The sequence below is a fragment of the Methanoregula sp. genome, from assembly GCF_028679125.1.
GTDB lineage: Archaea > Halobacteriota > Methanomicrobia > Methanomicrobiales > Methanospirillaceae > Methanoregula.
This window is the reverse complement of record NZ_JAJRCG010000011.1, coordinates 1-57671: the sequence shown is the minus strand read 5'-3', so window position 1 is coordinate 57671 and position 57671 is coordinate 1. Positions and strand designations below refer to the sequence as shown.

Annotated in this window: 56 protein-coding genes (1 of these 56 running past the window's edge); 35 read left to right on the top strand and 21 right to left on the bottom strand. The window is 52.5% G+C overall.

The genetic code is table 11. The features are described 5' to 3' along the window. Positions 1 to 1082 carry the 5' portion of a hypothetical protein gene (locus LUQ43_RS08870; RefSeq protein WP_299966445.1) on the bottom strand. The gene continues 355 nt to the left of window position 1, outside the view, so only the first 1082 of its 1437 coding nucleotides appear in the window; the start codon lies at positions 1080 to 1082; the stop codon falls past the left edge of the window. A 49-nt stretch (positions 1083 to 1131) separates the two neighbouring features. On the opposite strand from LUQ43_RS08870, the gene LUQ43_RS08865 reads away from it, so the two are divergent. The 15 genes from LUQ43_RS08865 to LUQ43_RS08795 all read left to right on the top strand — a co-directional run bounded on the left by LUQ43_RS08865 (position 1132) and on the right by LUQ43_RS08795 (position 16098). After that, positions 1132 to 1701: a hypothetical protein gene (locus LUQ43_RS08865; protein WP_299966442.1), complete on the top strand. Its 570-nt coding sequence runs from the start codon at positions 1132 to 1134 to the stop codon at positions 1699 to 1701. Between the two features lie 257 nt (positions 1702 to 1958). Further along, positions 1959 to 2870, top strand: a complete 912-nt coding sequence (locus LUQ43_RS08860; RefSeq protein ID WP_299966440.1) for a hypothetical protein — start codon at positions 1959 to 1961, stop codon at positions 2868 to 2870. Positions 2871 to 2873: 3 nt separating this feature from the next. Then, positions 2874 to 3404, top strand: a complete 531-nt coding sequence (locus LUQ43_RS08855) for a flagellin (protein ID WP_299966438.1) — start codon at positions 2874 to 2876, stop codon at positions 3402 to 3404. Between the two features lie 6 nt (positions 3405 to 3410). Beyond that, the gene (locus LUQ43_RS08850) at positions 3411 to 3911 is read left to right on the top strand and encodes a hypothetical protein (RefSeq protein WP_299966436.1); all 501 of its coding nucleotides are present in this window, start codon (positions 3411 to 3413) and stop codon (positions 3909 to 3911) included. 18 nt (positions 3912 to 3929) lie between these two features. Then, positions 3930 to 4664, top strand: coding sequence for an ATPase domain-containing protein (locus LUQ43_RS08845; RefSeq protein ID WP_299966433.1), 735 nt, complete (start codon positions 3930 to 3932; stop codon positions 4662 to 4664). A 1-nt stretch (position 4665) separates the two neighbouring features. Then, entirely contained in the window at positions 4666 to 6534 is a 1869-nt protein-coding gene (locus LUQ43_RS08840) for a type II/IV secretion system ATPase subunit (RefSeq protein WP_299966431.1), read from the top strand. A gap of 1 nt (position 6535) precedes the next feature. Further along, complete coding sequence (gene flaJ / locus LUQ43_RS08835; RefSeq protein ID WP_299966428.1) at positions 6536 to 8161, top strand: archaellar assembly protein FlaJ; 1626 nt, start codon at positions 6536 to 6538, stop codon at positions 8159 to 8161. A gap of 10 nt (positions 8162 to 8171) precedes the next feature. Further along, positions 8172 to 9431, top strand: coding sequence for a hypothetical protein (locus LUQ43_RS08830; protein ID WP_299966426.1), 1260 nt, complete (start codon positions 8172 to 8174; stop codon positions 9429 to 9431). A gap of 60 nt (positions 9432 to 9491) precedes the next feature. After that, positions 9492 to 10301: a CheF family chemotaxis protein gene (locus tag LUQ43_RS08825; protein ID WP_299966424.1), complete on the top strand. Its 810-nt coding sequence runs from the start codon at positions 9492 to 9494 to the stop codon at positions 10299 to 10301. Positions 10302 to 10369: 68 nt separating this feature from the next. After that, positions 10370 to 10732 carry a response regulator gene (locus LUQ43_RS08820; protein WP_299966422.1) on the top strand — a complete coding sequence of 121 codons (363 nt, stop codon included), beginning with the start codon at positions 10370 to 10372 and terminating at the stop codon, positions 10730 to 10732. 4 nt (positions 10733 to 10736) lie between these two features. Further along, complete coding sequence (gene cheB, locus LUQ43_RS08815) at positions 10737 to 11780, top strand: chemotaxis-specific protein-glutamate methyltransferase CheB (protein WP_299966419.1); 1044 nt, start codon at positions 10737 to 10739, stop codon at positions 11778 to 11780. Then, entirely contained in the window at positions 11773 to 13710 is a 1938-nt protein-coding gene (locus tag LUQ43_RS08810) for a chemotaxis protein CheA (RefSeq protein ID WP_299966416.1), read from the top strand. Before cheB ends, LUQ43_RS08810 begins: the two co-directional genes overlap by 8 nt. A 9-nt stretch (positions 13711 to 13719) precedes the next feature. Then, positions 13720 to 14331: a chemotaxis protein CheC gene (locus LUQ43_RS08805; RefSeq protein ID WP_299966413.1), complete on the top strand. Its 612-nt coding sequence runs from the start codon at positions 13720 to 13722 to the stop codon at positions 14329 to 14331. Between the two features lie 17 nt (positions 14332 to 14348). Continuing rightward, the gene (locus tag LUQ43_RS08800) at positions 14349 to 14840 is read left to right on the top strand and encodes a chemotaxis protein CheD (RefSeq protein WP_299966410.1); all 492 of its coding nucleotides are present in this window, start codon (positions 14349 to 14351) and stop codon (positions 14838 to 14840) included. Then, on the top strand, positions 14818 to 16098 hold the full coding sequence (locus LUQ43_RS08795) for a hypothetical protein (protein ID WP_299966407.1): 1281 nt from the start codon (positions 14818 to 14820) through the stop codon (positions 16096 to 16098). Before LUQ43_RS08800 ends, LUQ43_RS08795 begins: the two co-directional genes overlap by 23 nt. A 130-nt stretch (positions 16099 to 16228) precedes the next feature. On the opposite strand, the gene LUQ43_RS08790 is transcribed toward LUQ43_RS08795, so the two are convergent. The 3 genes from LUQ43_RS08790 to LUQ43_RS08780 are packed head-to-tail and all read right to left on the bottom strand — an operon-like array spanning position 16229 to position 19641. Next, positions 16229 to 17422 carry a hypothetical protein gene (locus LUQ43_RS08790; protein ID WP_299966404.1) on the bottom strand — a complete coding sequence of 398 codons (1194 nt, stop codon included), beginning with the start codon at positions 17420 to 17422 and terminating at the stop codon, positions 16229 to 16231. Between the two features lie 45 nt (positions 17423 to 17467). Further along, positions 17468 to 19240, bottom strand: a complete 1773-nt coding sequence (locus tag LUQ43_RS08785; protein ID WP_299966401.1) for a ribosome biogenesis/translation initiation ATPase RLI — start codon at positions 19238 to 19240, stop codon at positions 17468 to 17470. A 20-nt stretch (positions 19241 to 19260) separates the two neighbouring features. Further along, complete coding sequence (locus LUQ43_RS08780) at positions 19261 to 19641, bottom strand: hypothetical protein (protein ID WP_299966399.1); 381 nt, start codon at positions 19639 to 19641, stop codon at positions 19261 to 19263. A 124-nt stretch (positions 19642 to 19765) separates the two neighbouring features. Here LUQ43_RS08780 and rqcH point away from each other — a divergent pair, with 124 nt between their 5' ends. Together rqcH and LUQ43_RS08770 are read left to right on the top strand one after the other, a co-directional pair. Beyond that, positions 19766 to 21664: a ribosome rescue protein RqcH gene (gene rqcH / locus LUQ43_RS08775; protein ID WP_299966397.1), complete on the top strand. Its 1899-nt coding sequence runs from the start codon at positions 19766 to 19768 to the stop codon at positions 21662 to 21664. After that, a complete protein-coding gene (locus tag LUQ43_RS08770) occupies positions 21654 to 22682 on the top strand; it encodes an mRNA surveillance protein pelota (RefSeq protein ID WP_299966395.1) in 1029 nt (342 codons plus the stop codon). The genes rqcH and LUQ43_RS08770 overlap by 11 nt, the downstream gene beginning before the upstream one ends. 963 nt (positions 22683 to 23645) lie before the next feature. Here LUQ43_RS08770 and LUQ43_RS08765 read toward each other — a convergent pair. Together LUQ43_RS08765 and LUQ43_RS08760 are read right to left on the bottom strand one after the other, a co-directional pair. After that, positions 23646 to 24746, bottom strand: a complete 1101-nt coding sequence (locus tag LUQ43_RS08765) for a hypothetical protein (protein WP_299966393.1) — start codon at positions 24744 to 24746, stop codon at positions 23646 to 23648. A 187-nt stretch (positions 24747 to 24933) separates the two neighbouring features. After that, positions 24934 to 25623 (bottom strand): peptidylprolyl isomerase, encoded by a 690-nt coding sequence (locus LUQ43_RS08760; protein WP_299966391.1) that lies wholly within the window; start codon positions 25621 to 25623, stop codon positions 24934 to 24936. A 134-nt stretch (positions 25624 to 25757) separates the two neighbouring features. Here LUQ43_RS08760 and cyaB point away from each other — a divergent pair, with 134 nt between their 5' ends. Further along, positions 25758 to 26294, top strand: coding sequence for a class IV adenylate cyclase (gene cyaB / locus LUQ43_RS08755; RefSeq protein ID WP_299966389.1), 537 nt, complete (start codon positions 25758 to 25760; stop codon positions 26292 to 26294). Between the two features lie 174 nt (positions 26295 to 26468). Here cyaB and LUQ43_RS08750 read toward each other — a convergent pair whose 3' ends face one another. The 4 genes from LUQ43_RS08750 to LUQ43_RS08735 form a co-directional block, all read right to left on the bottom strand. Continuing rightward, positions 26469 to 27110, bottom strand: coding sequence for a metallophosphoesterase (locus tag LUQ43_RS08750; protein WP_299966387.1), 642 nt, complete (start codon positions 27108 to 27110; stop codon positions 26469 to 26471). Then, the gene (locus LUQ43_RS08745; RefSeq protein ID WP_299966386.1) at positions 27107 to 28225 is read right to left on the bottom strand and encodes a TIGR04013 family B12-binding domain/radical SAM domain-containing protein; all 1119 of its coding nucleotides are present in this window, start codon (positions 28223 to 28225) and stop codon (positions 27107 to 27109) included. The genes LUQ43_RS08750 and LUQ43_RS08745 overlap by 4 nt, the downstream gene beginning before the upstream one ends. 53 nt (positions 28226 to 28278) lie before the next feature. Continuing rightward, positions 28279 to 28731 (bottom strand): hypothetical protein, encoded by a 453-nt coding sequence (locus tag LUQ43_RS08740; protein ID WP_299966385.1) that lies wholly within the window; start codon positions 28729 to 28731, stop codon positions 28279 to 28281. 80 nt (positions 28732 to 28811) lie between these two features. Beyond that, on the bottom strand, positions 28812 to 29225 hold the full coding sequence (locus tag LUQ43_RS08735) for a DUF126 domain-containing protein (RefSeq protein WP_299966384.1): 414 nt from the start codon (positions 29223 to 29225) through the stop codon (positions 28812 to 28814). 44 nt (positions 29226 to 29269) lie between these two features. On the opposite strand from LUQ43_RS08735, the gene LUQ43_RS08730 reads away from it, so the two are divergent. After that, on the top strand, positions 29270 to 30436 hold the full coding sequence (locus tag LUQ43_RS08730; RefSeq protein ID WP_299966469.1) for a proteasome-activating nucleotidase: 1167 nt from the start codon (positions 29270 to 29272) through the stop codon (positions 30434 to 30436). A gap of 42 nt (positions 30437 to 30478) precedes the next feature. Further along, positions 30479 to 30970 carry a DUF5804 family protein gene (locus tag LUQ43_RS08725; protein ID WP_299966383.1) on the top strand — a complete coding sequence of 164 codons (492 nt, stop codon included), beginning with the start codon at positions 30479 to 30481 and terminating at the stop codon, positions 30968 to 30970. A gap of 57 nt (positions 30971 to 31027) precedes the next feature. Here LUQ43_RS08725 and LUQ43_RS08720 read toward each other — a convergent pair whose 3' ends face one another. Further along, positions 31028 to 31156 carry a hypothetical protein gene (locus LUQ43_RS08720; RefSeq protein ID WP_299966382.1) on the bottom strand — a complete coding sequence of 43 codons (129 nt, stop codon included), beginning with the start codon at positions 31154 to 31156 and terminating at the stop codon, positions 31028 to 31030. 476 nt (positions 31157 to 31632) lie between these two features. Next, a complete protein-coding gene (locus LUQ43_RS08715) occupies positions 31633 to 31902 on the bottom strand; it encodes a hypothetical protein (RefSeq protein WP_299966473.1) in 270 nt (89 codons plus the stop codon). On the opposite strand from LUQ43_RS08715, the gene LUQ43_RS08710 reads away from it, so the two are divergent. Next, positions 31901 to 33664 (top strand): YfhO family protein, encoded by a 1764-nt coding sequence (locus LUQ43_RS08710; RefSeq protein ID WP_363318509.1) that lies wholly within the window; start codon positions 31901 to 31903, stop codon positions 33662 to 33664. The two genes, LUQ43_RS08715 and LUQ43_RS08710, sit on opposite strands and share 2 nt — an antisense overlap. Positions 33665 to 33734: 70 nt before the next feature. Here LUQ43_RS08710 and LUQ43_RS08705 read toward each other — a convergent pair whose 3' ends face one another. After that, positions 33735 to 34910, bottom strand: coding sequence for a proteasome-activating nucleotidase (locus LUQ43_RS08705; protein ID WP_299966464.1), 1176 nt, complete (start codon positions 34908 to 34910; stop codon positions 33735 to 33737). A gap of 276 nt (positions 34911 to 35186) precedes the next feature. On the opposite strand from LUQ43_RS08705, the gene LUQ43_RS08700 reads away from it, so the two are divergent. Beyond that, positions 35187 to 35696 carry a multiprotein bridging factor aMBF1 gene (locus tag LUQ43_RS08700; protein WP_299966381.1) on the top strand — a complete coding sequence of 170 codons (510 nt, stop codon included), beginning with the start codon at positions 35187 to 35189 and terminating at the stop codon, positions 35694 to 35696. A 136-nt stretch (positions 35697 to 35832) separates the two neighbouring features. Here the strand turns inward: LUQ43_RS08700 and LUQ43_RS08695 are convergent, their stop codons facing one another. After that, positions 35833 to 36282: a hypothetical protein gene (locus tag LUQ43_RS08695; protein WP_299966380.1), complete on the bottom strand. Its 450-nt coding sequence runs from the start codon at positions 36280 to 36282 to the stop codon at positions 35833 to 35835. Positions 36283 to 36731: 449 nt separating this feature from the next. On the opposite strand from LUQ43_RS08695, the gene clpB reads away from it, so the two are divergent. Both clpB and LUQ43_RS08685 read left to right on the top strand, forming a co-directional pair. Further along, entirely contained in the window at positions 36732 to 39326 is a 2595-nt protein-coding gene (gene clpB / locus LUQ43_RS08690; protein WP_299966379.1) for an ATP-dependent chaperone ClpB, read from the top strand. Positions 39327 to 39844: 518 nt separating this feature from the next. Then, positions 39845 to 40135 (top strand): 50S ribosomal protein L30e, encoded by a 291-nt coding sequence (locus LUQ43_RS08685; RefSeq protein WP_299966378.1) that lies wholly within the window; start codon positions 39845 to 39847, stop codon positions 40133 to 40135. Positions 40136 to 40332: 197 nt separating this feature from the next. Here the strand turns inward: LUQ43_RS08685 and LUQ43_RS08680 are convergent, their stop codons facing one another. Together LUQ43_RS08680 and LUQ43_RS08675 are read right to left on the bottom strand one after the other, a co-directional pair. Next, positions 40333 to 41337, bottom strand: a complete 1005-nt coding sequence (locus LUQ43_RS08680) for a transcription initiation factor IIB (protein WP_299966377.1) — start codon at positions 41335 to 41337, stop codon at positions 40333 to 40335. 902 nt (positions 41338 to 42239) lie between these two features. Further along, a complete protein-coding gene (locus LUQ43_RS08675; RefSeq protein ID WP_299966376.1) occupies positions 42240 to 43037 on the bottom strand; it encodes a helix-turn-helix domain-containing protein in 798 nt (265 codons plus the stop codon). Between the two features lie 35 nt (positions 43038 to 43072). On the opposite strand from LUQ43_RS08675, the gene LUQ43_RS08670 reads away from it, so the two are divergent. Next, positions 43073 to 44326, top strand: a complete 1254-nt coding sequence (locus LUQ43_RS08670; RefSeq protein ID WP_299966375.1) for an MFS transporter — start codon at positions 43073 to 43075, stop codon at positions 44324 to 44326. Positions 44327 to 44519: 193 nt separating this feature from the next. Here LUQ43_RS08670 and LUQ43_RS08665 read toward each other — a convergent pair whose 3' ends face one another. The 4 genes from LUQ43_RS08665 to LUQ43_RS08650 all read right to left on the bottom strand — a co-directional run bounded on the left by LUQ43_RS08665 (position 44520) and on the right by LUQ43_RS08650 (position 46802). Beyond that, positions 44520 to 44891, bottom strand: coding sequence for a hypothetical protein (locus LUQ43_RS08665; protein ID WP_299966374.1), 372 nt, complete (start codon positions 44889 to 44891; stop codon positions 44520 to 44522). After that, complete coding sequence (locus tag LUQ43_RS08660; RefSeq protein ID WP_299966373.1) at positions 44888 to 45133, bottom strand: hypothetical protein; 246 nt, start codon at positions 45131 to 45133, stop codon at positions 44888 to 44890. The genes LUQ43_RS08665 and LUQ43_RS08660 overlap by 4 nt, the downstream gene beginning before the upstream one ends. After that, positions 45130 to 46095 carry a heparan-alpha-glucosaminide N-acetyltransferase domain-containing protein gene (locus LUQ43_RS08655; protein WP_299966372.1) on the bottom strand — a complete coding sequence of 322 codons (966 nt, stop codon included), beginning with the start codon at positions 46093 to 46095 and terminating at the stop codon, positions 45130 to 45132. The genes LUQ43_RS08660 and LUQ43_RS08655 overlap by 4 nt, the downstream gene beginning before the upstream one ends. Positions 46096 to 46511: 416 nt before the next feature. After that, a complete protein-coding gene (locus tag LUQ43_RS08650; protein ID WP_299966371.1) occupies positions 46512 to 46802 on the bottom strand; it encodes a helix-turn-helix domain-containing protein in 291 nt (96 codons plus the stop codon). A gap of 157 nt (positions 46803 to 46959) precedes the next feature. On the opposite strand from LUQ43_RS08650, the gene LUQ43_RS08645 reads away from it, so the two are divergent. From LUQ43_RS08645 to LUQ43_RS08635, 3 genes are all read left to right on the top strand, one after another. Beyond that, positions 46960 to 47601: a DUF1847 domain-containing protein gene (locus tag LUQ43_RS08645; protein ID WP_299966360.1), complete on the top strand. Its 642-nt coding sequence runs from the start codon at positions 46960 to 46962 to the stop codon at positions 47599 to 47601. 159 nt (positions 47602 to 47760) lie between these two features. After that, positions 47761 to 48339: a hypothetical protein gene (locus LUQ43_RS08640; RefSeq protein WP_299966357.1), complete on the top strand. Its 579-nt coding sequence runs from the start codon at positions 47761 to 47763 to the stop codon at positions 48337 to 48339. Between the two features lie 267 nt (positions 48340 to 48606). Continuing rightward, positions 48607 to 48876, top strand: coding sequence for a hypothetical protein (locus LUQ43_RS08635; RefSeq protein WP_299966354.1), 270 nt, complete (start codon positions 48607 to 48609; stop codon positions 48874 to 48876). A gap of 203 nt (positions 48877 to 49079) precedes the next feature. Here LUQ43_RS08635 and LUQ43_RS08630 read toward each other — a convergent pair whose 3' ends face one another. After that, a complete protein-coding gene (locus tag LUQ43_RS08630) occupies positions 49080 to 49730 on the bottom strand; it encodes a flavodoxin family protein (protein WP_299966351.1) in 651 nt (216 codons plus the stop codon). 129 nt (positions 49731 to 49859) lie between these two features. Between LUQ43_RS08630 and LUQ43_RS08625 the strand changes: the two genes are divergently transcribed. From LUQ43_RS08625 to LUQ43_RS08595, 7 genes are all read left to right on the top strand, one after another. Further along, positions 49860 to 50174, top strand: a complete 315-nt coding sequence (locus LUQ43_RS08625) for a hypothetical protein (protein ID WP_299966348.1) — start codon at positions 49860 to 49862, stop codon at positions 50172 to 50174. A 154-nt stretch (positions 50175 to 50328) separates the two neighbouring features. Then, complete coding sequence (locus tag LUQ43_RS08620; protein ID WP_299966345.1) at positions 50329 to 51960, top strand: serine hydrolase; 1632 nt, start codon at positions 50329 to 50331, stop codon at positions 51958 to 51960. Between the two features lie 131 nt (positions 51961 to 52091). Further along, entirely contained in the window at positions 52092 to 53717 is a 1626-nt protein-coding gene (locus LUQ43_RS08615; protein ID WP_299966343.1) for a serine hydrolase, read from the top strand. A 417-nt stretch (positions 53718 to 54134) separates the two neighbouring features. Then, positions 54135 to 54425: a hypothetical protein gene (locus LUQ43_RS08610; protein ID WP_299966341.1), complete on the top strand. Its 291-nt coding sequence runs from the start codon at positions 54135 to 54137 to the stop codon at positions 54423 to 54425. Between the two features lie 371 nt (positions 54426 to 54796). Further along, a complete protein-coding gene (locus tag LUQ43_RS08605) occupies positions 54797 to 54967 on the top strand; it encodes a hypothetical protein (protein ID WP_299966339.1) in 171 nt (56 codons plus the stop codon). Between the two features lie 550 nt (positions 54968 to 55517). Beyond that, positions 55518 to 56522: a hypothetical protein gene (locus tag LUQ43_RS08600; RefSeq protein WP_299966336.1), complete on the top strand. Its 1005-nt coding sequence runs from the start codon at positions 55518 to 55520 to the stop codon at positions 56520 to 56522. After that, positions 56491 to 57291, top strand: coding sequence for a carboxypeptidase-like regulatory domain-containing protein (locus LUQ43_RS08595; protein ID WP_299966334.1), 801 nt, complete (start codon positions 56491 to 56493; stop codon positions 57289 to 57291). Before LUQ43_RS08600 ends, LUQ43_RS08595 begins: the two co-directional genes overlap by 32 nt. The last annotated feature ends 380 nt before the right edge of the window (positions 57292 to 57671 follow it).

Genomic DNA, 57671 nt, shown 5'->3' with positions numbered 1-57671 from the left:
GTGCCTGTGCTGGGGGGAAATCCATGGAAGTTCAGCAGGTATACTCCAAGAATGCCCACGGTAAGATACGCCGGCATGAGGTAACGGACATCCGGGGTAATGCCATGACTTGTATTCATCCCCTGGAAACTCTGCAGGTACGTGATCATAACCGCAAGGGTCATAAGAAAAAGGAAAAAAAGGATTGGTTTATCCCGGGAGGGGAACCGTTGTCTCTTTGATAAGGTCAGCAAAAAGAGCATCACTGCGATAAACGCCAGCGGGCAGACCAGGGTAAATCCCATATGTCCTGTTTCCGGATAAAAGAAAACCCCCATAATATCCGAAGGCAGTGAATTCCACGAGGGAACATAATGCCTGCCAATAATCCCTGCAAAATCACCGATCTTACTGAATATACCCGGATCGACAGAAGGGATATTCTGTACCGCAGTGACGGGTGAAATCACCTGGGCATACCGTGAATGCGAAGTAGTGGTCTCTTCCAGGATATAGAGGGGAACTAGGGGGTTTCCGGTTGTAATTACATTATTGACGATGAGTGGAATGGATCCCAAGAAAATAAATATGGCAGTGAATACAGCGCAGATTGCCCCCTTAACATCAGTTATGCCGTGCGTTGTCCGGTATGCCTGGTAACCGATCATGAAAAGCCCGGCACCAATTGCCACAGTAAAACCCATTTCCGGGCGAGGCCATGCCAGCAATCCGATACAAAAGAATGCACCGGCCGCATCCCACCAGGAATCCCTCCGTAGATACCGGATAAAGAAATAGATCACCAGTGCAAACAGCGTTGCAGTGATCATATGCTCTTTTGCCGTAGATCCCCAGAAAACGAACGATGAACAGGCAATACATAGGAATGCCCCGAGCAGGGACTTCCACCTGTCCTCAAAGATCAGAAGACAGATCTGATATGCCAGCACAGCGATCACAGCAAAGAGCAGATGATTGGTAAAAATTATTGCCGCAACTTCCACCGGTGCATCAGCTGCTGAAAAAATGAACGGTGTATAGAGAAGAAGATTCGTAGTAAGGAGGACGAATGAAAGAAGAATTGCACCAAAGGTCAGACGCATTCCTCGGATAGAGGCATACTTCGGGAAAAACGTATCGATCAGGAGCGCAATGAGCAGGGGGATTATTGCCCACAACAAAATTATTGCAAGCCGGAAATTGTCTGCAAAGAGACTAAAACATTTGATGATCGGAAGCGCCAGAACCGGAAGCGCCAGATTATACATGAGAATATTCTGTCGTTCAGTAAAGTACGGGCCGGGCGTACCATTCTTGAATACACCATATTTTCCTTCATTCATGGTGATCTGGTGCCCGATATTGAGCTGGTTAAGCTGGTTGGCAGTAATCCATTCATCGTTTATAAAAAGAGAGGGGGCGGAAAATGCGATGATGAAGAACAGAGCAAAGAGAAAAATAATGATTTGCAGCGAATATCTTCCAGCATATCCTGACAGAGAACGCGATCCATCATTATTCCCCTTTCCGGCAACATATTTTTCGGATCCCGCAACTGTATGTGCCCCGGGGAAACGGGTTGCTGGCCCCGTTTTCCCCACGTCCCCTTTTCTGTTACTCATTACCGATAATACTCACCATAAAACTATTTACTTTTTAGGTATTCGGGTTGCATATTGCCCACATGTCGGAAAGATGACCATTTTAAAATCCCCTGTGTGAAAAAAACCTCCACCATAGGAAAAAGCGAGATTACGAAGAATAAATCCACATCCGATCCACAATAGTGAGAACCAGTTCAGTAAACCATCAAAACAATAGGAAGGGAAAAATTTTACACGCGCAGAAGATGTAATATTTAAAAAATCACATTTTTCCATAATAATTGGCTTAAATTTCCTGCGGGTATCTTAATTTAACTTCAGTTCCTGACACAAATATTTATCAATAACTGAAAAGATATAAGCAAGAGAATTATCATGGCAGTCAACCAGTCACAGGTAGACCACATCATCACTGCCGCTTCCGAGGATGACCCGGAAGTCAAGCTCCAGAACCTGGAGCGTGAGGTTGACCTCATCAAAACCTCCATCAAACGGCTTCTCATGGACATCCGGGAACGGATGAACGAGCTGGAGAACCCGTTTACCATTGTTGCAACTGCTGCAGGGACAGGTGCAACACCATCTCCTGAGACCACTGAAGAGGAAGAGGCAAAAGCGGCAGCCCTCCAGGAGCGGGAGGATGCGCTGGCTGCCCGTGAATCAGAACTTGAAGATTCACAGGCAAAGATGGATGCAGATAAAAAGAAGGGTCTGGACGCTGCCAAAACGGAACCGGAAACACCTGTTGATGATGAGAAGAAACATCTGGATGAACAGATGCTTGCCCTGTTCCGGTCACAAATGGGCGGTGCCCATAAACCAACCCCGGCCATCCAGGCTGCCGCCAATGAGAAACTCCGGCTCCAGAAAGTATACAAACTCTTCAAATGGACCCACAATTCCGTCCGGAAATTCGGGCATGACCGGCTTGAGATTATGCTGGAGTCCTACCGTGTCATGGGTTACATTTCAAAGGAGTCTTGCGATGAGATCCGTGAGATATCCCGACTCATGCCGGCAAATCTTGGGGATGAACATGAAGTGGGACCGGATGAATTTGTATCCGAGCTCTATGGACTCAACCGCATCCTTACCCCGAATGACACGTCCCTCGATCAGGATATGATTGAAGTTATGATGGAGCAGCGCCAGCAGGTTCCGGTTATACCCGGACGAAAGCCCGAAGATCGAATCGATCTATCAGCACTCTCTATCAGCGAGAAAAAGACGCCATCTAAAAATAAAGAAAAAGATGATGAATGGATGAACCTTCCGGATCGGATATAATCCATGTCTGCCGAGACATTCACCACCGCAATGTTCCTGATAACTGCTGTCATAGCATCGGGTGTGTTGATTAATGCGGTGTTTCCGGTGGTCTACAATATGGCCGGAACATTTTCCTCCGCCACTCATGAATCTGACCAACGGCTCAGAACTGATTTTAAAATTGTCACTTACTATTACCTGATATCAGACAACAAGGCAGAAATCTGGATGAAAAATATCGGAAGCTCGAGGATTTACTCAGAAGAGATCATCCGGTCTGATGTTTTTTGCGGTCCTGAAGGGAAGTATGGCAGGCTCCAGTATAAAGCCACCCCTTCAGGAAACGGGCAATGGACCACTGAATTTTCGAATGCTGCCGACAAAATTTCCAAGGAATATGATCTCAATGGCAACGGATACTGGGATTCCGGTGAGACGCTCCATATAACTGCATATCCAACAACACCGGCCACGACCAGTGGAGATCTCATTTATTTCCAGTTCATCCTTCCGGACGCAATCTGGCGCTCGGTAACATTCCCTGCGAGCTGATACCAGATGGCTGTTGCTGAAATTATCGGAGCTGCGATGGGAGTACTTCTCCTTGTTGTTGTAGCATACCTGCTTGTCGGCGGAACGCTTACTACAGCGGAGACAGTTGTAACCGCCCAGAAAGATATCACCCTTATGCAGGAAGCGCGACTGCGAACCAGCATCATCATTACCGATCCAAAAATAGATGACAATACGAATACACTGAACTTTAATATCACCAATAACGGGAATGAGATGGTCTCCGATTTGCCTCATATGGATGTTTTTTCATTTAATACGACAACCGGAGCATCATATGGGTATACACACTATACCTATGACAGATATAATCTGGGGGGGTCTGGGAACTGGTCGATTGCTGGATTTGAGAACGACTACATACATGCAAAGCAACTGGATTCCGGTGTAAACATGACCATAATAACGACATTTTATGCGGACTCAAGACCAGACCACATTCAGGTCACCACTGGTAACGGAGTTTCTGCTGTATCACCTGCATAAATATGGAGAGAGATTTACATGGCATCATCTATTTCCGATCTGATGGGAGGCGAGGACCGGCAAATCATCTCAACCGGTAACACTGAACTGGACAAGAAGATAGCCGATGGACTCCCGCTTGAGTCCCTGACCCTTATTGAAGGAGAGAACGATACCGGCAAGAGTGTCCTCACCCAGCAGATCATCTGGGGTGCCATGAAACAGGGATTGTCCGTTGATCTCTTCACGACCGAGAGCACGAGCAAGAGTTTTATCAAGCAGATGGAATCCATGAGCCTTGACATCTCCGAGTATTTTGCCTGGGGGTATCTCAAGGTGTTTCCCCTCCACGTTGTCGGGTTTGAATGGAAAAAAGAGGAGATGGTCGGTATCCTTGCCCACCTCATCACCCATATCCAGAAAAGTAAATCTCAGGTAATCATTGTCGATTCACTCACCCTGTTCACCGAATATGCCGAGACCGATTCCATCCTCACCTTCTTCACCAACTGCAAGTCCCTCGTCGATCACGGCAAGACAATCCTTGTCACGCTCCATACCTACGCCTTTGAAGAGGACACTCTTGTGCGTATTCGTTCCATCTGCGATGCCCACCTCAACATGAAAAAGGCACTTGTTGGCGACAAGTACGTCATGGTTATGGAGGTTGTCAAAGTCCGGGGTGCCCGCAAGACCACCGGAAACCTTGTCAGTTTCGAGGTCCACCCGGGATATGGCATGAAGATTATCCCGATGAGCTTCGCTAAGGTCTGACATGGGTACCCTATCAGTTGCAATCAATCTCCCGTTCAAACCGGAGACAATTGACACAACCATCGATTTTTACAATGATATAGAGTCCAGTGCGCTCTATAAGATGCTCCCGGCAAATGCCAAGGATTATGTCAAGGCAAGTCCCCATCTCCTTGAATATCTCCACACATTCCCGGTAAATACCTACGGTATTCCCCTTTTTCTCTCTGAACTGAAAAAAGATCTTCGATCAATGAAAAGTCCGAACATCATCTACCCGGTAAACGAGACCACCTTCATCCATATCCTTCCCGACCCGGACGATGTCAGGAACTTTTACATTCCCATAGAGCCGTCCTTCCTCCACAGCGTCAACCTGCTGCAACCGGTTGTCGAGACCAAACTTATCGATCTCATCGATGGGCTTGAAGAGGACCCCATCAGCGACAAGGAGCGGGCGGAAGTCCTCAGGAAGATGCTCGCAACCGTTGCGGTTATCAAACCAAAGAACATGGACCTTTCCCAGCTCACCGGAACCGCCCCGGGCCAGCAGGATCTCAAGTCGAAACTTACCACCTTCCTCAATACCGATTTCTCTGCCAAAGACAAGATGAGCAAGGTAAAGAAGAAACACCAGATCCCCATGACACCGGAGGGAAAGATTATCCTGACCGACCCGGAATACCGGGCCATTGAATACCTGCTGGTCCGCGATAAAATCGACATGGGTGTCCTAAAACCCTTCCTCTCCGACTCATATATCGAAGATATCTCCTGCGATGGTGTCGGGCCGATCTTCATCGAGCACAAGATCTTCAAGGGGTTAAAATCCGTTATCGAGTTCAAGGTCTCCAGCGAACTGGACGAATTTGTCGTCAAGATGGCGGAACGGATCAAACGTCCAATTACCTACCGGAGTCCGATTGTCGATGCCACACTGCTGGACGGCTCCCGTATCAACATTGTGTACGGTACTGCCATCTCACGGCACGGGAGCAACTTCAGTATCCGTAAAGTGAACGAAGTCCCGCTCTCCATTCTCAATATTGTCGAGAGCAATGGTATCGATTATACGGCTGCCGCATACCTTTGGATCTGTGTCGAATACGGCATGTCCCTTTTCGTCAGCGGTGAGACTGCAAGCGGCAAGACAACGCTCCTGAATGCGATCACGACATTCATTCCCCCGGAGAACAAGATTGTTACCATCGAGGATACCCCCGAACTAAATGTTCCCCACCGGAACTGGGTGCGGGAAGTGGCAATTGCCAAAGGGAAAGGTGAAAGCGAAGGAGGGACCGGTGAAGTCTCCATGTTCGACCTGCTGAAGGCAGCTCTCCGTCAACGCCCCAACCAGATCCTTGTGGGAGAAATCCGAGGGGTCGAGGGAGCCGTGGCATTTGGTGCCATGCAGACCGGCCACCCCGTCATGAGCACATTCCACGCGGCTTCCGTCGAGAAACTGATCCAGCGTCTCTGCGGTGACCCGATCAATATCCCCAAGACCTATGTGGACAACCTTAACCTCGTTATCATCCAGAGCGCAGTCAAACGTCCTGACGGCCAGCTGGTCCGGCGCATGATCAGTATCAATGAGCTGGTCGGCTATAATCCGGAGACCCAGGGATTCACGTTCGTGCAGATGTTTGGCTGGGAACCGGTATCAGATACCTTTGTCTGGTCGGGAAAAGGCAGTTCGTACCTGCTGGAAAACAAGATCGCAACCATGCTGGGTATGCCGGATAGCAGGAAAGCAGAGATCTATCTCGAAGTGGAAAAACGGGCAAAGATCCTTGAGCGCCTGCACAAGGCAGGATATACGAAATTCTGGGACCTGTTCCATATGATGACCAAGATCAAGAAACAGGGCCTCCTGACTATCGGTGCCTGACATGCCTGATCCCACCCCTGATACCGGAGAAGCAAAACGCGGGCGGGCCATCCCCTTTGCTTCAACAATTGAGGGACTCAAAGCGAAGCTCAACGATATGTCTGAAGGCAAGAAGATGAGTGGCGACCTCCTCTTCATGACTACCTACATGGCATCCCTCGCCCTTGCCAATGCATCGCGACCGGAGATCTTCTCTTTTTCAGCCAACCGGAAGGAATACATCTCTGCCAGGTATATTGCCAAAGTTGACACGTATACCAAGAAATGGGGGTGGAGTTATTCTGAGTCCCTCAGCATTGTTGCCGAGCGGGTTAAGAACCCCATCCTGCAGAGCATGTTGAACCGGTACGCCAATGCAATAGAATCCGGTGTGCCTGATGATGATTTCCTGAAAAATGAGTTGGCTACGGTCCGCAGCGTGTACCGGAGCCAGGTCGAGCAGGGGCTGGAGATGGTCCAGAAATGGGGAGATGCCTATATCGCCATGCTCCTGTCAGGGACAGTGATCGGTGTCACCCTCATGATCTCGATCGCGATCTACTCACCCACAGGGTTGAATTCGACGCTGAATATGGCATACGGGATTATCCTGGCCATCAGTTTTTTCGGCAACCTGCTCATGTACCAGTCCTCACCGGATGATCCAAAAACCCATGGTCTGTCCAGTCGCCCCTCCAAGGAACAAAAGACCATCTATGCCATGGAACGGATCATCATACCGATTACCATCGCTGGTGTCATCATCCTCGCATTGCTGGGAGCCAGTGCCGGTATGATCTATCTTCTCATCGGGATCCTGCTGGTGCCATTAGGCCTCATCGGGTTCATTGATGACGCCAATATCACCATGAGGGATAACGACTTCTCGGTATTCATCCGGAGTTTCGGGGCCGTGATGGGGGGGCAGGGCACTACCGCGGTCTATGCACTCAACATCATTGACCGCAAATCGCTTATCGCCCTGGAACCCCTCGTAGACTCGGTCTATTCCAAAATGAACCTGGGTCTCGACACCAAGCAGGTCTGGGACAAATTTATCGGGGAGTCCGGGAGCAATTACATCTACAAATACCTTAATATTTACCTGGATACGGTCACCCTGGGAGGGCCACCGGAACCGATCGGGAACCTTGTCGGCGCATCTGTCCTGGAACAGACACTCCTCCGTGAGAAGAAAGACATGCGTTCCCGCAGTTTTATCATACTGCTCTTTGCGATGCATATTGCCATGACCGCTATCTTTGTTGCACTGTACCGTATCATGGTCGTATTAACAGGATCCGTCACGAGCATGATGTCCCAGTTCCAGAATGTTTCTTCCGCATCAGGTGCGTCAAGCATGGGAGGAGTGTCTGCCAATCAGGTACTTGGCGGAGGGCTTGGCATGTTCACTAATTTTCCTGAAAAAGAGATGGGAGCCTTTGTTGTGATCTGTCTGACCATTATTACTATATCCGATATTCTCGCCGCCCGCATTGTAGGTGGTGGCGATCGGTATATGTTTTATTTCTATGGCGCCATATTCTGTTTACTAACCGGTCTTGTACTGGTTCTTACACCTATCGGCGTGGGCATGTTCTTCAGTCCTGAGGGGCTCCAGCAAATGGGAGCAGGTGTTGCTACATGAGGTTGTTAAAATGAAAGATAGTGTTCGCAGGATCGTAATGCTCTGTACCATTCTTACCGTGGGTCTTGTATTCATCTTCTTTGATGTCACCCTCATCCAGCTCCTTCTGATAATGGGGATCCTGGTCATCATCATGGTCTTTGCCCTGGGTATTGTCACGATGGCAGAAATTCGGGCAAAATTCGCACTGATGAAAACGAGCGGCATTCTCAAACGTCTTGACGGGATGAAATTTTTCGAGAAACACGCAGCTCCAAAGGATACAAAGGCACCCCGGAAAACTGATGCTCCTGTAAAAAAACCTGCCAAGGCAGAGTCTGCGAAAACCCCGGGCGGTAAGACAGGATTTGGCGCACGCATAACCTCTCTCTTCGCTCCTGTGGGAACTCTCAAAAACATCATCCGGCTGAAATTTGCAAAGGGCAAAAAAGTTGAAGACATCAACAAGATGCTCGATAAGACGGTGAACGAAAAAGTCACCAGAACCACGTCCACATCGGCAAGCTCCACCGTTGCGGGCGGAGCCGGGGGAATGGCTGCAACCCCCCCGGGAGGGGCGGAGGATCCATTCCTATCCCTTTCCGGCGATGAATTTGATTCCTCGCTTCTGGATGGGCTTGATGATGATTCTCCCCCGGAAATGCCGGAAGAGATTACCCCGGATTCAGGTCTCCCAGCACCGGAATTATCCATGCCATCCATGGAAGAGATGGCTGCATCTGCCGGTGCTCCACCTTCCGACAGCGCATCTTCCCTGGACGAATTCAGCGGGCTTGAGGGAGACAGTAGTCTTGATGCGGAATTCGGTGATCTCGACAACATCAATCTCGATGATGTCGAAATGGATGATGACATGGGGGATGTACCGGATGCTGCTGGTACTGCACCAGACACCGCAGAAGCCACATCCGCTACAGGGAGGGGGGCTCCTGCAACCGCTCCACCAACAGACAACACCGTCAAGACCGCATGGATTCCTTCAGATGCACCGCCCAGTGCTGAAAATCCGAATGACCAGCTCGGCATGCAGTCGGATATGGCATCATTTGCCGGAGGGGCCACCACATCCGATGAAGACATGCTCAGTTCCCTCGCAGCCGAAGTCAAACACGTAAAAAAGGAGAAAGACCTCAGCCTGCTGCGTGAACTGAAGGACTTTAAAGCCTCAGCAACTGAGATTGAGGATGAACTGCAGGGTGTGTACCAGCAGATTAGCAAAACCTCAAAACCAAAAGATACAAAGTTGCCTCCGGCAAAGAATACCAACTGACTCCGGAATCATGAAAAATCATAAAAATCAGACCAGGATTTTACGTACACGGGAGGACACATGAAGGAAGTACCGGCAAAAATCGAACATAATAATGCGTGGATTGTCATCAAACTGGGGATAGGGGAGGATCGCATTGCACTGCCGGCCCCGGTTAACAAAGAGGTCCTTTTCAAGACCGTTGTGGATGTTGAAGAGAAGAAAAACATCCTCATCATCACGGACAAGACCAATGTCGAGGTTGTATACAAGATTCTTTCCGTGGACAAAGTCCTGGCAGTCCTGAAAAAAATGATCCTGAGTTCCTGTAACGCGTACCGACTCATGGCGTATTTTATGTCACCGGCAATCAAAGGAGGTGTCATGATCAAGGATGCCCAGTGGGAGAAAGGCAGCGTTGTTGTCGTCCACTCAGGCATCTGGTTCGTCAGCCCGACAAAACAGGTCTGCGTCCCGGTTAACGATGTTGCGGGTATCGAACTGACAAAACGTGAAGTCCAGGGAAAACCCACCGATGTGGTCCGTATCGATCACCTTGAATCCGGCGAAGTTGTCTCAAGCATGGTCCTCTGCCCGCTCTCGACCCTTCAGGTGCTCTTCAACTTCCTTAAAGAGACCACCAAAAGCATGGATATGAAAGGCACGGAACTTGATGGTGTAGATCAGCAGGTCGCCATGCTCATCTATTCGGGGATGGACTCCCATGCCATCGAGAATATGCTCAACATCCCCCACAAGCAGCTGGATGCAATCTATGACAAAATATTGAAACTCGGTCTTGCCGAAGTCGCCACCATCCGCAGGGAAGTCCAGCTGACGACAAAAGGTGTCAGGTACATTTCTGATGCAACAAAATCTCAAACAAACTGAACACTTTCCTTTTTTTCATTCCCATAGAGTTTTATGTAATCATATACCAATGAGTTATTTGATCGTCAATGGGAAAGATACTGATCGTGGATGATACCCTCTTTATGAGAACCCTTCTCAAAAATATCCTGTTCTCCGGGGGCCATACTATCGCCGGTGAAGCAGGAGACGGTGAAGAGGCCGTTGCAAAATACAAGGAACTGAAACCGGACCTTGTTACCATGGATGTCGTGATGCCCAAGATGAACGGGATCGAAGCCCTCAAAGGGATAAAAGCCATCGATCCAGCCGCACGGGTTGTCATGTGCACCGCCGTGGGCCAGGAACAGATGGTGAAACTGGCCATCAAGACCGGGGCAAAAGGTTACATCGTGAAACCCTTTCAGGCCCCGAAAGTGCTTGAAGAAGTAAAGAACGTCCTTTCAACCTGACGCTATGGTAAAACTCCTCATCGTTGATGATTCCGTGTTCATGCGCACGGTCATCCGGGATATGGTGACAGCGGATCCATCGATCGAAGTAGTGGGAACTGCGTCGAACGGCCTGGATGCGCTGGAGAAAATCCAGTCCCTCAAGCCGGATCTCATTACCCTCGATATCGAGATGCCCAAGATGACGGGTATCCAGGTGTTAGAGGAGCTTAAGAAACAGAAACGTCGTCCCAAAGTCCTGATGCTGAGTTCTCTCACATCCAAGGATGCTGAGATGACACGGCAGGCTATTCACCTGGGTGCCGATGACTTCATGCTGAAGCCAAAGGATATCCCCCATGTCCGGGATATCGGTGCTGAACTGGTCTCGAAGATCAAACATCTGGTGACACTGCCCACCCAGCTTCAGCCCCATAAGACCCCTTCCCTGATACGGACTGCTGCTGAACGCGTTGTCCTGATCGGTTCTTCCGCTGGTGGACCGCCCATGCTTGACACCCTGCTTGCAGAACTTCCTGCGGATCTTCCCGCAGGTGTTGTGGTCACCCAGCATATGCCAACAGGTTTTACTGCTGCTCTCGCGGAAAGGTTCGACCGGATCGCATCCATGCCGGTCAAAGAGACTGAAAATGGCGATACTGTGGAGACCGGCAAGATTCTGCTCTCCAAGGCAGGTGTCCATACGGTCATCAGTGGGGATCTGAATGCAAATAATGTCAGGACAGGTCGGATCATCCACACCACTACCCCCCCACTTCATGGCGTCAGGCCGGCTGTTGACAAGACATTCGAGTCTGCTGCCCACATCTACGGGAAAAATATTGTTTCTGTTATCCTGAGCGGTATGGGAAATGATGCCGGTGAGGGTGCGTATGCGATCAAGCAGGCAGGCGGTACAACTATTCTCTGTGATGAGAAAGACTGCCTGGTATACGGGATGGCCCGATCGGCCATCCAGAAAAATGCCGTTGATAAAGTCCTGCCGCTGAACAAGATCGCAAAAGAGGTTGAACGACTGATACACCAGATGGAGGAATCTCATGTCTGAATTTGAAGCTTACCGGGGCCTGTTTGTTGCAGAGTCACGGGAGAACCATGAGAACCTGGTCAAGAATCTCCTCATTATTGAGAAGGGACCCAACCAGGATGCAATCGATGAAATTTTCCGTTCCGTCCATACACTCAAAGGCGCATCAGCATCCATGGGCTTTGCCGATATGGAACGCCTGTGTCATGCAATGGAGGATATCTTCCAGCTGATACGGAGCGGGTCTGCCGAGATGTCACAGGATCTCGAGGACCTGCTCCTTGGCTGTTCCGATGTCCTGGAACATATGATCGACGATGTCGAAGGCGGCGGCGACACATCCTCCCTCAACCCTGACGAGCAGGTGCAGGCATTAAAAAAGATGCTCTCTGAACTTGGTGGTAATTCTGTCAAGAAAGAGAAAACAGCACCCGCCGCTGCCACACCAGTCGCGGATACCTCTGCCACCTCCGAAGATACCGGAGATCTCCCTCTGTATGATATCAGCATTACCGTGGCAACGGAATGCATGATGAAGGACGTCAGGGCAATGATTGCCATCGGCAACCTGGAAGCCCTCGGCACCATCACGACCATCAACCCGTCAAAGGAAGCCATTGACGAGGGGAAATTTGATGGATCCCTCACGCTCCGGATTGCCAGTGAAGCCGGAGAGGACGCACTGAAGACTGCCGCGCTGGGCACCGAGATTGCCAGCGTTGAGATCAAACCGGCAGAAAAACAGGAAAAGAAAAGCGAGGATGCATCTTCCGGTAAAAAGCCGGCTGCCGCCGGCGCTCCTTCACCTGACAAAAACCGGGAGATCAAGAACCTCAGGGTCGATATCACGCAGCTCGATCATATCATGAACCTGGTCGAGGATCTGGTCATCAACCGCGGCAGGCTCAAACAGATAGCCGAGCAACACCATATCAAGGAAATGGATGAAGCCATCGCCATGGTCGACCGGTCGGTATCCGATCTCCAGAACCTGATGATGATCATCCGGATGATCCCGCTCAACCATATATTCAACCGCCTGCCCCGGGTTGTCCGCGATGTCGCCCAGTATGACAGCAAGGAAGTAGAATTTATCATGGAGGGCGGGGAGACCGAACTGGACCGGAGTGTCATGGACGGTCTCAACGATCCCCTGCTTCACCTGATCAGAAATGCAGTCAACCATGGGATCGAGTCCCCGGAAACACGGGAAGCAGCCGGCAAACCCCGGAAGGGACTCGTCCGACTGGTTGCCCGCCGTGACCGGGATAATGTTATCATCGAACTTGTCGATGACGGTGCCGGGATCAATGTTGAAAAAGTCAAATTAAAAGCCGTTGAAAAAGGTCTCATCACCCAGGAAGCAGCAGAAACCCTCACCACAGATGAGGCGGTTGAACTCCTGTTCCAGCCCGGCTTCTCCACCGCAGACAAGATTACCGATATCAGCGGGCGGGGTGTCGGCCTGGATGTAGTGAGACGGTCTATCGAATCACTGAAAGGTACCATCCGGGTTGAAACCACCCCGGGAAAGGGGAGCCGGTTTGAACTCCTGCTTCCTCCGACAATGGCTATTGTCGATGTCATGATAGTAAAGATCAACGGGAAACGCCTGGCCATTCCGATCAGCAGTATTATTGAAGTTGCCAACTTCAAACGGGATGACTCCCATCACATCGGGAAAGGCGAAGCAATCCTTTTGAGGGATGAAGTAATCCAGATCTTCTGGCTGAATGATATGGTTGGCGCCTCGCTTGTCTGTGAGATCCTCATTGTTGTCCAATACCAGAAGAAGAAATGCTGCATCCCGGTCGATCTTGTTGAAGGGCAGCAGGAAGTTGTCGTCAAACCCTTAAGCCACTTCATCGGGACCACCCGGGGAGTGAGCGGAGTAACCATCCTTGGCGACGGGGATGTAGTACCAGTACTTGACGTGAATACGATGGTGTAGGAGAAGATCATGAAACTATCGAGTGTTCAATCCGACGCAATCCAGGAACTCGGGAACATAGGCGCAGCACACGCAGCTACAACCTTGTCCCAGATGCTGGGAAGTACCGTGGAGATGAGTGTGCCTGCCATCAAGGCAATCGACATCTCGGAACTGGGGAATTACATGGGCGAGGAATCCGCGGCCATGGTGGCATTCGAACTCCAGGGCGAGATCCCGCACGGCGGCTACATCATCTTTTATATCTCCAAGGAATCCGCCATCCGGCTGACCAATACCATGCTCGGACTTACCGATATGAACCGGCCCATGAACGAGATGGACGAGAGTGCGCTGCTCGAAGTGGGCAATATCATGGTTTCCGCATTCCTGGATGCAACTGCCGAACTGCTGGGCTTCATCATGCTCCCGTCGCCGCCGGCACTCAGTCTCGACATGGCACATGCTGCCATGTCTTCCCTTGTCGCCCAGATGGGCGAGGAAGTCGATGAGGTTCTCCTCTTCTCCACGGAGCTTGTCTGCGAGGAACATAAGATCGACAGCGATATTATCATGCTGCCGGAAACCCAGACCCTCGCAAGAATTGTCGAACTGATGGAAAACATGATGAAAGGCATCTGATACATGCGATGAAAATCATGACCGAACTTACTTCACCGAGCGGACAGACAGCAATGATTGGTATTGGCGAATACCGTGTCGGTTCGTTCCCGATGATGACGATAGGTCTTGGTTCGTGCATCGGACTCACCCTGTATGACGATACGCTCAAGGTCGGGGCGATGGTGCACATCATGCTTCCGGATAGCGCGGGAAGGAAAGACCGCCCGGGAAAATACGCCGATACTGCCATTCCCCTTCTCCTCAAGGAACTCAATGCCCTGGGATGCAAGAACCGGTCCCTGGTAGCCAAGATGGCGGGTGGGGCATGCATGTTCGAGTACTTTGGCACGAATCTCAATATCGGCGAGCGTAATGCCGAAAAAGTCCGGGCGGTATTAAAGGAAAATAATATTAAACTCGCTAAAGAAGAAGTCGGGGGAAAGGTGGGCAGATCCGTTACATTCCTTCCGGCAAGCAATGGAAAGATCACGATCCGGAGAGCAGATGGCACTGCCGGCGAATTATAACCTTTATCTCCTTCTTCTGGTTCTTCTTACTCTTGCGGTACCTGTATCTGCCGATTTCACGGTTGAGGTACTCACGCTTTCAACGCCGGAACCCACCCCGACACCGGTGCCCTATACAATTACCCTGTTCATACCCGAATCAGCGCTGATTCATTCTACCCACGTCACGGACATGGTCAATATCCCCAATTCGAGCGGGGATGTCCTGATTGCCACATCATTTGGCCTGTCAGTCTATGATGGAACCTGGTCGACACGGCACATGACGCTTGGCAATATCTCGGAAGGGCTCATGGATGATTTCACCACGGCCGTGGAATACGATCATAACGGTGATCTCTGGATTGGAAGTCCCAAGGGCATACAGATTTACAATGGCAGGTATTATCATGTCCTCCGCGATCCGCAGTTGTTCAAGGATACCTGGATAAAGGATCTCCAGCGCTGGAATGATGATATGTGGGTTGCAACCGGGCATTCCGGCATTCACCGGTATCGCGACGGACAGTGGACATGGTACCAGCCGATGACGACCGGGGGTCCCGGTTTTTATGAAGCAGACAGTATGGCATATGATCATCGCGCAAATGCCACCCTTATTGCAACAACTAATGAAGGATTATGGATACTGCGATCACAAAATGATCCCATCATTTTCGAATCGATCGCCGCTATCGACTCTGAATATGGACTGCTGAATCACGTCCGGCGGGATTACCGGGGAGGTGTCTATTTCTTTAATGGATCGACCATCGTGCATTACGCTCCCGGGATCAACTTTACACCGGTCCTGACCAGCCGGGACCTTTCGATCTCGTTACCTTACATCAATGATCTCACCTCGGCACCTGACGGAAAACTGTACCTGGCAACAGACCAGGGGATCTACATCTGGGACCAGGATCGCGTTTACCGCCACCTTGACCGGTTTGAAGGGATCGGGACCTCGTCCTCTGTCCGCTGGATATCCCTGGACTCAACCGGCCGGGTCTGGTTCTCAACCTCGACCGACGCCGGATATTATATCGATCAGACCGCGCCAGGGACCCCGGTGGCCGTGGAGATCGTTTCGGTCGTCACACCGGCAGTACCGGCTTCCTCTGATACCGGCGGGTTCCCCCGGGCAATTCCCACGCTCAGGGAGGATGCGGTACAGGCAACTGCAACCACGCCAGCGGGAGGATTTTCTGTTGTAACCGATCCCCTGGTACAGGCTATCCAGTCGATCCTGTCAAGCATCGGCTTAATCAAGGTCTGACGATTGTAGCGGGCAATCGCCAGAAATGCGGACAGGCGACTCATCCTTTTTTCACCCGTACCTGCATCGTGAAAAGCGCGAGCAATCCCAAGGATCAGACAAAATTACAGGATTACACTACGCAGCCGGCTTATTTTTTAGCTTTCAGTTCAATGGAACAGAAATGTTCAAGGGAATCGAGAAGAGTTTTCCTGGCCTTTCTCATCCGGGCTTCGTCATTCTGGAGAAAATCGCTGGCAATGTATCGCAGGGTATCCGCATAGTACTGGAACTGCGGAAACTCAGACTCAAATTCGGAAATTTTGTTGATCGCTTCCTTATGATCATGATTCAGGAGTTCAAAGGTGAAGTCGAACACTCCTATGACCTGCGCAGGCATCCGTTTGGATAGTGCCAGTTTGCGGAAGCTGTGGTACGTGATCTTCCGGGTCGTGAGCAGGGAGAGTTTGAGCCCGAGATAGATCGGTTCCAGATCATCAGGATACTGTTTGATCAACTGGTTGACAACACCGGCGGCGCCGGCAGCATCGCGGTTTTCCAGCTTGAAATAATACATCTCGCGGAGGAAATGGATATCCGTGTAAAACCGCTCGGAACCAATCTCAATCAGGCGTTTCCGCATGGCTGCGTCATTCGTGAACGCAGCATTCTTCAGGCCCACTTCAACAAACCATTTCTCATCCGAGAACCACTCAAGACCGGTATAGATCATCTTCCAGAAGATCTTTTCCAGGAATGCAGGATCATCGATCTCCAGCTGTTTCAGGCTGTTAATGGGCGGTTTTTCCCGGGCCATGTTGAGCATCAGTTCCCGGGCCAGCAGTTCCATCTCGCCCGGGCGGAAATTCCTTGATGCCTCCTCATTTTTCTTGAATTCACGGAGCGAGAGCGTATAATAACAGAATGCAACAGTAGTTCCAAGTTTTACATCAAGCATTGCATATTTTTTCAGGAACTCCAACGCATGACCGAAATCGCCGTTTTTTACCAGTTTGAGGCCGATGACGATATTGACGCCCATCTCGGCATTTTTCTTCTTCTTGAAACGGATGGCATTGGCCATCACTTTTTTGATATACTCGAAATCGGTCACATTGACGCTGGTGTCAAGAACCTTGAACGTAATGCTGTCGACAAACTCATCATAGGTATCGTCTGCAATATGGGGAAACGAGGTCTCCAGCGCAGAGATGACATACCCGAAAAAAACAGGAAGATTGGCATCAACCTTGACAGAATTGCGCTCGATATACCCGAAGAAATCCCGTTTCAGCAGGTGCAGCTTCTCATAGACAATTGCATCTGATAGCTGCTCTCCCCTCATATAGCAAAAATGGCATGTTATAATATTAAAATGCTGGGGATTTAATCAGTCATCATCCTGCGCATAATAATAGAATTCGCCCAAGGATTTCTGTTCACGGTCAAGGAATGAATCAGGTTTGTTGATCCGCGGGCGCCCGCTCTGGTCCCGCCGGAAGGTCACATCAAGTTCACGCAGGAACCGGTTCATGCCGTCCCGCATGAGGTACGGTCCCGATGCCATTCCGCTCGCACCCGGTTCGCCATCAAAGACAAGGATCCGCTCGCTGATCATATCGATGACATAGATGTCATGGTCTATCACCAGGATCCCGACTTCCTTGCCCTCTGCATGCCGCTTGATCATCCGCGTGATCCGGACACGCTGCTCGACATCGAGATGAGCGCTGGGTTCATCGAGGATATAGAGATCGGCATCACGGGAGAGGCATGCAGCGATTGCAACCCGTTGGAGTTCGCCGCCACTCAGGGAATCAACCGGTGACTGGAGGATCGTATTGAGACTGAGTGTTTCAAGAATCTCGTGCTGGAATATCGATGAATCGAACTTTGTCGTGCACCCGCGCAGGTACATCTCGACCGTGTCAGAGGTATCTGCCTTGATGTACTGGGGTTTGTAGGAGATCTTCAGCGTTGTGTCGAGCGTGCCGGTAGTCGGCGTCTCAACCCCGGCCAGGAGTTTTGCAAACGTGCTCTTCCCCGTACCGTTTGCCCCGACAATGCCCAGCACCTCGCCGGCCCGGATCGTCCCGCCACCCACCGTAAGTTCAAAGTTCTCGAACTTCTTGGTCATTGCCGGTATGACAACGAGATCTTCGCGATTGGAGCCCTTCTCGTGTGCCCGCTTCTCGAATACCACCTGGGAGTCGCGGAACCGCACGTTCTCCTCGGCAAGGAACCCTTCAAGGTACTGGTTGATGCCCACCCGGACTCCCTTGGGCCGGGTGATGATACCGAAGACTGCCGGCTTGCCGTACCCGACATGGACCGTATCGGCAAGCATGTCCAGGATCGCCAAGTCGTGCTCGACAATGACAACGGGGCGTTCCGTGGCAAGGTCACGGATCAGTTTTGCTGCCGCGATCCGCTGATAGATATCCAGGAACGGGGTGATCTCGTCGAGGAAATAGAGGTCCGCATCCCGGGCAAGGCAGGCTGCAATGGCAACCCGCTGGAGTTCACCGCCGCTCAGGGTGCCGATATCATGATCGAGGATGGAATCCAGTTTCATGACCGGCAGGATCTCGCCGAGCCGGCCACGCTCGTCGGTGGTCGTCAGGAGCGCCCGCACGGTGCCGGAGAACACCTTGGGGATGAAATCGATATACTGGGGCTTGGTTGCGATCTTCAGGGTCTTCTTCGAGACCGTCTGGAGGTAGTCGAAGAGTTCCGTGCCGGAGTACAACTTGAGGATCTCTTCCCATGCCACTTCATTGTCAAAGTTGCCGAGGTTCGGGCGGAGCTGGCCGGAGAGGATCTTGATGGCAGTACTCTTACCGATACCATTGGCACCGAGAATGCCGGTGACCTTGCCTTCCACCGGGATCGGGAGCCCGTAGAGCGCAAATCCGTTCTTCCCGTACCGATGGGTCGGGTGTTCGAGTTCTTCAGGAAGACTGACGATATCGATTGCATCGAACGGGCATTTCTTGATACAGATACCGCACCCGACACAGAGTTCTTCTGAGATCTCGGCCTTCCCATCAGCGCCGATGATGACCGTCTCGTCACCGGTCCGTACGCGGGGACAGTAGATAATGCACTCGTTGCCGCATTTCTTTGCATGACAGCGGTCTTTGTGGACAATGGCTATTCTCATGGCACATCACAAAAAGAAGATCAGAGGAGGATTGCAGTCAACAGGATCGTCCAGATCATGAACCAGAATGCAAAGGTCATGAATCCCTGGTAGAACCAGTCCTTGAAACCGAGCTTGGTGGTGTCCATCCCTAACAGGATGAAGATGTGTTTCTGGATGACGATGCATGCGAGCATGATCATGAAGCCAAGGAACCCGTCGTTCTGAAGACCGTGTGCATCAAGAGGTCCTCCAACGTAATAGGAGATAATCCCGGCCAGGATACCCAGCAGGGATGCCGCAAGTGTCCGCTTGATGCGGTTGATATGCTCAGCCTGCTTGTCTGCCTTGGTCTTGGCCTTCTTTGACTGGACCGGCTTCTCATCCCCTGCCGGTTTCACTTCAACGATATCTTCGCTCATCCCACAACACCAGTTGTCTCATAACTATGTTCTCAAAGCCATATGTACTTTGGTTCTCCCTTATCCTCGGGTGATTATACGTTTATCAGGTTTTGGCATCTAATAACTAACCGGTTATTACACAATGGCATCCGAACAGGGCATGAGCGGTATTGACGTCAGGGCTATGACGTCCGAGTTGCGCGGGAAGCTGCCGCTCTGGATCGACAAGGTCTACCAGTTCGATACGCGGACGCTGGCTATCCGGATCAACGGCGAGAACAAGGCGAGGTACCAGTTCATTGTCGAGGCGGGGAGACGGGCACATTTCGTCCGGGATCTCCCGAACCCCCCGAAAAACCCGCCCCAGTTCGCGATGCTGCTCCGGAAATACATCTCGGGCGGAAAGGTGCTCGCAATCCGCCAGCACAATCTCGAACGCATCCTCATCTTCGATATCGGCAAAGGTGTCCTGACATACCACCTCATCATCGAACTGTTTGATGAAGGGAATCTCATCCTCACCCAGGAGGATTATACCATTATCAAACCGCTCCGCCATCACCGGTTCAAGGACCGGGAGGTCGTTCCGGGCGTACCCTATGTCCTGAGCAGCAGCGATCCGACAGCATCACTGGAGAACCTGTCATCATTTCTCAACGCGGATGACCGCGACCTTGTCAGGGCACTGGCAATCGGCGGTATGCTCGGAGGAATGTACGCGGAATATATCTGCACCGTTGCAGGTATGGACAAGGCAATCCCCGCCCATGACGCAGACCCGGTGAAAATATCCGATGCGCTCAATACCCTGTTCCGGCGCGTTGAGAGCGAACGTTCGCCGTTTATTGATGCAAAACACTGCGAACCGGTCGATCTCCGGGACAGCGCCAGTACTGCTGCCTCACCCTACCAGACATTCTCGGAGGCCCTGGAGGCATTCTACCCGCTGACCAAGGCCGAGAAGAAATCAGGTAAGCGCCCGAAGATTGCCAAGGAAGACCGGATCCGCGTTCACCAGGAAGCTGCGGTTAAAAAATTTGACCGGACTATTGCAGAAGCACAGGCCGTTGTCAATATCATCTATGAAAACTACCAGTTCATTGCCCGGCTCATCACGGCACTTGATACGGCAAGTAAACAACTCTCCTGGCAGGAGATCGAGAAGCACCTGAAGGACGCTGAATCCCCGGACGCGAAAAAGATCATTGCATTCTACCCGGGCGAAGCAGCGGTCGAGGTGGAGATAGGAAAACGCGTCAAGATCTATGTCCACGAGGGGGTCGAGCAGAATGCCGGCCGGTATCACGACGTCATAAAAAAATTCAAGCGGAAGAAAGCCGGCGCCCTTATCGCAATGAAGACCATTGCCGTCAAAAAGAAGTCACAGAAACGTGATTTCGTGCCGATAAAGAAACTCTGGTACCACCGCTTCCGCTGGTTTATCACGAGCGATGGCGTGGTGGTGCTGGGCGGGCGCGATGCATCGCAGAACGAGGAACTGGTCAAGAAGTACATGGCCGGGGGAGACCTCTTCGTCCACGCCGATGTCCACGGTGCCAGCGTTGTACTGGTGAAAGGAAAAACGGAGCGGATGGACGAGGTGGCACAGTTCGCGGCATCCTATTCCGGCGCATGGCGGAGCGGGCACTTCTCCGCAGATGTGTACAGCGCCCTTCCCTCGCAGGTAAGTAAGACGCCGGAATCCGGGGAATTTGTCACCCGGGGTTCGTTCATTGTGCGGGGCGAGCGTACCTATTACCGGAATATCCCGCTCGGGATCGGGATTGGCCTCATGACCGAACCCCATGCAACAGTGATCGGCGGCCCGCCGGAATTGATCCGGGCCAGGACTAAGATCAATGTCGAGATCCGGCCCGGCCAGTTCGAGCCTAACGACGTGGCAAAGAAGATCCTGCGTATCCTAAAAGGAAAACTGTCGGACGATGATGTAAAGGCACTCAAAGGTATCCTGAACACCGATCAGGTGGCTGCATTCACCCCGCCCGGCGGTTCGGATATTATCGGGCACCATGAAGGCTGAATACGGGGAGATGCGGAACGGTTTTGGCGAGATCCGGTTACTCCCGGAGAGTATCGACGATCTCTGGCACCTCCAGCACCTCATCGCGCCGGGCGATCTGGTCTTTGCAACCACATTTCGGAGTGTCGATACCACAAGCGACAAGATCCGGCCGGAGAAGGTGGAGAAGCGGCCGGTCCGGCTCGGGGTCCGGATCGATCGCCATGAATTTTCTGTACACGGGGCACGGCTCCGGCTTACCGGGATCATCGAACACGGCGTTGATACCGGCGCGTTCCATACCATCAGTGTCGAGACCGGGTACGAGATCTCCGTCATAAAACAATGGCGCCCGCTGGAGCGCGAACGGATAGACCGGGCCGTGAAGGCTTCAGTCTACGGGGTGATCCACATCCTCACCATCGAGGAGGGGGAAGCTGAACTCTTCCGGCTCCGCCAGTACGGGCCGGAGAGTGTCATCACCCTTACTGCCGGCAGTGGCAAAGGCGCGGAGACCGAATCGCGCACGGGGTTCTTTGACCAGATCATTGCCACGATTACCGAGATCACCGGCCCGATGATCATTGCCGGCCCCGGGTTCATCAAGGACGATTTTGTCAGATATGCTAAAAACCAGAACTGTCCTCCCGCCGGGCGGGCAGTTATCGTAGAGACCCGACGTATCGGCCGCGGGGCAGTACAGGAAGTTATTGGAAAAGGTGCGCTCGACAAGCTGATCGATGACCTCCAGCTCTCCCGGGAAGTGCAGATGATGGATGAGCTGCTGCTGAGAATATCGAGAAGCGGCGCTGTTGCCTATGGCCGGGTGGAAGTCGGCGATGCCATAGGATACGGGGCCGCGGAGCAGATCCTGATCGCTGATGCTCTCCTGCGTGACCCGGAGATCATGGCGCTGATCGAGAAGGCAGAGGCCATGCGGGCATCGGTGGTTGTTCTCTCCTCATCTTTTGAACCCGGGGAGCGCCTTGTTGCGCTTGGCGGGATTGCGGCACTGCTCCGGTATAAACTTGCCCAGTAATGCCGGTTTCTGATATGCTTCCCTACCGGACAGCAACCGGTGCGGTTCAACCGCGATCTATTCCGGACAAATCCGGAACCTCCGCCAGGGTTCCCCTGCCTGCGGATTGAGGGAGCCCCCTCCTGGTGCCGGTTGGGGGAGGGGGGTATACCGGATACCCCCCTCCCCTGGCAGGAGAAAACCCGGACGATCGCCCGCATCCGTCACCGGTTTCTGACGGCAGATCAATTTGACGGGGCGTATATCTCGTTTCTTTCGGATTATCCGGCCCTTCATTGGGGGGGTATGATCGCGTTTGAAACCAGAGGGGAGGGGGGGTCTCCCGTTCCGGAAAAATAATTGGTGGGGGGGTATGCCGGATACCCCCCTCCTCAAAAGTGGGATGTACGCATTATTGCACACATAATTGTTCACGATTCTCCATGGGCGTTCAGACGAAACGTTCCGTCCGCGGGCCTACCCGGAACTGATAAGGGGGGGTGTCTTTGGGCCGGAGGGGGGGAGGGGTATGCCGGATACCTCCCCCCCATGGGGGTGGGGGGGTCTGATCGGTTTGAAAATAAAATGACTGGGGGGTATGCGTGAGACTCCCCTCCAAAACCCACATCCATCAATAATTGCCAAAAATAAAAGGTGATTGTGTAACATCCACCAAAAGTGCGATAAACCGGAAACAATATTTTCAGTATCGTTCTTGGGGGTTCCGACAAGCCTCAGCCCCTGCCGCTCGGGCATCCCCCGGTTGCGATAGTGCCGTATTACCTGTACCTGTGTGTGCCCCCAATTAAGGTAATGCCGAGGCATCGCTAATAGCGCCCCGTCCCCCTCGGGGACTGGCGGCGCAGAAGAGGGACTGTATTTTTGTGTTCTCTGGAGCGCAAATCTAAAAAAAATCAGAATTGGCTCAATACTAACCATGGGTTAGTGGGGGACTTTACCTAATCACCAAATAAAATTAGGATATTATTGAATTAGTAATCCATTGGAGACTGACGCCAGGACGTTCCCACTGGAATCTACTAACGAAACGGTATATGTTCCGGTATATCCTGAGGGAATGGTAAACATATCCTGAGCCTGTTGGGTGGAGATTGCATAGTAATTGGTTCCGGTAATGGTATTTGAACCACTGGTCAGTTTTATATGTGCCGGGTATGCCAGATTGGTCCCCATAACGATTATTTGAACACCGGATGTTTCTGAACCCCCGGTGGTTATAACGTTGGTAGATACGGACGTTAATGTTACATTGGTGGCGGCAGTGGACGTCGTGGTGGTCGTAGTCGTTGATGATGTTGAAGAACTATTTCCATAGATCGTAAACAGGTTCGCATACGTGTTGGATAGTCCATCTGGATTCGTGACAACAACGTTCCATGACCCTGCCGTTGTTCCGGAGGGAATGGCGAGTTTACAGGTTATCGTGGTTCCCGAAGAGACACTTACACTCGTTGCATTGATGGGAGATTCACCCGATCGTGTAAGGGAGACATTCGCTCCGGATACGAAATTTGTCCCATCAAGATCAGTAATTGATACCGTTGTTCCTGCGGTTCCAATGAAGGGATCAATATCTTTGATCTTGGGTGCTGATGCACTCGATGTCGTTGTCGTTGCGGTTGTCGCCGCAGTAGTTACCTTCGTCGTCGCAGTGGTTGCCACCGTGGTAACAGTCGTGGGCGCACCAATCGTCACATCAGCTACTACTATCGTTGAGACCTTCTCGGTAAACACTTTCTCAAGGTTCGCCCGGCTTATTGTTGTGGTTTTGGAATCCACACGGTATCCCCAGCTTCCATCATTCAGGGGATAAATTGTTGCACGCTCGTACATATCCGTACCACTATTGTAACTGATGATCAACGTGGCTGAATTTACGGTGGACTTGGGATTTTTCACAATGTCGCCTTCGCTATATACTGCAGCGGAGGTCGTTGGGGTAGCAGCGATACTGCTTTGGGCTGCTGAATCACTTGTTGAGCTCTCATCTGAGCACCCGGCAAAAAAGACACCGGCAACAAGGAGGGCAATGATTGCGGGGATTACCCAGGCTGACGTGTTCATAATGAACTGTACGTCATCACCCTATAAAAACCGTTATGACCCTACTGACGTGAGTTTTAATTCTGGTTAATAAAAAATCGAATCGTTTGTCCCGTTCAACAGGAGTACAAAATTAACAGAGTGCAATATCCGTATATAACAGCAAACACGCCACGTGCGCGGGGCGAGCGCATGAAAAAAAAGTTGATTATTCTTCCTTCTTCTCTTCAGTCTTCTCGGGCTTCTTGTAGCTCTCGACAAGGACGATCTCTTCAATGCCCTTCACAAGCTCGAAACCCTCGTGGATGATCCGCCCGCGCCAGAGAAGCCAGCGGCGGTCATAGTTGATGCCCGGCGGCAGCGTGACGGTGGCCTTGCCTGCGTCAAGCGTAATCTCCATATCCCTGCCGGCATAGAGGTGGACAAGTCCCTTGAGCTGGTCGAGAGGATCCGATACCATTTCCTCAACCTTGTACTTGTAGACAAGAGTCTGGCCGGCGAGCGGTGCATTGAAATCAACAATGACCCGGGAGCCGATGACATCGACAACCGTACCTTCGCCCATATCTTCAAGTTTCACGGGCATGCCGCGGACCGGTTTCTCGGTAAACTTGTTCTTCGGGAAGGACTGGAGTTTCTTGGGGTCGCGTTCGCCGAATGCCTTGTCCGGCTGGACGGTGACGGATCCCTCAGAACCTGCCTTCTTGCCGACAAGTTCCTCGTCAAGACCCACAATGACGTGCTTCTGGCCCACACAGATCGTGACCGGGCCATAGAGTGCCTTCGCGCTGTGGATTCCTGCGGTCTTTGCCTCGGCCTCATCGGTGGTGTCAAAAACCCTGTCACTGACGCTTCCTGTATAGCTGAGCCGGATAAAATCTCCTTCTTTGATAACCATGATTCACCTGACTATTAACGTAGGATTTGATGTAAGACCTAAACGGATTGTATGAGAATCGTATTAGGCGGCCTACGGTAATGTACCTGACTATATTAAGTCGTAACCAAGACAGATAAACGTGTGGCACAACTATGCTTGAAATCGAACTGAAAGTGAGGGTTTCATCCCTTGACACGATACGGGAAAACCTCAAGGCGAAGAATGCGCAGTTCAAGGGACGGGTGCACGAGCATGACATTTACTATAATGCTCCCCACCGGGATTTCGCAATCACCGATGAGGCGGTGCGGGTCCGGTATACCGACGACCACGCGGTCGTAACCTACAAGGGTCCCAAGATAAAGAAGTTCGGCCTCAAAGCCCGTGAGGAACTGAATTTTGCCGTTGAATCCGGTACCGCGTTTGAGACCATGCTCGTCCGTCTCGGGTTTACCCGCACCACGGAGGTCAACAAGTGGCGGGAGAATTACCGGATGGATTCCGCAGTTATCTCGCTTGATTCCGTGGACGAACTCGGGACATTTGCAGAGATCGAGGTTATCGCAGACAACGAGGACGATAACCCTACGACCATGATCGAGAAAATTGCCAAAGAGATCGGGGCGGACGGCGAACCAATCCTCGCATCCTATCTCGAGTTGCTGCTGTCAGGGCGATCAGCAGAGTAACCCGAATCCTTTTTTTCCTGATCTCATGAGCCGGATTGCTCTCCGCTCAGTTTTCAGGTTCGTAAAAGAGATTATTGCAGGGGCGGGTCTGTTCCCGCCACCTGCATTGAACTGTATCTGTCTGAACAGTCTGCGTATTACAGCCTGTCCAAACAGTCTGTTTATACAGTCTGTCTAAACAGTCAGCAGCTCAATCTTGATGTCACGTGCTTCAGTTCCGAAGTGGATCATCGCACAGTTGCCGTCCATTGCCGGGCCGGGGTTAACGATCTTAACGCCGTCAACATCCATGATGCCCCTGGCTTCATGGATATGGGCACAGCACACGAGATCGAAATCCTTCATGTGCTTCCGGATGCTCTGGCTTCCCACGTGTTCCCCGGCAGGTTTGTCAAGGGTCTCGTAGGGAGGTGCATGGCAGAGGAGGACGTTGTGAACCGTCTTCTCCATCTTTTTCATCGCGCTGTTCAACACGTCATCTATCTGCTTGTCGGTCAGCTCGAACGGTGTGTTGAACGGGGTCGGATTCGACCCGCCAACACCAACAATGGTCATCTTGCCAAGGTTGATCGAAGAGCCGTGCATGTTCACGGCGTCCGAGTGTTCGAGCGTCTCGAGGATCTCACGCGGGTCACAGTTGCCTGGGACTGCAAAGCATGGCACGTCGATACGTGCGAGCACATCTTCGACAGAGTCAACAGGACCCATGTTGGTGATATCGCCTGCAATAAATACCGCTTCTGGACTCAACTCCAGAAATGAATCAATTTTACCGAATTGACCATGGAGATCTGCTATCAATAGCACATCTTTCATGGTATATCATTTGAAGGATGTCGTAAAAACCTTATCTCCAGATCATTCCACGAACCAGTCAGGTTTCCCCGCAAGGCCAGTTCTCCGCAGGTTTTTTCGGTCTCGGTCAGGAGTGGACGCGCGTTTGTTCCGGCGAGAGGCGTCCCGGGCAGGGGGATGAACCGGTGGACATGTACCTTGCCGAACCGTGCAACCCACCGGATGAGATCGAGCGTTGCCCGCTGGTCTTCGTCGGTCTCGAACGGGAAGCCGACGATAAAATCCACAATGGGGGTGAGGGCATATTCTTTGCATAATTCAACGCCATGGATCACATCTGCCGTTGTATGCCCGCGATGTAATTGCCGGAGAATGTCATCGCTGCCGGACTGGGCGCCGAAATGGAGTTTGGTATTGGCGCAGTAACGGTTGATGAGATCAAGCGATTCCCCGCAGATAAATTCCGGTCGCACCTCGCTTGGGAAGGTGCCGAAAAAAATCTGGTGTGGGCATCGCTTCAGGAGCTGTTCAACCCGGTCGAAACGGGGATGGATGCCATCCGATCCATAGGCGAGCGCATTGGGAGTGACAAAACGGGACTGCTCGTGCCGTTCCGCGTACCGGGCGATTGCATCGATGGAGCGGTGCCGCATGCCGTGCCCGAAGATCCGGGGGGTCTGGCAGTACCCGCACGAGAACGGGCAGCCCCGGGAGATCTCGATATATCCCTTGTGCTCGGAAAAGGCGGGATAGGCATCCAGCCGCACGGACGTATCTGCGGGCTCATAGAAATCACCGGTCATCACCCCGGGGATCCTGCCCTTCCCGCCATTCCGGATGTCCGCGAGGAGCCGGGGAAGCGTGAACTCTCCTTCCCCGACAACAACATAATCCGCATAGGCCGCTACTTCACGGGGGCAGGCCGATGCATGCGGGCCGCCTACAATCGTACGACAATCGGCCCCAGCGATCTCATCACGATACCGTAACGCGCTGATCGATGTGAGGCTGTAACAGGTCACGTCACGGTCAGGACCTTTGGCAGGATTCAGGGTAAATCCTTCCCGTTCGCATGCAGCGTACAGCACGGCAAAGGAGTTCCGCGCCGCATGGATCTGCCTCCAGTTTACCTGCATGATACGTAATGATCGGGTTGTGACTTAAAAAAAGAGGGTTGCCGGAAGTGCATTCACTGGCGGGTACGGTAGGGGCTCTCAACATCATTGGTCTTGAGAGTCTGGCCATTATCGAACGTGATGTAGACTACAACGCGATCCGTCTGTTTTGTCCCTTCCAGATCTGCCTCATCACCCTTGTTCGTCCCGATCGTTACCGTTTTTGTCTGGCCATCGGCACGATAGATAGTTGCCTCGATCTTCTTGACATGAATCTGCCCGGTGCCCCCCTGGAAGATCACCGGAACAGCGCCAAGGTAATCTTTCTCGCCGACATCAACGGTCACCACATTCTGCGAAGGGATCGCATCGGTGGGTGAAGTGACAAGTGTGCTTCCCGATGCGGTCGAACCGGAAGATCCCGTGGATGCGGATGTGCCTGGTGTGCTCTGGGTGCCGGAACACCCGGCAAAACAGAGTGCTGCACAGAGGATGACAATCACCGTTATCGTGAGTCTGGACTGCATACCAGAAGATGCGACACCCGGTTATTTGTTTTTTATGATCCCGCAGGTTATCCGCAAAAGAATACAGGAAATCAAAATAATTATGAACCGCTTAGTTCGCCGTTATATTCCATGCTGCCGTCATCCCCGTCAACAGAAACCAGGACTGCATCCTTTAACTGTAACAACGGTACGCTGATCCGGTCGATCATCGGTATTTTGCCGATGATGGCTCCGGTGGCTATGATCGCTTCTGCTTCGGTATTGATGATCGCGGCAGGGGCATGGCCGTTCCGGCTCAGGGCATACAGGACATACGAACCTACTGTTGATCCCTTCCCGTACGGGAATGCCATCACTTTTCCTGCCATACTGACGCCTTTCAGGGGATGTCCTTTCTCGACAATAACACCCGTCTCCGGGTCAACGCCCGAGAGAAATGAGATGGGCACCGGGCTGACGAGCAGGGGGCCGGAACCTTTTCCGCGGGATATACTTCTGCCACTGATATGCAAAATCACACCACATAAATGGTTGAAGATGAAGATATAAGATGGATATGGAAGAGACTGCTGTCAACAACTCTGCATCTTCATCTTCCGGTGAACTCAAGATACAGATCCAGCTCAACGAACTGGAAGCTTCCCTTCTCGATCTGAAGGTAAAAGTTGACGAACTCCAGAAGGAGAACAGCCAGCTGAAGCGCGAGAACAACCAGCTCAAGCGCATGCCGCTTTTTGTTGCCGTGGTTGTCGATATCCTTCCCAATGGCGAGATTTACCTCCGCCAGCAGGGAAACAACCAGGAATACCTGACCAATGCATCCGAGGAGCTCCGCCCGCTTTTAAAACCGGGCGCAAAGGTCGCGGTCAACAACGCGCTCTCGATCGTCAAGGTCATCGGCAATATCTACGATTCCCGCGTCCGTGTCATGGAACTCGAGGAGTCCCCCGAGATCTCCTATGCCCAGATCGGTGGTCTCTCCGATGAGATCAAGGAAGTGCGCGAAGCCGTTGAGTACCCGCTCACCCGCCCGGAGATCTTCCGCCGCATTGGCGTCGAGCCTCCCAAGGGCATCCTCCTGTTCGGTGCACCGGGTACCGGCAAGACCCTGATCGCCAAGGCCGTGGCCCATGAAGCAAAAGCAACCTTCATCCGCATGTCGGGCAGCGAGCTTGTCCACAAGTTCATCGGGGAAGGCGCAGGTCTCGTCCGGGAACTGTTCCAGCTTGCCCGCGAACGCGCCCCGGCCATAGTCTTCATCGATGAGATCGATGCGGTGGGCAGCATGCGCACCAATGACGGGACGAGCGGAAGCGCAGAAGTCCAGCGCACCCTGATGCAGCTCCTTGCCGAGATGGACGGCTTTGACAACCGCGGCGACGTGCGGATCATGGCTGCCACCAACCGTGCCGACATGCTCGACCCGGCGCTCCTGCGCCCCGGCCGGTTCGACCGGCTGATCGAGATCCCGGTCCCGGACAAGGATGCCCGGCTCCAGATCCTGAAGATCCACTCGCGGAACATGAAACTGGGCACGGTCGATCTCAAAGAGATCGCACTCATCACCGAGAAAGCCACCGGCGCAGAACTCGAAGCCATATGCCGCGAAGCAGGCATGATGGCAGTACGCCGGGATGCCGATGAGATCTCCATGATCGACTATACCGCTGCCGTGCACAAGGTAAAGAACGACGCTGTTGCCGATACCCGTATGTACATCTGAGCCCTGTTCGATGCGCCCAGTACCTGACAACCGGAGACGGGAATGAACATTCTCCTGATCCAGCGCGATGGAATCGATCTCCACCACACCCTTTTCTCATCAGAAACCAGTCGTCTGGCATTGAGGTTTTATCACCCGAAAAAGAAACCCTGCGGGGTCTATATCTCCTGCGCGGCACTCAGCAGCGCACTCTCCCTGGTAAAGGAACTCCGCTGGTATATCCGGCGGTACGTGCGCGAACCCCTGTTCGAGTGGGAACACGGGATCTACTTTACCCACCAGCTGGCACAGGATGTCTACTTTGAGCGGACCGCGGTGCTCTGGCCCGGCTGGCATTTCCGCAAGCTCTATGCGTTCCGCGACGGGAAACTTATCAGTTCCGTCCCCATGACCCCGGGCTCCACGATTGATGAATACCACCAGGAATATATCGGGGCGGACAGGACACTGGAGATCTGGTGCGCGGAAGATGAAGTTGAGGAAGGAGAACTGATGGACGTACAGGATGAGGGAAGCAGCAATCCGTCACCGTGAAGGGGCGTGTCCGTTCCTGTCGGTTCATTAAAAAAAGGTACCGGGTTAATCCGGCGATCAGAAGGCCGGTTCCCGGTGCAGGAGCCAGCTGAGAGCAAAGCATCCCACGATAAGAACAAGGACCGGAAGGCCCTCGACGGCCCGGAGAAATACCGGGTAATCATGGATAGTTTTTGTTAAGGTCATTCGTATTTTCTCCCTTTACGTTGCAGTAACAGGATATTTCTTTGGCAGAATCCTGCAGGGTATATCCATTACTGTCGTACCACCACCATCGGTCTGTCAGGATATATATTCGTAAAACGGGGCAGGGTGATTACCAATACACCGGAGGAGATTCCTGCAACCCCGGGGTTACATGATTACCCGGGAAAGAAACCGGATGATTCGAATTTAAATATCATACGCAAGCACACTGAACCTAGGTATTTGCAAAGGGCGTATTTCTGGCAGGCATGCCGGCTGCACTGTATCCTATCAAAACCAGGTATCATGAACTCCCTCATACACCGGATATTGCCAATACTGCGGTCTCACAAGGAGATCATCGCGTTATTCATTCTGACCAGTGCGTTCTTTTATCCGGTAATTATTCACTACGATCAGATGCTCTACCCCCCGGGGGATGTATCGGGAAATGACATCACCGGAATGTGGTCATTCTATCGTTCGTTTTTTGGGGCAACGGTCCAGAATACCGGCAACATTCCGCTCTGGAATCCGTACACCTTTTCCGGGACCCCGTTCATAGGAAATCCCCAGGCCCAGTTATTCTGCCCTTTTGTCTGGCCGTTCATAGCGGTAAATTCCAGCCTCCTTTTTGGCTGGTTGTGTATCCTTGAGATATTCCTGATCGGGGTTTTCTCGTTTTTATTCGCCCGTTCCCTTTGCCTGAGCAAATTTGCATCTTTTTTCTCTGCCGTGGTGTTCATGTTCAGCGGGACAATTATCCTGCGAATCTACGCGGGTCATCTTCCCATCCTTGATACACTGGTCTGGTTCCCCCTGGTACTGCTGTTCTTTGAGCGTTCTTTTACGCATAACCGGATCGTCCATGCGATCCTTGCCGGCATCGCCATGGCTTTGATGGTCTTCAGCGGCCATTTCCAGGTTGCGCTCTACGGTATTTTTATCTGTCTTGTCTACCTTTTCGCCCGGACATTTCTCTTTCCTACCCTCCCGACATTCCGGGAAAAACTGCGCCATATTGCCATCATGGTGCTCATACCGGTCCTTCTCTGTGCGCTGCTCTCGGCAGTCCTGGTTCTTCCGGTAGAGGAATATTCACAATGGTCCAACCGGGCCGGGGATGTCAGTTACCGGTTCTCCACAGAATTTTCCCTGCCGGTTGAGAATCTGATCACCCTGGTTCTCCCGGATATCCACGGAAATCCCCTGGGACCCGTCACCCAGATCCATGTCAATCCCCCTGTTGAGTATTGGGAATTTGCATGGTATATGGGCATCCTGCCATTATTCCTGCTGGTTATAGCAGCGTTTTTCCAGAGAAAACGCCATGTCGGGTTGTTGTTATTCCTGGCGCTCTTTGCCCTGTTATTTTCCCTGGGAGCAAACTTCCCGCTCTATAAGATTTTTTTTGATTATATCCCCGGATTTTCCATGTTCCGGGTTCCCGCACGCATGTTGTTTGTCTGTACATTTTTCCTGGCGATCCTTGCGGGTTTTGGCATTGATGCACTGCTTGACGACAGGAAATCTGAAAAGCGCCGGTTTATATCGATCTTTGGTACACGATCCCTGAACCTGGCATGCATTGTTATTGCAGCAGTATCAGGGATTATCCTCCTGCTGTCATCGTTAACCGGTATCCTGGCACGGGACTACTACCTGCTCTCTGTTTTTGGCTGGACTGCATTTGTCACACTATTCTGTATTGCACCCGTAGTGCTGAACAGCAGTACACCCTCGGTGTCACGGAAGGATCTTGTAAAGATCCTGCTCATCGGCATGCTTATTCTCGATCTCTTTTTCTTCGGTATGCGGTTTATCGATACAAAGTCACCTCAGGAAGTGTTCAGGAACCCGGAATATATCCCGGTGATAGCCAATGAAACTGATACCTATTACCGGGTGTATGATGAAACCGAATACCTAAACCAGTACCAGTATGTAGCATACCAGAACAACCTGCACCTCATCAGCGGGTATGATCCAACGTATCTCAGGGAGTACCAGGCGTATTTCATCCGGTCACAGCAGGAGGACTATTCCGGGTATTACCTGTGGATGCAGGGCGCGGTTATCAGCGATTTTGATATTTTACGATCCCTGAATGTCAGGTACATCATCACCACCAGGAACTATGCAGATGATTTTGCGGTCAGTGGTCTTGAGTGCGTATATTACAACAATTCCGTACGGGTATACCGGCTCAATGTCACAGCGCCCCGGGCGTACGTAATCCCATCATTGGAGTTTACCAATACAACACCGGTATCCCTGCAACCAGCCCGGATCGAACAGTACACCCCGAATGCCATCAGGGTGAATGTTACCACCGAAGAACCCGGCTATCTCGTACTCAGTGAAATCTATTACCCGGGCTGGTCCGTGCAGGATAACGGTAAGACATCCACAGTTGAGCGGTACAATGGAATATTCCGCGCTGTCTATCTCGATCCCGGGACACACCGGGTCTTGTTTACCTATTTTCCCAAAAGTCTGACGTTATGATCGCATTCTGGATCCCAGTCCCGATCGCGGTATAGTCCGGCAATGGAATTAAAAAAAGACTTGTGAGAGGTTATGCAAACATCGCGCCTTCGACATCGGCCGGCCCGCGGTTGAAGTCAAGGTCCACCTTTTCGATGGCGGCAATAAAGTCCTCATCGAGAATGGCCGGCCGTTCCTTGCGGATGGCAAACATCCCGGCTTCCATGCAGATGGCCCGGAGGTCGGCACCGTTCTTTCCGTCGGTCATCTTTGCCACCCTGACAAGATCGACATCGTCATCCATAGTGAGCGTCCGGCAGTGCACCTTGAGGATGGAGAGACGCCCGACTTCGTCAGGCAGGGGTATCTCGATGATCCGGTCGAACCGGCCGGGCCGGAGGAGTGCCTTGTCAAGGATATCGATCCGGTTCGTGGCGCCGATGATCTTCACATCCCCCCGGTTGTCGAAGCCGTCCATGCCGGCCAGCAGCTGCATGAGCGTGCGCTGGACTTCCCGGTCACCAGAGGTATTTGCCTCGGTCCGGCTCGCGCCGACCGCATCGATCTCGTCGATGAAGATGATGGTCGGGGCTTTCTTCTTCGCCAGGTCAAACAGCTCACGGACGAGCCGCGCTCCTTCGCCGATATATTTCTGGACCAGTTCCGATCCCACGACCCGCATGAAATGGGCATTGGTCTCGTGTGCCACGGCCTTGGCAAGCAGGGTCTTGCCCGTGCCGGGCGGGCCGTGGAGAAGAACGCCCTTTGGCGGATCGATCCCGATATTCCGGAACAGTTCCGGCCTCTTGAGCGGCAGTTCCACTGCCTCCTTGATCTCATTGATCTGCTTCTCAAGGCCCCCGATGTCAGCGTAGTTCTCCTGCGGGGAGTCCACGAGTTCCATGCCGTACACCTGCGAATCAAACGAATTTGGCAGGAGTTCGACAATGGCAAGCGACTGCTGGTTCAGCGTGCACCGCGCTCCCGGCTTGAGATCCTCCGGATTGATGGACGGGGAACTCCGGACAAGGAACCGGGGCCCGGCGCTGCTGCGCACGATCACCCGCGTTGTATCAACCACATCGGTTACCGTGCCGATGATGAGCGGGGGGCTGCGCAGCTGCTCGCTCTCGCTTTTGAGTTTCCTCACTTCCCGCTCGTACCGGATCTTCTGGGTCTCGATGTACCGCTTGTCCGCCTCAACCTGGCGGAGCTGCTCGCGGAGTTCGAGATTGCGGGATTCCAGGTTGCCGACACGCTCCATCATCTGGACTTCGAGATCGTGCTTGTCGGTCTCGATCTGGGCGAGCTGCTCGCGGAGCTGTTCGGACAGGGTCCGGTACAGCCGGTACAGCTCTTCAGGCGTCTGAGGTTCAGGGGACTGGTGGAGGGTGTCGGACATCGCGGTTCTCAACTAGTAATATTGAGAAAGAGCATATAAAGTGTTTGTGACGAGGCAACCGTGAGAATCGCGACCGGGTCAGGTTTGGCCTGCCGCAGTCAGTGAGCATTTATAGTCTGAAAGCAACCTTCTTGTGAGATTATGCAGTGTGAAATGTGCGGTGAAACCATTCGCGGCCCACCCAAACTTATCCGGGTTGAGGGGGCCGAGCTGCAGGTTTGCAGCAAGTGCGGGAAGTTCGGCACCGAGGTCCAGCAGGTCCGGCGCACGGACCTTGTCCGCCCGTCTGTTCCCCGGCAGGGCAGTGCAAAGGCCCCGGTTGCGGTCTCGTCCGCGTACCGGAAGAGAGATATGTTTGATTATATCGAAGGCGATGTTGTCGATAATTACCATGAACTGATCCGGCAGGCCCGGATGGAGAAGGGGCTCTCTCAGAAGGATCTCGCCATGCAGATGAAGGAGAAGGAACACCTCATCCAGAAGATCGAGAACCACGACCTGATCCCCGAAGAGAGCGTCCGGAAAAAACTGGAGAAGGTGCTCGGCATCCGGCTGCTCGATACACCGGAGACGGACGTGGAGAAGAAAGTTCCCGGATCCCTTGCCCCCACGCTCGGCGACCTGACCGTCATCAGGAAAGCAAAGAAATAATCGTATCTTTTTTTATAGAAGAATCAATGACCGGCCCCGTTCATCTGATTCGCGGAGCCGCCGACTGACAGGTTCAAACAAGAATCTTCCTGACAATCCCCATTAACTGCCACCATCAATAAAAAAGCAATAAAAATTACTTCTTTGCAGCGTCGGAAGGATCTACCTCGGCAGCAAAGATCAGCGGGTCCTGTTTGGTTTCAGGCTTGCTCTTCCGGTTCCTTCCGTATCCTGCCGAGGAGTTGATCATACTCTGCTCACCGCACCGCTGCTCCATTTTCATGGTCCCGTCGTTCTGCATGATGCACACCATCTGAGGCTCGGCCGGGGCAACCGGTGCATCCTGCGGGCGTGCACCCCGGGAACGAAGGATGGTGCTGGTACCCGCAGAAACCGCAATGGGGACAGCGGGGTCCGCAAAGTCCCGATCGCTGTATTCTCCCCCCGCCGGGGGCATCTTCATCATGACTGCCTTGAGATCGAGCATCTCATCGAGCAGTGCCTTGACCAGTACATCCATCTGACGGCACGTTTTTTCCAGTGCCACAATCCGGTCTTCCGATATACCGGTTCCTGAAATTTCCATAATCGTAATCAGTATCTCCTGGAGATCGTATCTGCTCCCGGGAAATTTGCACTATTTACCTGATAGTGCAGTTATAACACTATTGGTGATCGCTGACGTATTAAAGAGAGGTGTCTCCTGAATAAGGCGGCATCACTGCACCTGTACAGGACAGGGCAATCTGAACGATCATACCGGGGGACAACGGGCCCTTAGAAGAAAACCAACTTCATCGGAGCGTGAACATGGCCTCTATACAGACACCGGAAATATCCCTCTTACCGAGATGACCGCCACCAGGGGGTACTCTGCCAGACCGGGAGATTTCCGAAATCCGAATTCCCGGCTCCCCTTGTGATCATCCCTTCTTTCCGTATCAACTGCCGTATTGACAAACTATTTGACAGGAAGCAACGCTATTACGCATACCGGATAGTGAAATTCAGACCAATGAAGGACGAGCGACCATCATGAATTTCAACAATTTTACCATCAAATCACAGGAAGCCGTACAGAAAGCAACGGAGATTGCAGCGGCTAAAGAAAACCAGGCGATCGAGACTGCGCATATACTCAGGGGGATGCTCCAGGTTGACGAGAACGTCATTCCCTATCTTCTCAAAAAACTGCATGTGAACCTCGATCGTTTCACTCCGTCACTCGATGGGATCATCGATGCCTATCCCAAAGTCAGCGGGGGAGGAAACCAGTACCTCTCCAACGATGCCACGAAGGCCCTGCAGAAAGCCGCGGCACTTGCCCAGGAGTTCAAGGACGAATTTGTTTCCATAGAGCATCTCCTCCTGGGAATACTTTCGGTCAACGACAACACTTCACGGCTGCTGAAGGAGAACGGGGTTTCGGAAAAAGAACTGAAGACTGCCATCAGCCAGCTGCGGAAAGGTTCAACGGTGAACAACCAGGACGCGGAAGAGAGTTATAATGCCCTGAACCGGTTTGCCCGTAACCTGAACGATCTTGCCCGTACCGGGAAACTCGATCCGGTCATCGGCCGTGACGAAGAGATCCGAAGGGTTTTGCAGATTCTTTCAAGGAGAACAAAGAACAACCCGATCCTCATCGGGGAACCGGGCGTGGGAAAGACCGCCATTGCCGAAGGTCTCGCCCACCGGATCATTGATGGGGATGTACCGGATAACCTGAAGACCAAGCAGATCTTTTCCCTTGATATGGGAGCCCTGATCGCCGGGGCCAAGTTCAATGGTGAATTCGAGGAACGGTTAAAGAGCGTGATCAAGGAAGTGATTGGTGCTGAAGGGGAGATCGTCCTGTTCATCGATGAGATCCATACCCTGGTCGGGGCCGGAGCAAGTGAGGGCGCCATGGACGCGGCCAATATCCTCAAGCCTGCGCTTTCACGCGGGGAACTGCATGTCATTGGCGCTACGACCTTAAAGGAATACCAGAAATATTTCGAGAAGGACAAAGCGCTCGAACGGCGTTTCCAGCCGGTGATGGTCAATGAACCGGACACACTCGATGCCATCTCCATCCTCCGGGGTATCAAGGAAAAATACGAGACCCATCACCATGTACGGATCAAGGATGAAGCGATCATCGCCGCTGTTGAACTTTCACAGCGGTATATCTCCGACCGGTTCCTTCCCGACAAGGCAATCGACCTGATCGATGAGGCTGCATCAAAACTCCGGCTCGAGATCAACTCGAAACCGGAAGAACTGGAGATCATTGAACGAAAGATCCGGCAGCTGGAGATTGAACGGGAAGCCATCAAACGTGAGAAGGACCAGGCAAAACTCAAAGGCCTCAATGAAGAGATCGGGAACCTGACCGAGGAACGAAACCGCCTGACGGCCAAGTGGCAGTCGGAGAAAGATCTTGTCGACCAGATCCAGGTGCGTAAAGCGGAGATCGAGAACCTGAAATTCGAAGCCGAAAGTGCTGAACGCAAAGGGGATCTCGGGAAAGTAGCAGAGATCCGCTATGGCCGTATCCCCACCGCCGAAAAGACCATTGAGGAACTCAAGGGAAAACTGACCGTGCTGCAGAAGGATTCGGCGATGGTGAACGAGGAGGTGGATGCCGAGGAGATCGCCGAAGTGGTCTCGCGCTGGACCGGCATTCCCGTATCCCGGATGCTGCAGAGCGAGAAACAAAAACTGCTGGGCCTTGAAGCCGAACTCCACAAGCGCGTTGTTGGCCAGGATGAAGCCATCGGGGCGGTTGCCGATGCCATCCGGAGGAGCCGGGCCGGGCTGCAGGACACAAAACGCCCGATCGGGTCGTTCATCTTCCTCGGGACTACGGGCGTCGGTAAGACGGAACTGGCAAAAGCCCTTGCAGAGATCCTCTTCAACAACGAGAACAGCATGGTGCGGATCGATATGTCGGAGTACCAGGAGCGGCATACCGTCTCGCGGCTGGTAGGGGCGCCCCCGGGCTACGTGGGCTATGAAGAGAGCGGGCAGCTGACCGAAGCGGTCCGGAGAAAGCCCTATTCCGTGGTATTGCTGGATGAGATCGAGAAAGCCCACCCGGATGTGTTCAATATCCTGTTGCAGGTCCTTGACGATGGGCGCCTGACCGACAACAAGGGCCGCACCGTGGATTTCAAGAATACCATCATCATCATGACATCGAACATCGGGTCTCATATTATCCAGGAAAACCTTGAGACGGTCACGGACAAAAACCGGGATGAGGTCTTCGACCGCACCCGTGAAGAAGTGTTCGAGCTGCTCAAAAAGACAATCCGTCCCGAATTCCTCAACCGGATCGATGAGATCATCATGTTCCAGCCGCTCACCCGGGATGAGATCCGGAAGGTTGTCGAACTCCAGGTGGGAGTTGTCCAGAAGATGCTCGCAAAGAGCGATATCCGGATCCGGGCAACAGAGAAGGCCATAGGGTTCATCGCCACCCTGGGCTTTGACCCGCAGTTCGGTGCACGGCCGATAAAGCGGGTGATCCAGAAGAACCTGCTGAATGAATTGTCAAAGATGATCCTTGACGGAACGGTGAACAAAGAGAAAGAGATCGTGGTTGATGAGAACAAAGGGAAACTGCTGTTCACGAATACCTGATCCGGCAGGGATGATACACTCTTTCGCTGCAAATCCCGCAATTGCATTGGCCGACTGGTGGGTCCGGGTGTGAGGGACGGGGGCCTGATGGCGCCATGACCGGCCTTACAGTTTTTAAAAACCGTCATCTGGACTTCATGGGGATAATGTCACAAAAATTGGAAACAGCAATAAAGGTTATCTGGACAGCCCCCGTTTATGAAGCACCAGAGATTTTTAAAGACTCGCACGCCATGGTTGGTTTTCACGCGATGTCGTCTCTGCCCGGATGTGTCGTTCACCATGAGGATGGTACGCACAACTCCGCGAACGGATCCAATCCCCAGGATTGATCAGAGAACCCGGATGAATGAAGCCTGAGATCAGGAAAACGAATGCCTGGATTTTCCCGGCCGTTTGTGTCCCGGGTAACAACATGCAAAAACCCGGATATCCCGCATGGAGGACCGGGCATGACGATTTCAACTACATCGTGCCGGACAACAGGGAATCCGGCAGGGTAATGAGGAGAGATTCACATGGATTTCAATACACAACTCTTTCGAGCGTTAAAAACAGGAAGTGTGGTTCTTGGCCCGGTAATGACCGAGAAATGTATCAAAGAGGGCACAGCCCGGATGATCGTTGTTGCGGGAAATTGTCCGTCAACCATCAAAACAAAAATCACCAAAAACAAGAATGCGTTCATTCACACCTTTGAAGGTTCCAGCATGGCACTCGGGAATGTATGCAGGAAACCGTTTTCCGTGAGCACGCTGGCAATCATCAACCCCGGCGAATCAGATATCCTGTCCTTTATGCGGACATGACCTGATCCGGATAAACGTTTTTCTTACAGTTTTACGCGCCGGTATCACAGGTTCTGGTCCATTTCGGGAGAGCACCTGTCAGCCCGGCATACCTGAAAAGATTGGCATTATTCTCTTCCGCGTTGATGACAGGATCATCCTGCTGTCCAAAAAAGATCGGGAATCTGATGGCATCACGATCGGAATAAAAACCGGGATCAGAGAATGATCTCGATATCCAGTTTTTCTGCCAGTTCCTTGTACCGGTTCCTGATGGTGACCTCGGTCACACCGGCAACTTCCGCCACTTCGCGCTGGGTACGCCGCTCCCCGCCCAGGACCGAGGCAATGTAGATCGCTGCTGCCGCGACACCGGTCGGGCCCCTGCCACTCGTCAGTTCACGCTCGGCGGCCTGACGGAGGATCTCAATGGTCCGGCTCTGGACCTCACCTTTGAGGGTAAGGCCCGAGCAGAACCGGGGCACATAATCCAGCGGGGATGTAGGCTGGAGCCGTAAGCCAAGTTCACGGGAGACGAACCGGTAGGTCCTGCCAATCTCTTTTCTTGAGACCCGGGAGACTTCTGCTATCTCATCAAGAGTACGAGGCACGCTGCATTGCCGGCAGGCGGCATAGAGTGCCGCTGCTGCCACGCCTTCGATGCTCCGCCCGCGGATCAGGTTCTTGTCGACTGCATCGCGATAGACCCTGGCAGAGCTTTCGCGGATGTTCCGCGGCAGGCCCAGTGCAGAAGCCATGCGATCCAGTTCCGAGAGTGCGAACGCAAGGTTCCGCTCGGTCGCGTTGCTGACACGGATCCGGCGCTGCCACTTGCGGAGACGGAAGAGCTGGGCCCGGTTCTTGGAAGAGATCGACCTGCCATATGAATCCTTGTTGCGCCAGTCGATCATGGTAGAGAGACCCTTGTCATGGATGGTGAGGGTCATCGGTGCACCGGTACGGGCCCGTTTCATCCGCTGGTCGGCATCAAACGCGCGCCATTCGGGACCCCGGTCGATGAACTCGTCATCAATCACGAGCCCGCAACTCTGGCAGACCAGTTCTGCCCGCTCACGGTCGTGAACAAGCACGCGGCTGCCACACTCCGGGCAGGTAGTTTCGGTCTGGCTTTCCGCTTTCTTCTCCTGCTCTTTCTGTATTGTCCGGGATCTGAACGATTCACGCTGAGACTGGAGGACTTTCAGTTTTTCAATTTCCTGCATTCACATTTCCCTTGCTGATGATCTGGTTGTCTTGTTTTTCTGCTCCATGATGCCGGGATATCCGCGGGATGTTATTACGGTATATCCATTCACTGCATATTCATCGGAGTCTGCGTTCATCGCTCTGTTTCTGGATTCGCATGAAATTTTCATTCCGGGGGCATTCGTGCGGGTTCACCCCGTTCGCCGGAATCCACTTTCCTTCCCGTGGGTTGAACCGGGCCGGGCATGACATCTCTTTTACTGCCGGTCCATTGAGGCCCGGTACCATCCGGATTTTGATGTACTCACAATCCCTGCAAAAATGATAATTTCCCATCTGCTGTCCCCAGTCTGAAAGAATTCATCAGACTTGATGTGGACTCTTGTCAGGGCAAGGTTATATGTCTTGGCATGATGCTATATGCCGAAAGAACGGTAATGTGAGCCACCCGCATAGCAAAATCACGGCGTAAACACTATTTTTAAACCGTTTCCGGGAAAATAATGGTTTTTTGCTCTGCCAGAATTATCTGAGCCTTTCCATGATGCATTGGTTTTACTTCGCGGCAACGCCAGTACCAGTTGATGCGGGTAATCTCCCCAACGATTTCCCTCCGGCGAGGAGACCGCGCGAACCGAAGCAGGGAGAACCCGCAGTCTGAATGGATGCCCCTGTAAAATATCATGCAGCCAAGGACAGGCCGGCGTTGATCGAAAGACGTTCCACCACGGATACGGAATGACCGATAGATTGCATCAGAACAGGTAGTGGGGCGAACAGGAGCGCAGTATAAAAAAACCCGGGGAAAACCTGGAAAACCCGGGCGACCGCGCAGAAAAATCCGCGATCTTCACGGACCCCTGCCCGCCACAGGGTATCTCAAAACCGGGGTTTTCCGGATATCCGGTAGCTGTCCCTTTCAGGTTCTCGTACGCGGACGGTCAACCGGCTGGATATCCTGGATAATTTTTCGCGACAGGTAGCCGGCGTAAATATCCGGGGATATGAAAATTCCTGTCAGCCTGCCGGTATCCTCCATGACCGAGAGAGACTCAGCCCGATCAGCCAGCAATAACAATTTCATCGAGAGCCCGGTCTTTTCTCCTGTATCCTGGCAAAAGAACGATGATTCGATATCCTTCCCGCCAATATAGCATTTTACCGGTACAGACCCCGCAAGTTCAGGTCTTCCGACAATAAGGTACACATCAATCCGTTTTGCTGCACGGGAGATGTCGCTGCCATACCGGCTGAGAAATTCTTCATCATTGCAAAGAAGGATAATTTCTGATTTCGCCCTTTTCAGCATCATCCGGATCTGGTTATCCCGGGTCCAGTCTGTATACAGTTTATATCCCTGCATGAGCGGTGCCGGTGTCTCGGTTTCCAGGGTTTTCAGGCGCTCATGCAATCCTTCAAGTGATTTCACGGATTCCCGTTTCAGCCGCTCAAACGTCGCGGTTACATCAACCGGCGAGTACCGCACGGGCGCCTTGCCCGATGAGACAATAAACTTCTTTTTGGAGAGGGAATCGAGCGTCTCATAGATCCTGCCACGGGGAATCTTCGTCTGCTCGTGGATTTCACGGGCGCTTGCCACCCTTAACGCTGACAGACTCACGTACACCCGTGCCTCGTATTCGCTCATCCCGATCTCGTTCAGCTGCGTCAGTAACGCGTCCTCAATCATGGTATTAGCTACTAGTTTCAGGAGCACTTCCTTAATATTTTGATCTTGACCAGTGAATAGGAATGACTGTCACCCAGTTCAAACCAACAAAATGGACATTTCTTTTTCTCATGCTTGCAGCCATGATGATTCTCATGGGAGGGGCAGCGGTCGCACCGGCTCTGCCCTTGATCAGCCAGGCATTTCCCGATGCATCCGATGCCAGCATCTCTTTGATTGTTACACTCCCCGCGCTTGCAATTGCCATCACGGGATTATTCCTCGGGATTCTTTCAGATAAGATCGGCAAAATCAGGGTTCTTGCAGCCTCCGTTGCGGTCTTCACCATTGCAGGAAGCTCCGGATATTATCTCACTTCCATACCTGCAATACTGGCTGGCAGGTTTATTCTCGGGATCGGCATTGCCGGTATCATCTGCACGACATCCGCCCTGATTGTCTGTTATTACGATGGAATTTCCCGCGCCAGAGTGCTCGGTTACCAGGCAGCTGCAATGGGTGTCGGGGTATTGATTCTTGAGACAAGCGGGGGATTACTTGCCGGGATTTCCTGGCGTGCAGCATTCCTCATTTACCTGCTTGGCGTCCTCATTTTCTTCGGGGTTCTTTTAACAATGAAAGAGCCCGTCCGCAAATGCGAGGAGAGCAAAGCAGCACCCGGTGAGACAAAGACCGCCCCGGGTGAAACCTTCCCGATCACCCCTCTCCTCCTGGCATATGTCACCCTGTTCATGGGGAACCTGCTGTTCTTCTTAATGCCGACAAAATTCCCCTATCTGATCGCGAATATGGATGCAGCACGGATTCTGGGCGAGAACACCGCGCTTACCGCCGGGATATTCCTCGGGATAGGGGGCTGTGCCTCGGCAATTCTGGGTATCTTTTACGGGAGAATTGCCTGGAGATTCCACCGGTACACGATCCTGACCGTTACCCTTCTCGCCTTTGGACTCGGCCTGTGCATATTAGGGTTTGCCACGTCGCTTGTCATGGTCGGGCTCGCCGTGATCCTGGTCGGGGTTGGCGAGGGGCTGCTGATGCCAACGATCCTGACCTGGATTGCCGCAATCACCCCCCAGCAGTTTCTCGGGCGGGCAATGGGCGGGTTCTCCGTGTCCTTGAACATCGGCCAGTTTGCTTCCGCACTTGCTGTCGTGCCGGTCATTGCCCTGGTGACAACATACGGTAATATGTTCCTTGCATTCGGGTGCATGGCGCTGGTGCTCGCCGTGCCGTATGTTGTCGCGCTGATAAAGGAGAAGTATTACCCTGTTCAGGCCGCCCCGATCGATCTGCCCCTGGCAGCCCAGAAATAATTTTGGTGATTGAATAAAGTCCACCACTGACCAAAAGTTAGTATAGGATATTTTTTTACAAATTTTGAGTTTTGTAGAAATCCTTTTTTAAGATATGCCACCCCCTCTCCAGTAAATCCATACCATTCATTATCCGTCAATAATCAGCCGACCTGAGCCAGGAGATCTACCTGTGCAGGAACAATCCGGAAGATTATGGTTCAACATATCCTTCGACACGGTAATCCTGCATGCATTCACCGTCAAGGACGCTCTCGAACATGACCGACTGCCCGGCTCCCATCGTACCGATGTACACGGAACGCGAGTCGCGGATAGTACCGGTCCTGCTGTTGACGAGGTTGAGTGCCAGCACAGTGTTTTCAGCCGAGATGTTTCCCGCGTTGTAGGTATACCCGGAGACTTTTCCATAACACCCGAAACCCGGCGACCAGTCCTCGTGATATTCGTAATGGGCCCGGATTGTGTCGCGGGCGGTGTCCTGACCGGAGACCGTGCTTGACGTACAGCCCGCAAGGAACACCGTCGCGATGATGAGTATGAGAACAGCAATTGTCTTCTTCATTGTTCGTCTCCTGATCCTTGATCAGCTAACTCATTATACCCACCCGTTATTTGTTGTTGCGGATCGGGACCTTCAGGAAATTTTTCCGGAAATGGGGAACCATAGCAACGAAAAACAAAACCTGGCAACAGCATCCGGGAATTTTCATTTTTTAGCAAGGGGCGGGCCGAAAATAAAAATGAGATTTGGTTGACCGGATATTCACTCCCGGCAGATTCCGGCCGGGAGACGTTTTTTTTCAACTTCCGATCAGGAACCGTACAATGAACGGCTGATGACGCCATGATTTCCTGATGTATCGCAGGAGATACGCGACAAGGATCATGCTGGCCAGGAGAACAAAATACCAGAAAAAGAACTCCGGGAGGGGTAACCTGATGTCGAGCGGGCATATGATCTTCTCGATGATTGCATAGTGAAGAAGATAGATGGCAAGCGAACATTCGCCGGTTACCCGTAACGGATCCATGAGTGAATACTGCCCCGGGAGATGATCGAGAACGGTCAATACGAGCAGGAAAAACCCTGCACTGAAAACCAGCAGGCCGGCTACCGGGGGATAAAAGAGTTCTACGTACCCGACCCTTACATACTGGGCGCCGGGGATAAGTCCCCAGAGACCACCGCCGGCAACAAGGAGTCCCGCTGCAAACAGTCCCTCTTTGTTATACCGGAACGTGCGCACTGCATCCTTTCCCCAGCGGTAGATCCCGATCTCGGCCCCGAAAAGGGCGACGGCAAGCCAGGGAAAGATCGGGAACCATCCGTCAATGAACCAGGACTTTACGATATCAGGTATTCCCGGGACGGAAGTACCGGAACCGGGTGAGAGGATCAGAGAGATGGCAGGATCGATGGCATCCTGGTTGTACCCGAACCCCATCCAGAGAACCGGAGTCAGTAAGAGGATTGCGACAATAACAATCCAGCGTTTGCGTTCCGGAAGACCGAGATAGAGGTATGCAACCGGGAGGGAAAAACCGATGAGGTACAGGACATCCATGTCGATGAACGGGATGGTATCAAACGCAAGCAGCTGAAGGAATGCCCCGGCGAGGATCACGAGTCCGCCCCTGAGGGCTATGTACCCCAGTGACCTGCCCTTACCGGTCCATGACAGGGCAACCATCATCCCGGCGGTGACGATAAAGAGCGGTGCTGCAAGGGATGAGAGGAAACGGAACCAGTCCGGTGCAGGCGACAAAAATCGGCCGGTATAGACCGGTTACCGGTGGAAAAGTCAGGGTCTGACCTGTCGGGGGAGAGGGGGTTGGCGAACCACACCCATCGTACCGAACCCGGAGGGGGAGTATGTTTTCTCGTATCACACAGCGAGGCAGCCTGACGCGCAAAATGCCTTGCCGGATTTTGCCTAACGCATTTACCGGGATACAAATGTGTTCTCATGATTTTATTGAGCGAGGCTCTGACATCGTGATTGGAACCAGTGATGATCGGGAGGGATGGATTGAGGTATGCCCGGAAACGATGGGGGGGATATGCAGGAGACCCCTATTTACTTTGGTTTTGGGAAACGGCATACAAAATTTCGCAGAACGTGGGTTGCCGTTGCACCGGTAAGGGGAGTGATTTGGCGAAAAATTACAGAAAAAAGTAAGCCTAACAAATCTTCGCCGATATTCCTTCGCATTCCAGGTAATGTAACCCCCATATCCTCATTGCATCGAATACCGGGAAAAGATCGTTACCATAGTCAGTGAGGGAATATTCAACACGGGGAGGTACCTCCGGATACGCAACCCTTGAGATGATCTTCAGGTTCTCCAGTTCCCGAAGATGCGTGGTGAGGGTCTTCGAGTTCACGTTATGCATCTTTTTCTGGAGCTCGGAGAACCGGAGTGTTCCTTTCTTCAGGTTCCAGATGATGAGGATCTTCCACTTGCTTCCCATGACCTCACAAAATAATTCCACGGGACATTTGGATTGTATTCTGGATTCGGACATAATTCCCCCAATAGTTATTTTCTGGTAACAAGGTTACATTTTTCCTTCTGCTTGATATTTGTAACCATACGGGTAACCTGAGGATTGTTTAAGGAGATTTTTCATGGAACATGACAGCCCGCAATGCGTAAAATGCAGTATCCTCCGGTGCGGTTCACACGAAAAGAACAAAAAAGTACCATCATCCTGCCCTGCCGAAAAGTACCCGGATCTGGTGAAGGAGACAACAGAGAAATATAAGCTCCCGGAAAACCGGGCTGTGATCCAGGGATGGCTTGGCCTGATGAAAAAAGTGCTCGACCCGCAAAAACAGAACGAGAAGTACTCCTGGACACGGATTCATGAGATCATCGAATACGCACACATCCGGGGAATGAAGCGACTGGGCATTGCCACGTGTTATGCCCTGATGCCGGAAGCGAGATTATTATCTGACATCCTGGAAGGCAACGGGTTCGAAGTAGTTTCCCTGTCATGTCTCTGCGGGGAAGTAAACCCGCAGGAGCTCGGCATGCCCGGGGAAATATTCTGCAACCCGATATTGCAGGCAGAGGTACTCAACCGGGAAAAAACAGATCTGAACATTATGGTAGGACTCTGTGTCGGGCACGACATTTTATTCCTGCGAAATTGCAAAGCAGAGACAACGCCACTCATTGTTAAGGACCGTTCTCTGGGGCATAATCCTGTGGCCGCCCTGTACCAGAGCAGGGGGTTTTTCAGGGACCGGTTTGTCAGAACATGAGTGCAGGGTAGGCCCCTTGGGCGAAGACCGATATCCACCGGTTGTTCCCGGGTTCGCAATGTTCTCCGTGAATTGCCCGGACCTGTTTTTGCGATTCAAAAAGGGACCCGGCTGATCGGTGACAGAATATTTTATCGTATCCTGTCCCAGAGGTTCTGCATGGATACCTGCCGACCGATTCGGTTCACGTGCATTATGATCGCAATCCTCATCCTCCTGACAGGAGCAGCCGGCTGCACCGGGACGCAGCCCGCCACGTCAACCGTGCCGGTTCCCGGTAGCACGCAGGCTCTTGTATCTCCTGTCAATCAGACCGGCTCCGGGCCGGAGGAGAGTCCGGCGACCCAATGCGATCCTCAGGTTGCTGCTCCCCGGGTCCCTGTTCCGGTTGATACATCCGTCCCGATCCAGGATCCGATGCCCGACATCCGGTATTCCCTGAACCGGAGCGAATCCGACAGGACTATTGTGCTCGGGAAGGGGGACATTGTTGAGATCAACCTTGGATTTGCCCCGTCACTTGCCATGCGCTGGACGGTCCCTGTCTCCGGGTGCGGACTCGAACTGGTGAATGACGGAACCTATTATACAGGTAACGATTTCTGGAATAATACCGGCTATTACCGGGCCCGGTACCGGGCTGTCAGCCCCGGGACATCGGTCCTTAACGGAAAATTGGTCATCAGACCTGAAGAAGCGGGGGGTCTCCTGTTCAATCTGACCGTGATCGTGAAGTAGGCCCGGACAATAATGCCTCAGGGTATAATCGGGTGACCGCTGTTGAGGGGGCTGGCAGGGGGCCGGATCGGGACCCCCTGTTTGCTTTCCGGTGCGAACAGAACCCCTCGCATTACGTAGACCTTTTCCGTAGACTTCTCATGCTCGCGGCCTGACGGCCCCTTGCATTGGAAAATATTCGCAGGGTATTTTCCAGATTCCCACCGTTTAAATATCCCTGTTCCTAACCAGATAATAACGATTAATTCATCAGGATGGTTTTTTATCATGTCCGAATCTGCAAAATCGCCGCTTGCCAATCTCGTACTGTTCATGATCTGCTTATCGGTTGCCGGGGCGTTTATTGCCGGAGTGCATTATTACGCGGTCGATCTCCCGCAACAGAAGAACGTGCAGGTGCCATCAAATGAGTGTATGTACACGTATGAGCAGTGTACGTATGACTACAGCAATAATCGCTGGGTATCGCTGTGCTGCTATAAGGACTGCTGCACCAGCATAGCCGAAATGGACTCGGCACTCCAGTGGAAAGATTGATTGATAACGGGCAGGGGGGAATCGATGGGAGGTCCCCATCCATTTTGATTTTTGGTTCGATCAGATCACCCTATCTCCATTGGACATTAAGTGATTGCCATCGGAGAAAACCCCCTTCCTTATTCCCCACGTAAAACCCGTCCCGGAGCCCAAAACGGCAAAAGAAGGTGGGGAGAGGAAATACGGGGGTGACCGGTATACTTTTATCCGCTGTTCCTGATCATGTGTGCCCCAAGGGCGAATGCATTCGCGCAGTCTTTCGGGAACTGCTCGTCCCGGTGCCGCTTCTTTTCCTCCGGGTCAAAGAGCGTGGACATGTACTTCGCATAGTCAGAAAACTGGTACGTATCAGTAACCCAGAGCGCTTCGCAGGAGCCGAAGATCCGTTCCATTGCCATCTCCGTCAGCCGGGCATTGCGCTCATAGCCCATCTCCCGTACCATCGCCTCCGACGCCCCGGCAGTGTAGATGAACCCGGTCCGGATCTTTTTTGGGAAGAGCGTGGATCGAGGTGGATCGTATACCGAGTACTGGAATGCCAGCCGCTCAAGGAAACACCGGGTTTCCCCAGTGATCGCCCCGTAGTAGATGGGCGAGCCGATGAGGATCGCGTCTGCCTTCTCGACCTTCCTGAAGATCGGCTTCAGGTCGTCTTTTATGGCGCAGTGGCCGTAACTCTTCCCGCCGAGGCGCTTACAGGCAAAGCAGCTGGTGCAGCCGCGGTAGTCCAGATCGTAGAGGTTGTAGAGTTCGGTTGTTGCCCCTTCCGATTCGGCGCCTTTCAGGGCATGGGAAAGGAGCGTTGCAGTGTTCCACTTCTTCCGCGGGCTCCCGTTGAATGCGATCAGGTGCATAATCTGGTATTGGAAGGTCCGGGTAAAATAGATGAGGACTTGGCGACGGGAGAGTCCTGGAACACTGACGTCTCCGGCCGCTCATCAGATAACCCGATGACCCTATCGCTGAACGTCATGTGACCGGGTATGATGACAACATCCGTCTTCTGTCGTGAGAACGGTGAGTATTTCTTCGTACAGTACCGGATCCGGAATACCCCGCCGGGGTATTTCCTGCAACACGTGAACGGCACCCCGCTCGCGGTACCGGACAGTACCCTGCACCAGCCGGACTTCAAGACCGATCCTCCGCAAACGTCCCGGCTCGTTACCCTCACTGAGTCCGGCAACAATTTCCAACAGGCATATTCTGCTACAAATCCCAACCCCGGGTCTGTCTCCATTGTCAGCAATCCAAACGTTCCAATCTCCCCTCCCGGGCCCGACACGGTTGTACCATAACCCGGGAACACCAGCCGCACGTAAAGGGCATGCCGGAGAGATCCATTTTTTGCCGGTGTTTTATGCAGGGATATCCTGCATACCAGCCATAGCATTTCGTCAGGTTAAAACCTGATCCCGGTAATTTTCCTTTATGAATGATTCTCATCATCTGATGATTATCCTGATTTTTGTTGCATTGGTTATCCTTTCTGCCGGCTGTACTGCGACAGACGGGAACGGTATCATTCAACCCATTTTTACGCCTTCCACGGGCCTGTCCCACTCCGGCAATGCCGTGGATTCCCAAGATGATACCCAGCTCCGGGAGGTCATTCCCCACCTGGATACCTATGCGGAGAAGGCACGGGAGAGATGGAATGTCCCGGGCATGGCAGTCGCCATTGTCAAAGACGGGAAGATCGTCTTTGTCAAGGCATATGGCACAAAGACCGCCGGGGGATCCGACCCCGTTACACCGGATACCGTATTCGAGGTTGGTTCCACCTCAAAGGCATTCATGGCCGCCCTTGTAGCCATGGAAGTGGACAGCGGCAGGATGAACTGGAACGATCCGGTGATCCAGTATGTCCCGGATTTCCAGATGAGCGATCCCTGGATCACAAAAGAGTTCACGCTCACCGATGCACTTGCCCACCGGAGCGGCCTGTACGAGAAGTGGGGTCAGGATCTTGCAACACTGGGGTACAACCAGAGCGAGACTATCCATGCACTGCGGTATGCAGAGCCGGTCACGGGTTTCCGGACCACGTACCGGTACCAGAATATTTTCTATATCGTGGATGCCGCAGCAGTCGAAAATACTAGCGGGATGGACTTTGAACAGAACGTGAAGACCCGGATCTTTACCCCGCTTGACATGAAGAGCGGTTCCACCGGTTACGCTGCATTCGTATCGGAACCCGACCACGCGGGTCTTCATATGATCGGGGAGCTGCCCAATGGTACCCTTGTGCCGGTTGTTACCGATCCCGACTGGCGGTTCAATACGATCACCGACAATCTGGGACCGGCCGGGGAAATCAATGCGAACGTGAAGGACATGGCCACATGGACGATCTTCCAGCTCGGGAACGGGACCTATGACGGGAAACGGCTCATAAGCCCGGAGAATATGGCCTACATGCACACGCCCCGGATCCCGATGGCCGAAGAGTCGACAGCCGATTCCAGACAATATTACTGCCAGGGCTGGATATACCAGGAGATGAACGGGACGCCCCCGGTGGTCAAGCATACCGGTGAGACCCTCGGCAACCATGCCTATATCCTGATGGTCCCCCAGGAGAACCTGGGCATCGTTGTTCTCGCAAACGAAGCCGGGATTGGCCTCAATGAAGATGTCGGCGACACATTCTACAGGATGTATTACAGTACCTACACACCGGATCCCGCTCTGGACACCACAAGCCCGTACTCCGGGGTCTATAAGGACTTCCTCTTCCCAAAACCCGCTCTCCGGCCGGAGAATCCGGCCTCTCCCCTCCCGCTGGAACAGTATACCGGCATCTATACGAGCACGGTCTATGGCACGGCGACCGTTGCTGAAGAGAACGGGAACCTGACCCTGACGCTCGGGAAAGATCCCATTACACTCTATCTCTCACCCTGGGACGGGAACACTTTCAAATCAACCTGCCCGGTATGGACCTGGGGGCCGGCGTACGATGGCAGGGTGACGTTTGGCACATCCCCCGATGGCACGGTCCGCAACCTGACAACGTCACTCTTCCTGCAGAAACTCTTCCACCAGGACGCGACTTTTGTCCGGACCGGTGCTGGATAGACAAAAACCCTTTTTTTATACAGGTGCCGTGGTACCCTGTACCCCGTCAACCATGATTTAAAATGCAGTTCATCTCATCTGCCAGACCATCGTTTCGTCAGGTTAAAAAATAATCACGGTAACATTCGTGTATGAAGAATTCTACCGGATGTCTTCTCTGCCTCATTGTTTTTGCACTGTTTGTCCTCTCCGCCGGCTGTACTGCGACAACCGGGACTGACATCATTCAGCCCATCGCCACTCCTGCCCAGGTCCAGCCTCACTCCGGCACAGCGGTGAATCCGCAGAATGAGACCCAGCTCCGCGAGTTCATCGCCAGCTTCGATACCTATGCTGATCAAGCACGGCAGGACTGGAACGTCCCGGGTATGGCCATTGCCATTGTACAGGACGGGAAGATCGTCTTTGTGAAAGGTTACGGCGTCAAGACCGCCGGCGGTTCCGACCCCGTCACTACCGACACGGTCTTCCAGATCGGCTCAACATCCAAGGCATTCACGGCTGCACTCGCTGCCATGGAAGTGGACAGCGGCCGGATGAACTGGAGCGATCCGGTGATCCGGTACGTCCCGGACTTCCAGATGAAAGACCCCTGGGTGACCCATGAGTACTCGATCACCGACTCTCTCTCACAGAGAAGCGGTCTTCCGGGCTACTGGGGAACGGACCTTGCCATGGTGGGGGACACCCGGAGCGACATGATCCATGCCCTCCGGTATGCTGAACCGGTCTCCAGTTTCCGGTCGGAGTTCGCGTACCAGAACCTGGCCTTCCTCGTGACCGCCGCGGCGATTGAGAAGACGAGCCACATGAGCTGGGAAGAGAACTTAAAGACCCGGATCTTCACCCCGCTCAACATGACTAGCGCTTCCACGAGTTATGCTGCATTCCGATCGGCCCCCGACCATACCTCACTCCACACGACCGGTGTCATCGGCAACACGACCGGGCCGGTTGTTACGGACCCCGACTGGCAGTTCAATGATTTCAGCACGGTCATGGGACCGGCCGGCGGCATCAATGCCAACGTTAAGGATATGGCCACCTGGACAATCTTCCAGCTGGGTAACGGGTCCTATGAAGGAAAACTCCTGATCAGCCCGGAGAATATGGCCTATATGCACACCCCGAGAACCCCGAGAGCAATTGTGAGCGCGGTAAATGCTTCGAAGCCGTATTACTGCCAGGGATGGGTGTACGAGGAGCAGCCGGGATACCCGTCCCTTGTCTGGCACAACGGTGAGACGCTGGGCAACCATGCGATGGTCCTCATGATCCCCGACAAAAACACCGGGATCGTGATCCTGGCAAACAATGCTGACGCAGCCCTTCCCGATGCGCTCGGCCGGACGTTCTACAACCGGTATGTGGGCATGGAAAACCCTGACGTCAGTGCAGAATCCCTGAAGAAGTACCGGAATGACAGCGTCGCACTCCTTCTTCCCGGGCCGGTCCGGCCGGCAAATGCTACTCCACCCCAGGCCATTAGCATGTACACCGGGTCATACACGAATGATGTCTATGGTACGGCCACCGTTACCGAAGATAACGGGAACCTGACCCTTACCTTCGGGAAACGACCGATCATCTACAACCTGTCTCCCTGGGACGGGAATACCTTCTCCGCAACGTGCCCGCAATGGAGCCCGACGTTTAATGGCAGGGTCACCTTCACTCCCGGACCTGATGCCACCGCCCGCCAGGTGACGATATCGCTCTTTGCCGTTGACGGGAACGCGACATTTGACCGGACGTGAAGAGGTGATGAGGGGGACCGGATGATGCAATCCGGTTCCTCCGGATCTATGAGACCTGGTGCGGCGACTGGACCGGGACCGGAAGAAACTCCGTGAGAAAGATCCGGATAAAATTGTCAAAAGTATCATGGAGAAAAGGAAGAACGTTCCTGCTCCATGAAGTCCCGCATCTTTGTTATTGCATGGTGTGACAGGTCACGCTGGCGAAACCTGCACCAGATTGTTGGCGCCAACAAAAGTGGTCCGGATCAATACAATCTGGGATCGGGCAATGATGGGGATGCGGATCCTGGCATCCGGTGTCCCGGTATGTATGTTTGGAATTTTTCAGGTTATTTTTTTCCAAAAACCACTCGTTTATATGGGATTTTTACCTACCCTAGAATTACAATTCATCCATCAGGAGGGTTTTTTAAAATGACCGATACAAAATCCCCGCTTGCCAGCCTCGTACTGTTTATGATCTGCATTGCGATCCTCGGTAGCATCATTGCCGGCGCGTATTATTTCGCTATCGAAAAACCGTCGCATGACGCATTGACGGCACCGTCAAATCTCCAGCCGTCATTTTCTCCGCTCGCCACCTGTCTGTCGAAGTGTCATGAAGCCTATTTCAACTGCCTGGAGGACAGTACAACCGATGTCAGTAATGGTGAACCTGAGTGCTCAACGGACCAGGATACCTGTGAGCATAAATGCTGGAAGTAGGGGTGAGGGAGAGTAATCCCGTCTCCGTCGTAGACTCCCGGCCCCGGGAGCCCCATCCGGACTAAGTACCCCAAAATGAGGTACTAATTCGCCAGAATGAGGGACTAAGTCCCCGTTTTCCCCTTATTTTCACGTCGTGGAATTGCGAACGTAAATAGCGCTAATACAGGGGCGAAACGGAGGGGAATACGGGTTGGGGGAGATGGGATCTGAAGGAGAGGCTGTTTTCCGGGGGGTATACGTCGGTGGGGAAAGGGGCTCCGTCAGAGAAACCGGCGTGCAGACCCGTATCGGGCTGGAGTCCCCCCGGATTTTTGCCGGTGTCCGGTTACGGGAATACGCATATATCTATCCAAATCCCCTGAGACACTATGCAGTCACCGCTCGTCCCGCCGCTGGCGCCGGTAACACGGGAGACGATCCTCGCCTCCACGAAACCCGGTTCCCTTACGCGGAGGATCCGGCTCGCGCTGTACGACCTGGGGATTGGCACGCGGCCGACCGGGTTTCCGTACGTGTTCTGGGTGAAGAAAAATGAGTGAGGAACGTAAAATGAACGTGCAACGAGGTTTATCTTTTTGCGGGCCGGTTCTGATCGGACTTGAAAAAAATTTCCAGTTGGGATCGGAGTTGAATAATTTTCAAACCGGTTCTGATCGGGCTGAGCAAAAGTAAAGCTGATGTACAGGTTCATGGGAGCGCGAGCCCGGCATTAGGTCAGACAAACCCCTATGGCCATCACTCCGTTGCTGTTGTCGGGTGGGCCGATGGTGCATTTGACGCACTTGAGATCAACGACGGCTGGTCAACATCAGTATCCCGGTATATTGTTTTCAACAATTGGACATACACAAATCCTGTGTATATCCAACCATGATGCCGGAGGAAAAAACCATTTTTTTATTATGTTAAAAAAATAATGAACTGATACTAATGGAGATCGTATAAATGTATTCACTGATAGGCCGGTTGTTTGATGGGAAACCATTGAACATCATATCCACCGGCCCTCTGCCATCGTTCATAATCGAACGGGATATTTTTCTTTTAGGCGTATTGATTGCGGTGTGCATTTTTTTTCTGGGCTTGCGCATGCGATCGCAAAAGTCCCAGGCATGTATCCTCATCGTATCGGGACTGTCATTTTCCATCGCCGCGTATCTAATCCAGACATACATGGATACATGGTTTCCCGAACTTTTCATCACCGGGAATTGGCAGACGTTCCGGAACGATCTCTCCACAATTCTGGGATACATCACAATCCTCATAGGGGCGCTGGTTCCGGCTATTTTTCTTGTTCTCCGCATGCGATTGAAGATCTGGTGGAACTATCTGCTTCTTCTCGGTACATTGATCGGGACTACAACACTCTATTATTCGTATTTCGATTCTGTTTTGATGACCCCGGGCAACAACATCAGCATGCCCGAATGGATCCTGGCAATCTCGCCATTCATCGCAGCGGTTGCCATCGCAACGGCAATCTTCGGGTATTTCCTTGTTATACGGGAGATCTTCGACCATGTTGCATCACGGCCTACGCAAATCATCCTTATTGGCGCAGTGACCGCATCGGCAATTCTTTTGACCTACCAGACGGGTGTTGCTCTGTATGCCATGATAGCAGCGCTCGTACTCGTAAAATGTATGAAATGGATCCCTTCTGGTGTTATGGCCGTGAGCATAATCTGCCTTGCAATCGCAAGCGAGATCGCCGGTTCATATTTCGGCGCTATGGGGCGGGATGTTGGCCAGTATGTCCCGGTCTGGGTGTTCCCGCTGGTCTTCATGGCTCTGATCGCGCTTGTCCCTGCACTCCGCACGCTGCCGAAGATCAATCCAGATCTGCGTAATCTCTTTGTTTTTGGCGTCACATGGGCAACCGTATTGCTGGTTGCCCTTATCGGCATCGTATTCTCAGCAGGAATTTTCAAACAACCGGATCTTCTCCCGCAGACACTGATCTCGATTGTCGTAAATTGTGTACTGGGTGCTGGTATCGCGACAATTCTTTATTATGTTCTGCCGGCAGTGCTAAAATTTCTACGAGCGGACGATCAAAATGGAACACGTGATTCCTATGACAATTCGTAATAATTTTTTATTTTTTTCCCGGGCCTGGAAATATACCGTACCGGTCCTGATCGGGTTGTTGATGATTATTCCCGCGATCAACGCGCAACCTGGGGTCGTGACTTCGACAAATCTTGCCGGCGATTCAACTCTTAGTATTGACATCATCACTCCTCAGGAAAATGAGTTCTTTTTATCGGATGTCGTACCACACCACATCTGGGTGACCGGTGAGGTGAAAAGCCCGGTACCATTACAGTCAATTATCGTCAGTTCCAGTGAGGGATCAATTAACTGTGGCAATCAATCCTCATTCGGTTGTAACGTTGTAGTAGCAAAGGGATTGGACAGAATCGTTGTCACTGTAACAGATATAGCCGGGAACCATGTCTTCCGGACACGGAATATTAGAGTCGAAACCGGGATGCCTGACCTGCCCCTGAGGATAACCATCTCCGGGAAAATTACAACTCCTGATGGGGATCCTGTCGAAGGGGCTACGATCCGCACAGAATTTTTCAGGACTTATGATACAAAAACGGTTACCGTGGAATCGGAAGCCGATGGCTCATATCGTATTAACAATGCACATGGTTTCCGGCAGACTATGAGTGTTGAGAAAGAAGGGTATACAAATGTCACAAAAGAGATGATCTTCAATAAAAATCTCAACACAGCCGACTTTGTTCTTGAACCTGTAACACAACCTGCGCCCGGCTTTTCTTCTGTTCTGTGCCTTGTTGCAATACTCGGAGCTCTGATTATTTCTTTGAGAGCGCGGACACAATAACCTATTTCACTCATTGCCAATACGGTGAATGTATCGGTCTCATATTTCCATCGGACACGCTCCGTTGGATTACACACTTCATCCATTATAACAACGGGGTCTGGGCAGCGGATACCTGTGTGAGGCCGTCGTAAGGATACAATTGTCTGGAGAATGAAACCTTGAAAGAAACAGCAGATCTGAAAAGATGGATCATATGGGGCACGATACCCTTTATCATGCTCTTCATTTTTTTCCTCGCGATCCTCATCCACCCCATCGGTCCCGGACTGCCGCAGCACCAGGATTTTTCCACCGGGATTATCTGGAACGTGGGACATCGTTGCGACTCACCGGATCGTGCGAATACCCCGGGACCTGATCTCTGTATCAGCCAGCGG

What these genes read in the sequence shown, in the direction of transcription:
- LUQ43_RS08740 (WP_299966385.1), bottom strand. Translation starts at nt 28,731, where the DNA reads ATGCAGTCCAGACTCACGATAACGGTGATTGTCATCCTCTGTGCAGCA.
- LUQ43_RS08725 (WP_299966383.1), top strand. Translation starts at nt 30,479, where the DNA reads ATGAACATTCTCCTGATCCAGCGCGATGGAATCGATCTCCACCACACC.
- LUQ43_RS08625 (WP_299966348.1), top strand. Translation starts at nt 49,860, where the DNA reads ATGATGACAACATCCGTCTTCTGTCGTGAGAACGGTGAGTATTTCTTC.
- rqcH (WP_299966397.1), top strand. Translation starts at nt 19,766, where the DNA reads ATGGCATCCGAACAGGGCATGAGCGGTATTGACGTCAGGGCTATGACG.
- LUQ43_RS08645 (WP_299966360.1), top strand. Translation starts at nt 46,960, where the DNA reads ATGGAACATGACAGCCCGCAATGCGTAAAATGCAGTATCCTCCGGTGC.
- LUQ43_RS08710 (WP_363318509.1), top strand. Translation starts at nt 31,901, where the DNA reads ATGTTCAGCGGGACAATTATCCTGCGAATCTACGCGGGTCATCTTCCC.
- LUQ43_RS08840 (WP_299966431.1), top strand. Translation starts at nt 4,666, where the DNA reads ATGGGTACCCTATCAGTTGCAATCAATCTCCCGTTCAAACCGGAGACA.
- LUQ43_RS08850 (WP_299966436.1), top strand. Translation starts at nt 3,411, where the DNA reads ATGGCTGTTGCTGAAATTATCGGAGCTGCGATGGGAGTACTTCTCCTT.
- cheB (WP_299966419.1), top strand. Translation starts at nt 10,737, where the DNA reads ATGGTAAAACTCCTCATCGTTGATGATTCCGTGTTCATGCGCACGGTC.
- LUQ43_RS08715 (WP_299966473.1), bottom strand. Translation starts at nt 31,902, where the DNA reads ATGAACACCACGGCAGAGAAAAAAGATGCAAATTTGCTCAGGCAAAGG.
- LUQ43_RS08700 (WP_299966381.1), top strand. Translation starts at nt 35,187, where the DNA reads ATGCAGTGTGAAATGTGCGGTGAAACCATTCGCGGCCCACCCAAACTT.
- LUQ43_RS08695 (WP_299966380.1), bottom strand. Translation starts at nt 36,282, where the DNA reads ATGGAAATTTCAGGAACCGGTATATCGGAAGACCGGATTGTGGCACTG.
- cyaB (WP_299966389.1), top strand. Translation starts at nt 25,758, where the DNA reads ATGCTTGAAATCGAACTGAAAGTGAGGGTTTCATCCCTTGACACGATA.
- LUQ43_RS08780 (WP_299966399.1), bottom strand. Translation starts at nt 19,641, where the DNA reads ATGAGCGAAGATATCGTTGAAGTGAAACCGGCAGGGGATGAGAAGCCG.
- LUQ43_RS08650 (WP_299966371.1), bottom strand. Translation starts at nt 46,802, where the DNA reads ATGGGAAGCAAGTGGAAGATCCTCATCATCTGGAACCTGAAGAAAGGA.
- LUQ43_RS08855 (WP_299966438.1), top strand. Translation starts at nt 2,874, where the DNA reads ATGTCTGCCGAGACATTCACCACCGCAATGTTCCTGATAACTGCTGTC.
- LUQ43_RS08760 (WP_299966391.1), bottom strand. Translation starts at nt 25,623, where the DNA reads ATGGTTATCAAAGAAGGAGATTTTATCCGGCTCAGCTATACAGGAAGC.
- LUQ43_RS08745 (WP_299966386.1), bottom strand. Translation starts at nt 28,225, where the DNA reads ATGCAGGTAAACTGGAGGCAGATCCATGCGGCGCGGAACTCCTTTGCC.
- LUQ43_RS08720 (WP_299966382.1), bottom strand. Translation starts at nt 31,156, where the DNA reads ATGACCTTAACAAAAACTATCCATGATTACCCGGTATTTCTCCGGGCC.
- LUQ43_RS08605 (WP_299966339.1), top strand. Translation starts at nt 54,797, where the DNA reads ATGCAGTCACCGCTCGTCCCGCCGCTGGCGCCGGTAACACGGGAGACG.
- LUQ43_RS08805 (WP_299966413.1), top strand. Translation starts at nt 13,720, where the DNA reads ATGAAACTATCGAGTGTTCAATCCGACGCAATCCAGGAACTCGGGAAC.
- LUQ43_RS08685 (WP_299966378.1), top strand. Translation starts at nt 39,845, where the DNA reads ATGGATTTCAATACACAACTCTTTCGAGCGTTAAAAACAGGAAGTGTG.
- LUQ43_RS08820 (WP_299966422.1), top strand. Translation starts at nt 10,370, where the DNA reads ATGGGAAAGATACTGATCGTGGATGATACCCTCTTTATGAGAACCCTT.
- LUQ43_RS08600 (WP_299966336.1), top strand. Translation starts at nt 55,518, where the DNA reads ATGCGATCGCAAAAGTCCCAGGCATGTATCCTCATCGTATCGGGACTG.
- LUQ43_RS08665 (WP_299966374.1), bottom strand. Translation starts at nt 44,891, where the DNA reads ATGAAGAAGACAATTGCTGTTCTCATACTCATCATCGCGACGGTGTTC.
- LUQ43_RS08800 (WP_299966410.1), top strand. Translation starts at nt 14,349, where the DNA reads ATGACCGAACTTACTTCACCGAGCGGACAGACAGCAATGATTGGTATT.
- LUQ43_RS08795 (WP_299966407.1), top strand. Translation starts at nt 14,818, where the DNA reads ATGGCACTGCCGGCGAATTATAACCTTTATCTCCTTCTTCTGGTTCTT.
- LUQ43_RS08615 (WP_299966343.1), top strand. Translation starts at nt 52,092, where the DNA reads ATGAAGAATTCTACCGGATGTCTTCTCTGCCTCATTGTTTTTGCACTG.
- LUQ43_RS08595 (WP_299966334.1), top strand. Translation starts at nt 56,491, where the DNA reads ATGGAACACGTGATTCCTATGACAATTCGTAATAATTTTTTATTTTTT.
- LUQ43_RS08865 (WP_299966442.1), top strand. Translation starts at nt 1,132, where the DNA reads ATGAGCAGGGGGATTATTGCCCACAACAAAATTATTGCAAGCCGGAAA.
- LUQ43_RS08765 (WP_299966393.1), bottom strand. Translation starts at nt 24,746, where the DNA reads ATGAACACGTCAGCCTGGGTAATCCCCGCAATCATTGCCCTCCTTGTT.
- LUQ43_RS08705 (WP_299966464.1), bottom strand. Translation starts at nt 34,910, where the DNA reads ATGATGGAGCGTGTCGGCAACCTGGAATCCCGCAATCTCGAACTCCGC.
- LUQ43_RS08630 (WP_299966351.1), bottom strand. Translation starts at nt 49,730, where the DNA reads ATGCACCTGATCGCATTCAACGGGAGCCCGCGGAAGAAGTGGAACACT.
- LUQ43_RS08640 (WP_299966357.1), top strand. Translation starts at nt 47,761, where the DNA reads ATGGATACCTGCCGACCGATTCGGTTCACGTGCATTATGATCGCAATC.
- LUQ43_RS08830 (WP_299966426.1), top strand. Translation starts at nt 8,172, where the DNA reads ATGAAAGATAGTGTTCGCAGGATCGTAATGCTCTGTACCATTCTTACC.
- LUQ43_RS08610 (WP_299966341.1), top strand. Translation starts at nt 54,135, where the DNA reads ATGACCGATACAAAATCCCCGCTTGCCAGCCTCGTACTGTTTATGATC.
- LUQ43_RS08860 (WP_299966440.1), top strand. Translation starts at nt 1,959, where the DNA reads ATGGCAGTCAACCAGTCACAGGTAGACCACATCATCACTGCCGCTTCC.
- LUQ43_RS08790 (WP_299966404.1), bottom strand. Translation starts at nt 17,422, where the DNA reads ATGAGGGGAGAGCAGCTATCAGATGCAATTGTCTATGAGAAGCTGCAC.
- LUQ43_RS08635 (WP_299966354.1), top strand. Translation starts at nt 48,607, where the DNA reads ATGTCCGAATCTGCAAAATCGCCGCTTGCCAATCTCGTACTGTTCATG.
- LUQ43_RS08770 (WP_299966395.1), top strand. Translation starts at nt 21,654, where the DNA reads ATGAAGGCTGAATACGGGGAGATGCGGAACGGTTTTGGCGAGATCCGG.
- LUQ43_RS08810 (WP_299966416.1), top strand. Translation starts at nt 11,773, where the DNA reads ATGTCTGAATTTGAAGCTTACCGGGGCCTGTTTGTTGCAGAGTCACGG.
- LUQ43_RS08845 (WP_299966433.1), top strand. Translation starts at nt 3,930, where the DNA reads ATGGCATCATCTATTTCCGATCTGATGGGAGGCGAGGACCGGCAAATC.
- LUQ43_RS08680 (WP_299966377.1), bottom strand. Translation starts at nt 41,337, where the DNA reads ATGCAGGAAATTGAAAAACTGAAAGTCCTCCAGTCTCAGCGTGAATCG.
- LUQ43_RS08620 (WP_299966345.1), top strand. Translation starts at nt 50,329, where the DNA reads ATGATTATCCTGATTTTTGTTGCATTGGTTATCCTTTCTGCCGGCTGT.
- LUQ43_RS08785 (WP_299966401.1), bottom strand. Translation starts at nt 19,240, where the DNA reads ATGAGAATAGCCATTGTCCACAAAGACCGCTGTCATGCAAAGAAATGC.
- LUQ43_RS08825 (WP_299966424.1), top strand. Translation starts at nt 9,492, where the DNA reads ATGAAGGAAGTACCGGCAAAAATCGAACATAATAATGCGTGGATTGTC.
- clpB (WP_299966379.1), top strand. Translation starts at nt 36,732, where the DNA reads ATGAATTTCAACAATTTTACCATCAAATCACAGGAAGCCGTACAGAAA.
- LUQ43_RS08670 (WP_299966375.1), top strand. Translation starts at nt 43,073, where the DNA reads ATGACTGTCACCCAGTTCAAACCAACAAAATGGACATTTCTTTTTCTC.
- flaJ (WP_299966428.1), top strand. Translation starts at nt 6,536, where the DNA reads ATGCCTGATCCCACCCCTGATACCGGAGAAGCAAAACGCGGGCGGGCC.
- LUQ43_RS08750 (WP_299966387.1), bottom strand. Translation starts at nt 27,110, where the DNA reads ATGAAAGATGTGCTATTGATAGCAGATCTCCATGGTCAATTCGGTAAA.
- LUQ43_RS08730 (WP_299966469.1), top strand. Translation starts at nt 29,270, where the DNA reads ATGGAAGAGACTGCTGTCAACAACTCTGCATCTTCATCTTCCGGTGAA.